This window comes from Pseudoruegeria sp. SHC-113 (assembly GCF_025376885.1).
GTDB lineage: Bacteria > Pseudomonadota > Alphaproteobacteria > Rhodobacterales > Rhodobacteraceae > Pseudoruegeria.
Map to the genome: position 1 here is coordinate 1724136 of NZ_JAHUBR010000001.1, position 55353 is coordinate 1779488.

General features: G+C 65.3%; 54 protein-coding genes (2 of these 54 running past the window's edge). 27 read left to right on the top strand and 27 right to left on the bottom strand.

Going from position 1 to position 55353, the window contains the following annotated elements:
- Both pdhA and KVX96_RS08600 read right to left on the bottom strand, forming a co-directional pair.
- Positions 1-734: the 5' portion of a pyruvate dehydrogenase (acetyl-transferring) E1 component subunit alpha gene (gene pdhA / locus KVX96_RS08595; protein ID WP_261193962.1), read on the bottom strand. It extends 262 nt beyond the left edge of the window; 734 of the gene's 996 nt are visible here — the first part of the coding sequence; the start codon lies at positions 732-734; its stop codon lies off the left edge, out of view.
- 110 nt (positions 735-844) lie between these two features.
- On the bottom strand, positions 845-1147 hold the full coding sequence (locus tag KVX96_RS08600; protein WP_261193963.1) for an FtsB family cell division protein: 303 nt from the start codon (positions 1145-1147) through the stop codon (positions 845-847).
- A 161-nt stretch (positions 1148-1308) separates the two neighbouring features.
- On the opposite strand from KVX96_RS08600, the gene KVX96_RS08605 reads away from it, so the two are divergent.
- Positions 1309-2916, top strand: coding sequence for an acyl-CoA dehydrogenase family protein (locus KVX96_RS08605; RefSeq protein WP_261193964.1), 1608 nt, complete (start codon positions 1309-1311; stop codon positions 2914-2916).
- A gap of 124 nt (positions 2917-3040) precedes the next feature.
- On the opposite strand, the gene KVX96_RS08610 is transcribed toward KVX96_RS08605, so the two are convergent.
- The 7 genes from KVX96_RS08610 to KVX96_RS08640 form a co-directional block, all read right to left on the bottom strand.
- Positions 3041-3727, bottom strand: coding sequence for an ABC transporter ATP-binding protein (locus KVX96_RS08610; RefSeq protein WP_261193965.1), 687 nt, complete (start codon positions 3725-3727; stop codon positions 3041-3043).
- Complete coding sequence (locus KVX96_RS08615; protein WP_261193966.1) at positions 3724-4470, bottom strand: ABC transporter ATP-binding protein; 747 nt, start codon at positions 4468-4470, stop codon at positions 3724-3726. The genes KVX96_RS08610 and KVX96_RS08615 overlap by 4 nt, the downstream gene beginning before the upstream one ends.
- On the bottom strand, positions 4467-5447 hold the full coding sequence (locus tag KVX96_RS08620) for a branched-chain amino acid ABC transporter permease (protein ID WP_261193967.1): 981 nt from the start codon (positions 5445-5447) through the stop codon (positions 4467-4469). Before KVX96_RS08620 ends, KVX96_RS08615 begins: the two co-directional genes overlap by 4 nt.
- Positions 5444-6364 (bottom strand): branched-chain amino acid ABC transporter permease, encoded by a 921-nt coding sequence (locus KVX96_RS08625; protein ID WP_261193969.1) that lies wholly within the window; start codon positions 6362-6364, stop codon positions 5444-5446. Before KVX96_RS08625 ends, KVX96_RS08620 begins: the two co-directional genes overlap by 4 nt.
- A gap of 51 nt (positions 6365-6415) precedes the next feature.
- A complete protein-coding gene (locus KVX96_RS08630) occupies positions 6416-7549 on the bottom strand; it encodes an ABC transporter substrate-binding protein (protein WP_261193971.1) in 1134 nt (377 codons plus the stop codon).
- A 72-nt stretch (positions 7550-7621) separates the two neighbouring features.
- Positions 7622-10333 (bottom strand): glycosyltransferase, encoded by a 2712-nt coding sequence (locus KVX96_RS08635; RefSeq protein ID WP_261193972.1) that lies wholly within the window; start codon positions 10331-10333, stop codon positions 7622-7624.
- 73 nt (positions 10334-10406) lie between these two features.
- On the bottom strand, positions 10407-11966 hold the full coding sequence (locus KVX96_RS08640) for a hypothetical protein (RefSeq protein ID WP_261193973.1): 1560 nt from the start codon (positions 11964-11966) through the stop codon (positions 10407-10409).
- 434 nt (positions 11967-12400) lie between these two features.
- Between KVX96_RS08640 and KVX96_RS08645 the strand changes: the two genes are divergently transcribed.
- From KVX96_RS08645 to KVX96_RS08660, 4 genes are read left to right on the top strand one after another with little or no spacing between them, the layout of a single operon-like run.
- Positions 12401-14086 (top strand): AMP-binding protein, encoded by a 1686-nt coding sequence (locus KVX96_RS08645; RefSeq protein WP_261193974.1) that lies wholly within the window; start codon positions 12401-12403, stop codon positions 14084-14086.
- Positions 14083-15429 carry a polysaccharide pyruvyl transferase family protein gene (locus tag KVX96_RS08650; RefSeq protein WP_261193975.1) on the top strand — a complete coding sequence of 449 codons (1347 nt, stop codon included), beginning with the start codon at positions 14083-14085 and terminating at the stop codon, positions 15427-15429. Before KVX96_RS08645 ends, KVX96_RS08650 begins: the two co-directional genes overlap by 4 nt.
- Positions 15426-16295 (top strand): phytanoyl-CoA dioxygenase family protein, encoded by an 870-nt coding sequence (locus KVX96_RS08655; RefSeq protein WP_261193976.1) that lies wholly within the window; start codon positions 15426-15428, stop codon positions 16293-16295. The genes KVX96_RS08650 and KVX96_RS08655 overlap by 4 nt, the downstream gene beginning before the upstream one ends.
- Positions 16292-17143 carry a phytanoyl-CoA dioxygenase family protein gene (locus tag KVX96_RS08660; protein ID WP_261193977.1) on the top strand — a complete coding sequence of 284 codons (852 nt, stop codon included), beginning with the start codon at positions 16292-16294 and terminating at the stop codon, positions 17141-17143. The genes KVX96_RS08655 and KVX96_RS08660 overlap by 4 nt, the downstream gene beginning before the upstream one ends.
- Before the next feature lie 31 nt (positions 17144-17174).
- Here the strand turns inward: KVX96_RS08660 and KVX96_RS08665 are convergent, their stop codons facing one another.
- Together KVX96_RS08665 and KVX96_RS08670 are read right to left on the bottom strand one after the other, a co-directional pair.
- Positions 17175-17999 (bottom strand): glycosyltransferase family 2 protein, encoded by an 825-nt coding sequence (locus KVX96_RS08665; RefSeq protein WP_261193978.1) that lies wholly within the window; start codon positions 17997-17999, stop codon positions 17175-17177.
- 38 nt (positions 18000-18037) lie between these two features.
- The gene (locus KVX96_RS08670) at positions 18038-18307 is read right to left on the bottom strand and encodes an acyl carrier protein (protein ID WP_261193979.1); all 270 of its coding nucleotides are present in this window, start codon (positions 18305-18307) and stop codon (positions 18038-18040) included.
- A 186-nt stretch (positions 18308-18493) separates the two neighbouring features.
- On the opposite strand from KVX96_RS08670, the gene KVX96_RS08675 reads away from it, so the two are divergent.
- Entirely contained in the window at positions 18494-19519 is a 1026-nt protein-coding gene (locus tag KVX96_RS08675; RefSeq protein WP_261193980.1) for a cytochrome P450, read from the top strand.
- Between the two features lie 24 nt (positions 19520-19543).
- Positions 19544-20608, top strand: a complete 1065-nt coding sequence (locus KVX96_RS08680; RefSeq protein ID WP_261193982.1) for a hypothetical protein — start codon at positions 19544-19546, stop codon at positions 20606-20608.
- A 6-nt stretch (positions 20609-20614) separates the two neighbouring features.
- Here KVX96_RS08680 and KVX96_RS08685 read toward each other — a convergent pair whose 3' ends face one another.
- The 7 genes from KVX96_RS08685 to KVX96_RS08715 form a co-directional block, all read right to left on the bottom strand.
- Entirely contained in the window at positions 20615-22837 is a 2223-nt protein-coding gene (locus tag KVX96_RS08685) for a class I SAM-dependent methyltransferase (RefSeq protein WP_261193983.1), read from the bottom strand.
- A gap of 382 nt (positions 22838-23219) precedes the next feature.
- Positions 23220-23450 carry an NnrT protein gene (locus tag KVX96_RS08690; RefSeq protein ID WP_261193984.1) on the bottom strand — a complete coding sequence of 77 codons (231 nt, stop codon included), beginning with the start codon at positions 23448-23450 and terminating at the stop codon, positions 23220-23222.
- Positions 23447-23626 (bottom strand): protein NnrT, encoded by a 180-nt coding sequence (locus KVX96_RS08695; RefSeq protein WP_261193985.1) that lies wholly within the window; start codon positions 23624-23626, stop codon positions 23447-23449. Before KVX96_RS08695 ends, KVX96_RS08690 begins: the two co-directional genes overlap by 4 nt.
- A gap of 1 nt (position 23627) precedes the next feature.
- Positions 23628-25514, bottom strand: a complete 1887-nt coding sequence (locus KVX96_RS08700; protein ID WP_261193986.1) for a nitric oxide reductase activation protein NorD — start codon at positions 25512-25514, stop codon at positions 23628-23630.
- A 4-nt stretch (positions 25515-25518) separates the two neighbouring features.
- Complete coding sequence (locus KVX96_RS08705; protein ID WP_409977120.1) at positions 25519-26307, bottom strand: CbbQ/NirQ/NorQ/GpvN family protein; 789 nt, start codon at positions 26305-26307, stop codon at positions 25519-25521.
- A 12-nt stretch (positions 26308-26319) separates the two neighbouring features.
- Positions 26320-27663 carry a cbb3-type cytochrome c oxidase subunit I gene (locus KVX96_RS08710; protein ID WP_261193988.1) on the bottom strand — a complete coding sequence of 448 codons (1344 nt, stop codon included), beginning with the start codon at positions 27661-27663 and terminating at the stop codon, positions 26320-26322.
- A 21-nt stretch (positions 27664-27684) separates the two neighbouring features.
- Positions 27685-28137 (bottom strand): c-type cytochrome, encoded by a 453-nt coding sequence (locus KVX96_RS08715; protein ID WP_261193989.1) that lies wholly within the window; start codon positions 28135-28137, stop codon positions 27685-27687.
- 130 nt (positions 28138-28267) lie between these two features.
- Here KVX96_RS08715 and KVX96_RS08720 point away from each other — a divergent pair, with 130 nt between their 5' ends.
- Positions 28268-28519, top strand: a complete 252-nt coding sequence (locus KVX96_RS08720; protein ID WP_261193990.1) for a DUF1858 domain-containing protein — start codon at positions 28268-28270, stop codon at positions 28517-28519.
- Here KVX96_RS08720 and KVX96_RS08725 read toward each other — a convergent pair.
- Positions 28464-29177, bottom strand: coding sequence for a Crp/Fnr family transcriptional regulator (locus KVX96_RS08725; RefSeq protein ID WP_261193991.1), 714 nt, complete (start codon positions 29175-29177; stop codon positions 28464-28466). The two genes, KVX96_RS08720 and KVX96_RS08725, sit on opposite strands and share 56 nt — an antisense overlap.
- A gap of 155 nt (positions 29178-29332) precedes the next feature.
- Here KVX96_RS08725 and KVX96_RS08730 point away from each other — a divergent pair, with 155 nt between their 5' ends.
- From KVX96_RS08730 to KVX96_RS08740, 3 genes are all read left to right on the top strand, one after another.
- The gene (locus tag KVX96_RS08730) at positions 29333-29767 is read left to right on the top strand and encodes a pseudoazurin (RefSeq protein WP_261193992.1); all 435 of its coding nucleotides are present in this window, start codon (positions 29333-29335) and stop codon (positions 29765-29767) included.
- Between the two features lie 99 nt (positions 29768-29866).
- Positions 29867-31087 (top strand): copper-containing nitrite reductase, encoded by a 1221-nt coding sequence (gene nirK / locus KVX96_RS08735; protein WP_261193993.1) that lies wholly within the window; start codon positions 29867-29869, stop codon positions 31085-31087.
- A 30-nt stretch (positions 31088-31117) separates the two neighbouring features.
- Positions 31118-31861 (top strand): formylglycine-generating enzyme family protein, encoded by a 744-nt coding sequence (locus tag KVX96_RS08740; RefSeq protein ID WP_261193994.1) that lies wholly within the window; start codon positions 31118-31120, stop codon positions 31859-31861.
- 78 nt (positions 31862-31939) lie between these two features.
- On the opposite strand, the gene KVX96_RS08745 is transcribed toward KVX96_RS08740, so the two are convergent.
- Positions 31940-32599: an NnrU family protein gene (locus KVX96_RS08745; protein WP_261193995.1), complete on the bottom strand. Its 660-nt coding sequence runs from the start codon at positions 32597-32599 to the stop codon at positions 31940-31942.
- Positions 32599-33792, bottom strand: coding sequence for an NnrS family protein (locus tag KVX96_RS08750; protein WP_261193996.1), 1194 nt, complete (start codon positions 33790-33792; stop codon positions 32599-32601). Before KVX96_RS08750 ends, KVX96_RS08745 begins: the two co-directional genes overlap by 1 nt.
- 131 nt (positions 33793-33923) lie before the next feature.
- Between KVX96_RS08750 and KVX96_RS08755 the strand changes: the two genes are divergently transcribed.
- The 10 genes from KVX96_RS08755 (at position 33924) to KVX96_RS08800 (ending at position 42766) form a co-directional block, all read left to right on the top strand.
- Complete coding sequence (locus KVX96_RS08755; protein WP_314733101.1) at positions 33924-35081, top strand: MHYT domain-containing protein; 1158 nt, start codon at positions 33924-33926, stop codon at positions 35079-35081.
- Positions 35082-35223: 142 nt separating this feature from the next.
- Positions 35224-36054 (top strand): FAD binding domain-containing protein, encoded by an 831-nt coding sequence (locus tag KVX96_RS08760; protein WP_261193997.1) that lies wholly within the window; start codon positions 35224-35226, stop codon positions 36052-36054.
- Entirely contained in the window at positions 36051-36545 is a 495-nt protein-coding gene (locus tag KVX96_RS08765) for a (2Fe-2S)-binding protein (protein WP_261193998.1), read from the top strand. The genes KVX96_RS08760 and KVX96_RS08765 overlap by 4 nt, the downstream gene beginning before the upstream one ends.
- Positions 36542-38959 (top strand): aerobic carbon-monoxide dehydrogenase large subunit, encoded by a 2418-nt coding sequence (locus KVX96_RS08770; RefSeq protein WP_261193999.1) that lies wholly within the window; start codon positions 36542-36544, stop codon positions 38957-38959. The genes KVX96_RS08765 and KVX96_RS08770 overlap by 4 nt, the downstream gene beginning before the upstream one ends.
- Before the next feature lie 45 nt (positions 38960-39004).
- On the top strand, positions 39005-39862 hold the full coding sequence (locus tag KVX96_RS08775; RefSeq protein WP_261194000.1) for an AAA family ATPase: 858 nt from the start codon (positions 39005-39007) through the stop codon (positions 39860-39862).
- Complete coding sequence (locus KVX96_RS08780) at positions 39862-41061, top strand: vWA domain-containing protein (RefSeq protein WP_261194001.1); 1200 nt, start codon at positions 39862-39864, stop codon at positions 41059-41061. Before KVX96_RS08775 ends, KVX96_RS08780 begins: the two co-directional genes overlap by 1 nt.
- A gap of 15 nt (positions 41062-41076) precedes the next feature.
- On the top strand, positions 41077-41892 hold the full coding sequence (locus KVX96_RS08785) for an XdhC family protein (RefSeq protein ID WP_261194002.1): 816 nt from the start codon (positions 41077-41079) through the stop codon (positions 41890-41892).
- A complete protein-coding gene (locus KVX96_RS08790; protein ID WP_261194003.1) occupies positions 41876-42010 on the top strand; it encodes a hypothetical protein in 135 nt (44 codons plus the stop codon). The genes KVX96_RS08785 and KVX96_RS08790 overlap by 17 nt, the downstream gene beginning before the upstream one ends.
- Before the next feature lie 28 nt (positions 42011-42038).
- Positions 42039-42491, top strand: a complete 453-nt coding sequence (locus KVX96_RS08795) for an SRPBCC family protein (RefSeq protein WP_261194005.1) — start codon at positions 42039-42041, stop codon at positions 42489-42491.
- A gap of 80 nt (positions 42492-42571) precedes the next feature.
- Positions 42572-42766: a hypothetical protein gene (locus KVX96_RS08800; RefSeq protein WP_261194006.1), complete on the top strand. Its 195-nt coding sequence runs from the start codon at positions 42572-42574 to the stop codon at positions 42764-42766.
- Here KVX96_RS08800 and iolG read toward each other — a convergent pair.
- Genes iolG through iolD form a run of 5 tightly spaced genes read right to left on the bottom strand, consistent with a single transcriptional unit; the run spans position 42763 to position 48332 of the window.
- Entirely contained in the window at positions 42763-43758 is a 996-nt protein-coding gene (iolG, locus tag KVX96_RS08805; protein WP_261195410.1) for an inositol 2-dehydrogenase, read from the bottom strand. The two genes, KVX96_RS08800 and iolG, sit on opposite strands and share 4 nt — an antisense overlap.
- 5 nt (positions 43759-43763) lie before the next feature.
- A complete protein-coding gene (locus KVX96_RS08810; RefSeq protein ID WP_261194008.1) occupies positions 43764-44603 on the bottom strand; it encodes a class II fructose-bisphosphate aldolase in 840 nt (279 codons plus the stop codon).
- 28 nt (positions 44604-44631) lie between these two features.
- Complete coding sequence (locus KVX96_RS08815; protein ID WP_261194009.1) at positions 44632-45486, bottom strand: 5-deoxy-glucuronate isomerase; 855 nt, start codon at positions 45484-45486, stop codon at positions 44632-44634.
- Positions 45487-45498: 12 nt separating this feature from the next.
- Positions 45499-46467, bottom strand: a complete 969-nt coding sequence (gene iolC, locus KVX96_RS08820; RefSeq protein ID WP_261194011.1) for a 5-dehydro-2-deoxygluconokinase — start codon at positions 46465-46467, stop codon at positions 45499-45501.
- Between the two features lie 2 nt (positions 46468-46469).
- Entirely contained in the window at positions 46470-48332 is a 1863-nt protein-coding gene (gene iolD, locus KVX96_RS08825) for a 3D-(3,5/4)-trihydroxycyclohexane-1,2-dione acylhydrolase (decyclizing) (RefSeq protein ID WP_261194013.1), read from the bottom strand.
- A gap of 215 nt (positions 48333-48547) precedes the next feature.
- Here iolD and KVX96_RS08830 point away from each other — a divergent pair, with 215 nt between their 5' ends.
- Genes KVX96_RS08830 through KVX96_RS08840 form a run of 3 tightly spaced genes read left to right on the top strand, consistent with a single transcriptional unit; the run spans position 48548 to position 51722 of the window.
- Complete coding sequence (locus KVX96_RS08830) at positions 48548-49675, top strand: Gfo/Idh/MocA family protein (protein WP_261194015.1); 1128 nt, start codon at positions 48548-48550, stop codon at positions 49673-49675.
- 13 nt (positions 49676-49688) lie between these two features.
- Positions 49689-50579 carry a sugar phosphate isomerase/epimerase family protein gene (locus KVX96_RS08835; protein ID WP_261194017.1) on the top strand — a complete coding sequence of 297 codons (891 nt, stop codon included), beginning with the start codon at positions 49689-49691 and terminating at the stop codon, positions 50577-50579.
- Between the two features lie 12 nt (positions 50580-50591).
- On the top strand, positions 50592-51722 hold the full coding sequence (locus tag KVX96_RS08840; RefSeq protein ID WP_261194018.1) for a Gfo/Idh/MocA family protein: 1131 nt from the start codon (positions 50592-50594) through the stop codon (positions 51720-51722).
- Positions 51723-51819: 97 nt separating this feature from the next.
- On the opposite strand, the gene KVX96_RS08845 is transcribed toward KVX96_RS08840, so the two are convergent.
- The gene (locus KVX96_RS08845; protein ID WP_314733103.1) at positions 51820-52821 is read right to left on the bottom strand and encodes a LacI family DNA-binding transcriptional regulator; all 1002 of its coding nucleotides are present in this window, start codon (positions 52819-52821) and stop codon (positions 51820-51822) included.
- 202 nt (positions 52822-53023) lie between these two features.
- Here KVX96_RS08845 and KVX96_RS08850 point away from each other — a divergent pair, with 202 nt between their 5' ends.
- The 3 genes from KVX96_RS08850 to KVX96_RS08860 all read left to right on the top strand — a co-directional run.
- Positions 53024-53971, top strand: coding sequence for a sugar ABC transporter substrate-binding protein (locus KVX96_RS08850; protein ID WP_261194020.1), 948 nt, complete (start codon positions 53024-53026; stop codon positions 53969-53971).
- Positions 53972-54079: 108 nt separating this feature from the next.
- The gene (locus tag KVX96_RS08855) at positions 54080-55195 is read left to right on the top strand and encodes an ABC transporter permease (protein WP_261194021.1); all 1116 of its coding nucleotides are present in this window, start codon (positions 54080-54082) and stop codon (positions 55193-55195) included.
- Position 55196: 1 nt separating this feature from the next.
- On the top strand, positions 55197-55353 hold the 5' portion of the coding sequence (locus KVX96_RS08860; RefSeq protein ID WP_261194022.1) for an ATP-binding cassette domain-containing protein. It continues 638 nt past the right edge of the window; only the first 157 of its 795 coding nucleotides appear in the window; its start codon is at positions 55197-55199; the stop codon falls past the right edge of the window.

The following is a 55353-nucleotide window of genomic DNA, read 5'->3' on the forward strand; positions in this document are numbered from 1 at the left end:
TTCATCTCGAGGATATACGGCCCCTTGCCCGCGCGGCACTGGGCGACGGCCTTCTCGGCGGCGGCCTTCACAGCGAGCACATCCATGCCGTCCACCGCCTCGCCGGGGATGCCGAAGGCGGCCCCGCGGGTGTAGAGCTCCGGCGTGGAGGAGGCGCGCTGCAGCGAGGTGCCCATGGCGTATTGGTTGTTTTCAATGACGAAAACCACCGGCAGCTGCCAGAGCGAGGCCATGTTGAAGGTCTCGTAGATCTGGCCCTGGTTCGCGGCGCCATCGCCGAAATAGGCGAAGGTCACGCGATCATTGCCGAGGTATTTGTCCGCAAAGGCCAGCCCGGCCCCCAGCGGCACCTGCGCGCCGACGATGCCATGGCCGCCGTAGAAGTGTTTCTCCTTGCTGAACATATGCATGGAGCCGCCCTTGCCCTTGGAATAGCCGCCTTCGCGGCCCGTGAGCTCGGCCATGACGCCTTTCGGGTCCATGCCACAGGCCAGCATATGGCCGTGATCACGGTAGGAGGTGATGCGCTTGTCGCCCTCTTCGCAGGCGGCCTCGATGCCCACCACCACGGCCTCCTGACCGATGTAGAGGTGGCAGAAGCCGCCGATCAGGCCCATGCCATAAAGCTGGCCGGCCTTCTCCTCGAATCGACGGATCAGCAGCATCTCGCGGTAGTAGGCGAGCAGATCGTCCTTTGAAACATTGGGCTTTTTCGTGGCTCTCCGGGCAGACATGGGGCCTCCTCCTGCGGGGATACGCATTTAGTTTAGTGTTAAACAATGAGTAGCGTATCGCCTGCGCTGAAGCGAGGCTTTTTGCCCGGATCAGGCGGTTTGGGCGGGGATCAGCGGATCACGATCTCGTCGCTGCGCACGTAGCCGAGCACTTCGCGGGTCTGCTCGTCCAGCAGGTCCACATCGAGGTAGTCGTCAGAAAGGCGGTGCGTCTTGTTCTCATAGGCGGCCACCTGGGCTGAGATTTCGTCCAACTCCGAACGCAGCATATCCGCCTCCGCCTCAATCTGGACACGGCGGAACACGCCGTAGTCGCCCTGGATCGCGGCGAAGATGAAATAGCTTCCCGTCAGGAAGGCGAGCGAATAGAAGATCGCGCTGCCGACGGAGGTGCGTTTCGGAGTGGACGTCATCTGCCTTAGCCTCTGTGCGGCCTCTTTAGCGGGCCGCTGAAGACACAATGCCACAAGTGATTCGCGGTGTGAATCCCGAAAACACAAAAAGGCGCATTTTCTTTTTATTACAGGCTTTTCTGCGGGTAAGCTCCGGTGAAAGCGGGAGGGAGGATGCCGCTATGACGGGTATGGATAAGGCCGGGATTCCGGGCGCTTTGGCACCAGACAACCAACCGCCTGCGCGGCCTGCAGGCAACCTCGTGACACAGGATGTAGGGCTTTGCGCATCGCTTGGGGCCAGTGCTGGTGGTCTCGTTCAGCTTGGTGCTTGGCTCGACAGCCCCGAAGCGCGCGAGATGGCATGGGAGGCCAATCGCTTTCCGCCAGAGCTTCACCTCTTTGATCGCGGCGGGCGGCGGTTGGATGAGGTGCGGTTCCATCCCAGCTATCACGGGCTTCTGGGCAACGGGCTTGAGGCCGGTTACGCGGCCTGCGCGTGGGAGGGGGCGGGCGATGGGCACCAGACACACGCCGCGATGGTCTACCTCTTCTCGCAAGTGGAGCCCGGTGTTTGCTGCCCGATGACGATGACCTATGCGGCCTTTCCGGCATTGGAAGGCAGCTCTGCGGCGGCGCTCTGGCAGCCGCGTCTGGAAGCGCGCGCCTATGAGGCGGAGCTGAAGCCCATCGCCGCCAAGGGCGCGGCCACGCTGGGCATGGCGATGACGGAGAAGCAGGGCGGCTCGGACGTGCGCGCCAATGTGACCCGCGCGGAACGGGATGGCGAAGGCTATCGGCTCTATGGTCATAAGTGGTTCTGTTCCGCGCCGATGTCGGACGGGTTTCTCACGCTGGCGCAGGCGGCGGGCGGGCTCACCTGTTTTCTGGTACCGCGCGTGCTGCCCGATGGCAGCCGCAACCGGATCCACCTGATGCGGTTGAAGGAAAAGCTCGGCAACCGGGCCAATGCGAGTGCGGAAATCGAGTATCACGGGGCCTATGCCGAGCGGATCGGGGAAGAGGGCGAAGGCGTGCGCGCGATCATCCGCATGGTGCACCACACGCGGCTCGATACGGCGCTGGCGCCGGCGGGGCTGATGCGCGCGGCGCTCACGGAGGCCCATTGGTGGTGTGCCCATCGCAGCGCCTTTCAGAAGCTCCTGATCGATGCGCCCCTGATGCGGCGGGTGCTGGCGGATCTGAGCCTCGATCAGGAGGCCGCGCTGGCCTTGGGGATGCGCGTGGCGCGGGCGTTTGATGGCAAAAGCTCGGAGGAGGCCGCCTTCGCGCGCATCGCGGTGGCGGTGGCCAAGTTCCTGAACAACAAGCGCTGCGTGAACGTGATTTACGAGGCGATGGAGTGCCTTGGGGGCATGGGCTACACCGATGATACGCCCTTGCCGATGCTCTACCGTGAAGCGCCGCTGAACTCGATCTGGGAAGGCTCCGGCAATGTGATCTGCCTCGACATCCTGCGCACGCTTTCGCGGGACAGGCTGGCGGGCGAAGTGCTCTTGGCGGAGCTAGAAGCCGCGCGGGGGCGGTTTGCTGCCTATGATGCAGCGTTGGATGGCGTGGTTTCGGAGCTAAAAGCGGGCGTGCCGGAGGCAGAGGCGCGGCGTTTTTCCGAGCGGCTGGGGGATCTTCTGGCGGCTTGTGCGTTGATGGTTTCAGGGCCAGAGGCCTTGGCAGAAAGCTATGTAAAACGGCGGCTTAGCGGTGCGGGGCAGGTCGCCGGGAGTGTGGCTGGACTGGCGGAGGAGGAGATTCTGGCGCGGTGGGTTTAAGTGTCTGTTTCGCCCGGCGGGCACCGCCGGGCAGTGCCCGACCCGCCCGTCACGCCAGAGGCGTGCTACCCGCACGACGGCGGGCGCTTCGCTTCCGCCCCGGTTCGGGCGCTGCCCTTCGTTCTTAAACACCGATGTACCGCTCCGTCACCTCCGGCCCCAGCTCCGCCATCGCGCCGGACCACACGCTTTCCCCCCGGCTCAGCACCACGGCCTGATCGCAGATGCTGGCCAGCTCTTTCAGGGATTTGTCCACGATCAACAGGCTCAAGCCCCCCTCGCGGCGCAGCTGCCCCAAGGCCTCCCAGATCTCGGCACGGATCAGGGGCGCGAGGCCTTCCGTGGCCTCATCGAGGATCAGCAGGCGCGGGTTCGTCATGAGAGCGCGGCCGATGGCGAGCATCTGCTGCTCCCCGCCCGAAAGCGTTGCGGCGCGCTGGCCCATGCGCTCGGCAAGGCGGGGAAAGAGCCCGTGCACTCGCGCCAGATCCCAATGGCCGCGCCGTGCGGCGGCGATCAGGTTCTCGCGGACGGTCAGATCGGCAAAGCAACGGCGGCCTTCCGGCACCAGCCCGATCCCCAGCCGTGCAGCCTTGTGGCTGGGCAGACGGGCCAGATCCTGCCCGGCAAAGCGCAGGCGGCCTGCGGCGGGCAACATCCGGCAGATCGCCTTCACGGTGGTGGATTTCCCCATCCCGTTGCGCCCCATCAGCGCCAGCGCTTCGCCCTCCGCCAGCGCTAGATCCACGCCAAACAGCGCCTGCGTCTGGCCATAGGCGGCGGTGACGCCGGATAGCTCCAGCAGGCTCATGCCTCTTCCCCCAGATAGGCCGCGCGGACTTCAGCGTTGGCGCGGATCTCCTCCACGGTGCCGGTTGCGATGATGCGGCCGTACACCAACACGCTGATGCGGTCGGCCAGCGCGAAAACGGCGTCCATATCGTGCTCCACCAGCAGGATCGGGGCCTCATGGCGAAGCCCGTCAAGCATCGCGGTGAGCCGCTGGCTGCCCTCGGTGCCCAGCCCGGCCATGGGCTCGTCCATCAGGAAGGCCTTGGGCGCAAGCGTGAGCGCCACGGCCACCTCCAACTGGCGGCGCTGGCCGTGGGAGAGCGTGGCGACCACGCGGTGCGCCTCGGACAGCAGGCCGACGCGTTCCAGCGCGGCCTCGGCGCGAAGGCGCAAATCCCGATCCGCGCTGACGGACCGCCAGAAGCGCCAGGGCGAGCCAGCCGCCCCCACCGCGCCAAGCAGCACGTTCTGCAGCACGGTATCTTCCATCGCCAGCGCGGAAATCTGGAAGGTCCGCGCCAGCCCTTTCCGCGCCCGCAGGCGCGGGGGCAGGGCGGTGACGTCCTCGCCAAGCAGTTCCACGGTGCCCTGATCCGGCGCAAGGCTGCCGCTAATCTGCGCGATAAGCGTGGATTTCCCGGCCCCGTTGGGGCCGATCACCGCATGGATTTCGCCCGCGCGCAGATCGAGCGAGATGGCGTCCGACGCCACAACAGCGCCAAAGCGCTTGGTGAGGCCACGGGTTTCCAGCAGGGTCGTCATGCGCCGCCCTCCCGCTTGGTGAGCAGCCCGATGAGGCCTCCACGCCCGAACAGCACGATAGCAAGAAGCATGCCGCCAAGATAGATCAGCCAGTACTCGGACAGCCCGCCGAGCCAGTGCTCCAACAGCACGAAAGTGGCCGCGCCGACGACGGGGCCAAAGAGCCGCCCGGTGCCGCCGATGATGATGAAGACGATCAACTCGCCGCTCATCTGCCAGGAAAACATCGTCGGGCTGACGAAGCGGTTGAGATCGGCAAACAGCGCGCCCGCAAGCCCGGTGATCGCGCCGGAAATCACGAAGGCGACCAGTTTCAGCCGGGTTGGATCGAGCCCGACCGTTTCCACCCGCGCAGGCGTCTGGCGCGCGGCGTTGAGCGCCAGCCCGAAGGGTGCGCGCATCAGCTTGGCAGTGGCGAAGAGAACTGCGCAGAGGATCGCAAGGCAGAGGCCGTAGAACTGGATCGGGTCAAGCGTGTTGAGCCCCGGAAAATCGTTGCGGATGTAGATCGATAACCCGTCTTCGCCGCCGTAAGCCGCCCAGCTGATGGTGAAGAAGTAAAACATCTGCCCGAAGGCCAGCGTGATCATGATGAAGTAAACGCCCGCCGTGCGCAGGGAGAGCAAGCCGATCACCAGCGCGGCGAAGGCGGAGGTGATCACGGCCACAAGCCAGATCACCGGCATGGATTTCGTGCCTTCGATCAGGACGGGCCATTCGGTGAGCGCCGTGTAACTCTGCGCGTGGTGGGCAAGGATGCCCATGGCGTAGCCGCCGATGCCGAAGAAGGCAGCGTGGCCAAGGCTTACGAGCCCTCCGATCCCGAGCGCGATGTTCAGGCCGGCAGCGGCCAGCGCGAAGATCACCGCACGGGTGGCCAGCGTGATGGTGAAAGGTTCGTCCGCCACATAGGCCCAGAGCGGCACGGCGATGAATCCGGCGAGGATCAGCAGGTTCAGGTGGCGCTCGGCAATCATGCGCGACTCCCGAACAGGCCCGTGGGGCGGAAGATCAGCACCGCGCCCATCAGGATGTAGATCAGCATGGAGGCCAGCGAGGCCCCGGCGGAGGTGGCGGTGGCGGGATCCATGAAGAGCTTGAACAGTTCGGGCAGGAAGATGCCGCCGAGCGTGTCCGTCAGCCCCACCAGCAGCGCCCCGATGAAAGCGCCCTTGATCGAGCCGATACCGCCGATCACGATCACGACGAAGGCCAGGATCAGCACCGGCTCGCCCATGCCGACCTGTACCGACTGGATCGCCCCCACGAGCGCGCCCGCCAGTCCGGCAAGTGCTGCGCCAAGGGCGAAGATCAACGTGTAAAGCCTTGAAATATCGACGCCAAGGGCGGCGATCATCTCACGATCGTTCTCGCCCGCGCGGATCTGGATGCCGATGCGGGTGCGGGTGATCAGCAGGCCCAGCCCTCCCGCTACCAGCAGGCCGATGCCGATGAGCGCAAGGCGGCAGAGCGGATACTGGATGCCGCCCGGCAGGGTGACGGGGCCGGAGAGCGCGGCAGGTACGTCCAGAAACAGCGGAAAGGAGCCGAAGAGCCAGCGCGTGCCTTCCGAGAAGATCAGGATCAGCGCGAAGGTGGCGAGCACCTGATCGAGGTGATCGCGCGCGTAAAGCCTTCGGATCACGAGGATTTCCACCAGCGCGCCGGCCATAGCGGCGGCGGTGAGCGCGGCCATGAGCCCCAGCGCGAAAGAGCCCGTCGCCCCGGCCACGGCAGCCGCCGCGAAAGCGCCGACCATGTAAAGCGAGCCATGGGCGAGGTTGATCAGGCCCATGACGCCGAAAATCAGCGTCAGGCCGGCCGCCATCAGAAACAGCATAACGCCGAACTGCAGCCCGTTCAGGATCTGCTCGGCCAGAAGAAGTGGGGTCATGTCAGGGCGTCAGTTGGGGGGAGCCGGGCGCGGGGCCCGGCTCCGGTCAGCTTACATCTTGCACTCGGCTGCGTAGGCGTCGGCGTGATCTTCAAGCGCCACCCCGATGATCTTGTTGGTGTAGACGTCACCTTCCTTGATCACTTCGCGCGCGTAGATCGTCTGGATCGGGTGGTGGTTCGGGCCGAACTTGAAACCGCCTCGGGTGGAGGCGAAATCAGCCGCTTCCAGTGCCGCGCGGAAAGCGTCGGCGTCCGAGACATCGGCGGCTGCGACGGCCGAGATCAGCAGGTTTGCGGTGTCAAAGCCCTGGCTCGCGTAGAGCGAGGGCAGACGGCCGTATTCGGCTTCAAAGCTGGCGACGAAGGCCGTGTTGGCCTCGTTGTCCAGATCCTTGCTCCACTGAGAGGTGTTCACCACGCCGAGCGCGGCATCGCCCACTGCCTGCAGGATGCCCTGATCAAAGGAGAAGGCGGGGCCGACGACGGGGATCTCCACGCCGCTGTCGGCATATTGCTTCAGGAAGCTGATGCCCATGCCGCCGGGCAGGAAGAAGAAGACGCTGTCAGCGCCCGAGGCCCGGATCTGGGCAATCTCTGCGGCGTAATCGGTCTGGCCGAGCTGGGTGTAGACCTCGCCCGCCAGTTCGCCTTCAAAGAAGCGCTTGTAGCCGGTGAGCGCGTCCTGACCGGCCGGGTAGTTCGGCGCGAGGATGAAGCTGTTCTTGTAACCGGCGGAATTCGCGTAAGATCCTGCGGCTTCATGCAGGTTGTCGTTCTGCCATGCGACGTTGAAGTAATTCTCGTGGCAGCCCTTGCCGGCCAGCGCGGAAGGCCCTGCGTTGGGCGAGAGGTAGAACTTGCCCTGCGCGGTGGCGGCGGGCACCACGGCCATGGCGAGGTTGGACCAGATGATGCCGGTGAGCACATCCACCTTCTCGGACTGGATCATCTTGTCGGCCAGTTGCACGGCCACATCCGGTTTGCGCTGATCGTCTTCGATCACCACTTCGATATCGTCGCGGCCGGATTGCTTGATCGCCAGCATGAAGCCGTCGCGCACGTCGATGCCAAGGCCAGCACCGCCGCCCGACAGCGTGGTGATCATGCCCACTTTCACCTCGGCAAAGGCCGGGGCGGCCAGTGCGGCGATCGCGGCAGACAGCAGCAAGGGTTTCATCGTCATCTTCATCTCCCTGAGGTTCGTCTTTTTGGCTTTGCGACACTTGAGCGCGAAACGCAGGGAAAGGAAAGCCTTTTAGGGCGGCGGGGCTTCGCAGAGGCGGTCCAGTACTTGCGTGTAGCGCGTAATCGCTTCTTGCGCCCTTTGCCGCGCTGCCGTGCGTAGGGCTTCGCGGCCCGCGCTGCCCAGCGGTTGCCGGATCTGCGCCGCGACAGCCGCGAGAAAGCTGCGCCTGTCGGGGCAAAGCGTCACGTCCTCCGGCGAAATCCCCGGCACATCCGTCGCGATCACGGGGAGCCCGTGCGCCCGGTACATCTGCACCTTCAGCGGATTCATATAGGTGGACACCCTGTCGGCCACATGGGGCATCAGCCCGGCGTTGGCCCCGCGAAAGACTTCTGCCGCCTGCTGCTCGGGCAACGGCCCCCAATAGACGGCCTTGGGATGTGCCAGAAGGCGGCTCAGGTCCGAGCCAGCGCGGCTGGCGGAGCCGATCAGGTGCAGGCCGCTGCACGCTTCAAGATCGGCGATTTCGGCCATCAACTGCCAATCTATCCGGTCGTTCATATTGCCGGAGTAAACGAGCTTGCCCGGCTCCGTCCGGGCCTCTGGTGCGGCATCGCCGGTGCCGGGCAGGTACCAGTTCTCGATCACCGACACATCCCGCCGCCCACCGGTGCCGGTATCCAGGAACCCGTTCTGCTCGAAATAAGCCTTGTTGGCGGGGGCATTCACGATGATCTCACCCGCAAGGCGGCTGAGCGCAAGATACTGTGCGCCCATGGTCATCAGGCCGCGCCCGCCCCAGGCAAACTGGTTGTCCACGATGTCCACCGCGAAGCGGAAGCACGACAGGATCGGGTAGGCATGGTGCAGATGTGGCACGACAGGAAAGATCAGGATCCGGGTGTTCTCCGGGGTGAGCCCTTCTTCCGCCAGATAGTGCGTCAGGTTCCGCGGCAGGTCGGCGCCCTGCCTCAGTTCGATCTGGTGTTGCTCGATCCCGAAGCCGTCGCGGCTCAGCCGAAGCGCCTTTTCGCGCAGGCCGGGGGCGATCAGCTTGGCGTCATGGGAGAAGGCGGAGCCATTGCCTTCATAGCTGGTGCGGACATCCTCGCTGCAGAACTCCAGCTGGATCACGCGCGTGTCCGGGTGACGCCGCGCGTAGCCACGGGCGACCTGATCCACCCGCCGCCCATAGAGGCCGCTGTCAAATTGTTTCCAGAGGATCAGCAGGGCAGGCGGGGTAGCCTTGGGGCTGCCTGAGGCCCGGGCTGCCGGGCGGGCGGCGTCTTCCTTCAAGCAGAGAAGCGCCGATGCCGTGGGGCTGGCCTTCTGCGCGGCGGCAGTGAATCCAGCATAGGCGCCGCCAAGGGTGAAGGCCTCGGGCAGGGCCACGGGGGCCTTCGCCTGCACCACGGCGGCAAGGGCCTGGCCGAAACTGTCCCGCCTGAACAGATGCACCCCGGGCGTGCCTTCCAGATCGGCCACGCTTTCGCTGTAGGGCACAAGGGCGGGGCGGCCCGCGGCCAGGGCGTCGCCGATCTTGGACGAGATCTGGTACCGGGTGATCTCCTCGGTATCTGCGCTTTCGGAAGGGAAGCCGGTAAGCAGTGCGTCGAACCCCTGCAGGATCTCGTGCAACTTGGTGTCGGCGATATCGCGCCGGATCGTGACACCGTGGGCGGAAAGCTCTTCGGCCAGGGTTTCGGGCTCGAATATCCCGTAAACATGGAAGGAAATCTCCAACCCCTGCGCCCAGCCCGCGATGCGCAGCGCGCGCGCGGCTTCGACGATGCCCTTGTGCGGGCGCACGGTGCCGATGAACCCTATCTTCAGTGTCGCAGGCTTTGCCCGCTCGCCCGAGCCGCTTTCCTTGTCGCCGGCGGCAAGGGGCGGGCGGGCGGTGGTGGAGCGCGCTTTGCGGGCATGGCGCACGAGTTCGGCACCGTGCAAGTCCGCCAAGGGGCGGCTTGCCGCGGTATGGGCCGTGATCGTCCCGGTCAGGTGGCGCGCAAGCGAGGCCGTATGCCCACCGTAGAGCCTGTCATCCGCGGCGCGGGCCGCGAAATGGGCTTCGTTGTCATCATGGTCGAGGATCAGCCGCGTCTGCGCATCCGCGATCTGGGCGGTCAGTTCGAAGGTCGGATAGCGCGGCTTGCACATCCAGATCGTCGGAAACCGCAGGCCGACCGCCTGCATCAGCCGGTAGGCGGTGCGCCGCTCGGCCCAGGGGATCATCACACGGTCAAACGCGCTGCCCCTGAGCGGCGGCCAAACAGCAGATCCAAATTCCGGCAGGAGATAGCTGAACACCACCGCAGGCCGCCGCTCCTTGAGCGCGTTATAGAGCACAAAAGCCCGCCCCAACGGGTTATGCGCCCCGTCCCAGCAGGTGATCGCAACAGACTCAGGCTGATCGGCGATGGCCTTTGCCGCCATGATCTGGGCGAACAGATCGTGGGTTGCCCCGTCCCGGTCCGCGATCCGCGTGGTCACATGTTTGACGGCTTGCCCGTCAAACACATAAAGCGCGATCTGATCGCCGGTCTTCAGGCCCTCAGCGGAGAAGGCGAAACCCATGTGGCCGGGAATTCCAAGGGCTGTGTTCACATCGGGCCGCGGGCGGGGCCATTCCAGCAAGCGGGCCGGGCGGTCGTTGATCAACAGGATCGGCTGCGCCTCGGGCCGCGCTGTGGCGACCCAGCCTTCGATCGTATCGCCGTCGGTCAGATCGATGTGGCCGAAGGCTTCGCTGCGGCTGTTGGCGGCACGGGGTTTATTCATGACTGGGCCTTGCTGCGCACAGGAATGTTTGGAGGGGCCACGCGAAAGGATGGCTGGGGTGGGACGCGGGGCCTCATGTCAGGCCCAACGTGTCGAGCCTGCGTTCGAATGCGCCAGACACAAGCGCATGGCCGAAGACGAAATGGTCTTCAGCCCCCTCGATGGCTTCGATCTCAACGGTGGGAAGATCGGCGATGGCCTCAGCCTGCGCGCGGTCACAGGCGTTCTGGGCGCCGAAGAACTGGATATGGCGCGCTTGCGAGGCCTCGATCAGCGGGCGCAGGCGGGCGTCCTGCGCTGAAATGCTCTGACGCGCCTTCTGGAGCAACAGGAACTGCGGCGTGTGCAGCGAGCGCGGGATGGTTTCGCTCGCGAAGCCGTACAGATCGGTCGCCCCGGCAAAAGAGAGCACGGCCTCGACATTGGCGAGGTGGCCATAGCGCGCCGCGCCATAGCCCCCGAGCGAGCAGCCGATGTGGATGCGGCGGCTGGAGCCCAGCTGCGTATGGAGCCTGTCCAACCCTAGCAGCGCCTCGGCCTCATCGGCGCCCAGCCCTTCGATCCCTTGGTGAAACATCGCCTTGCGGGTTTCGCGCAGGTAGATGGCGTTCAGGCCGCGCTCCTCAAAGAAACGGTCAAGGAAGCGCATGTTCAGAAAGGAGAAATTGATCCCCGTGCTGCCAAGGAAAACAACAACCGTGGGGCGGCCCGGCCCGGCTTTTACAATCTCAACTGTCTGGCGCGGATCCCCCGTCAGGCGGTGGCTCTGGCCGAGCCCGCACGCGGAAGCATGGGCAACGGTCTTGGCAAAGGAAGCCGCGTAGGGGATCGGTTCCATTGCGAGGCCTCGGGCGATTCTTTGTGCCGTGGCGGTGTCGCTAAGAGCCATGGCCGAGACCGCGTAATGCAAATGATAGCGGGAGTCATGTTCCGGGCCGGGTGGAGACAACAGGCTGTATGCGGTGTGAAAGGCCTGCGGAGCGATACGGGCGCGGTGCAGGAGGAAGGCCAGCATCCAATCGCCGGGATGCGCCGCAATTGCGCCCGGAAAACCATCGGCAACCGCATCGCTCTGCCCGGCCGCCATCTGCAGGCGCAGCAGGTTGCGCACGTGATCGGCACGGGTCGGGTCCGCCGCCTGCAGCCGCTGTGTGAGGGCGATGGCTTCGGTATGGCGGCCCAGTAGGCTCAGCAGTTCGGCATGGAATTGTCGGGTCAGGGGCGATGCGTCCGGCGCGACGTCGGAGCCTGCGGGGTGCATCACATCCAGCACCGCCACAGCGGCCTCCAGATCCCCCGCTTCCACCAGCAGTTTCACCAGCGCCCAGCCGTGACGGGGCAGGCGGGCGGCATCAAACAGGATCCGGTGGCACGCGATCTGATGCGGCAGCTTTTCCTGAGCGGCTGATGTGAGAAGCGCCTCCGACGTGGCGATCAGTTCCCGGCGGTCCAGATCCGCGGCGGCGAGGCGTTTTAGAAGTTCGAGCGCCAATGGGGCCGTGCCGTGGCCGGCCGTCAGAAATCCACCGATCCTTTGTGCCATCCAGCGCGCGACGTCCGGACGCGCAAGCCCGGCAAGAAGCGTTATGCTGGCCAGTTCCCGATCGTCTTCCGCCAACGCCCTGTCAAACATCGGAACAAGGCCGCGCTTCTGTGCAAGCTCATCTGCCAGAACCACGAGATCCGGTAGAGATTTTGTTGCGATTGCTTCCGGCAGGCCGGGCGAATCCGGCACGGATTGGATCTGAGTCTGGTTCTGGCCCAAGGTCCCGGCCTAATGTCTGTACGTATCTGAGTGCCGACCATCATTGCCGATGCTGGCAAAAAACGGTATCAACTCAAGGGTGTGCGATCAACCTCTTTGTCGGTGGGACTGGTGCAGCGGAGGGAAAAAAGCATGCACACGAGGGCAAGAGCAGGCGAAGCCACAGCGGCTGCGCTTTATCGCCGGGCTTGGCGGGCCGAAAAGTGCTGATCGCGCAGGTGGCCTGCCGTGTTTGCCGGATTGAGGGATTGGGCGTTGCCGGTGTAAATATAATGTTTACATCTAGTTGTATGTAGGTTGGAATGGAAGGCAGCTATGGCGATTTCAGGTCGTCTTCGGCAGGAGTGGCAGGAGTTTCTGGTTTGCCTCAATCCCCAACGTGCCTCTCTGGCGCCGAACTGACGGACGCGCCCGGTTCCTTCCTCGCGATGTTTGCGGCGCAGGCGAGGCTGGACGGCGCAGCTGGCCATTCAATCAACCAATGGGGGAGTGATGCCAGGGCGGTTTCTTTTGCCGAACTGGATCGGCACGCCCGTCACATCGCGGCGGCCATGTTGGCCCGCGGATGGCGTGAGCGGCCGGTGATGATTGCGTTGCCTGCTGGCGCAGAATTCGCAGCCTGCTTCCTTGCATGCCTGCGGGCCGGGGCACTCGCCGTGCCTGCACCGCGCCCGCGTTTTCCTGCGCATCGGACACGGTTTTCCGCGATCCGGGCCGCACTCGGGCCAGGTGCGAAGCTCGTGGCCGAGCCGCAGGATTGGGGCTGCGATGCTGCCGTGGCCCCTGACCGTCTGCTCGATGAAGGAGCGGGGCTGCCCTCGGTGCCGGTGGCGCCAGAGCACGTTGACCCCGAGCAGCCCGCCTATCTGCAGTTCGGCTCTGGCACGACGGGTGGTGATGCAGCACTGCGCGGAATCATCGTGAGCCATGGCAATTTGGCGGCCAATGTCGCGCAGATTCGCGCAACCTTCACGCGCCCCGGCGATGTGCGCTGCGTCACGTGGTTGCCGCCGTTTCACGACATGGGGCTTGTCGGCGGTCTGCTCACCCCGCTGGCCCACGGGCTGGAGATCGTCGTTTTGGAACCAGAGGCCTTCATGCGCAGGCCGAAACTCTGGCTGGAGGCGATTTCTGCCGGCGGCACAACAGTCTCGGGTGGGCCTTGTTTTGCCTATGCCCATTGTCTGCGGGGTGTGCCCGAAGGCAGTGTCGCAGGTCTCGATCTCTCCCACTGGCGGCTTGCCTTCTGCGGTGCGGAGCCGATCCGGCGCGGTGTTCTGAACGATTTCGCCCGACGGTTTGCGGGGCAGGGGTTCGCGCCCGAAGCCTTTCTACCGTGCTATGGCCTTGCAGAGGCGACACTGCTGGTAAGCGCGGGTGCGCTGCGCTCCGGCACAGGGGTAGTGCCCGTCGGGTCACCTGCGCCGGGCTGTGAAATCCGGCTGGCGCCGCACCCGGCAGCACCTGAAGGCAGCGGCGAGATCCTCGTGCGCGGGCCGCAGGTCAGCCGCCTGCGCTGGGACGCGGACTCGGCTGGTATCGTTCCCGCCACCAACGATCTGACAGCCGATGGCTGGCTGCGCACCGGCGATGCCGGCCGCATTGTTGATGGTGCGCTTTGTGTGGAGGATCGGCTGAAGGACGTCGTGATCCTGAACGGGGTCAACATCGCGGCGGCGCAGATCGAGGCCCTGGCGGCAGTGCATGCACCGGGCGCGGTGGCTGCCTTTGGTGCTGGGATACCGGAGAAATTGCATGTGGCTGTTGAACTGCCCGGACGCGATCTGGGTGGACCGCAGGAAGCGGCTGTCTGTGCGGCGGTTTCGGGCGCTATTTATTCAGCGACGGGGCTCGTTGCCCGGATTCTGACCGTGACCCGGGGCAGCCTGCCGCGCACCTCCAGCGGCAAGATCCGGCGGGCTGCGGCACGGCAAACTGTCCTGCAGCAGGTTAACACGCCAGAGCGCGCAGAAGCGGAGGCGCAATGACCTTCCTTGAAGCCCCTGTCCGGCTGGCCATGACCGGTGTCTTCGATATGGCCAACTTCGGCGACGCGCTGTTTCCGCTGGTGGCGTCTCATGCACTTTCCGCCTACGGCATCGGCGTGCAGACCGTGGCCCCCACGGCGCAGCGCGTGCCCCTTGCCGATGCCCATCAGCCCATCGGGCTGTCCGCTCTTGACGCGCTGCTGGACGATTCCGACGGGCTTTTGATCGGCGGCGGGCATGTGCTGCATGCCCATCCGCTGGATCTGATGGTGGAGTACCGTGGCCTGCCTGAGGCCGGTTGGGCCGGGCCGGGGCTTTGGCTGGGAGCGGGGGCTTTGGCCGCGCGCAAAGGCCTGCCGGTGATGTTCAACGCGCCGGGCATGCCGCATCCGCTGCCGGGGCGCTGGCATGCGCTGGCGCGCGCCGTAGCGGGCAGCTCCGCCTATCTCGCCCTGCGCGACACCGGCTCCGCAGACCTGCTCGCAAAGGCTTCGGGCCACCGTGCCCTCACCGTGCCCGACACGATCGCCGCCCTGCCGGGGCTCTGGCCGCGCGCATCGCTTGCGCCGCTGGCAAAGGCGTTTCGGCAGCGGGAAGGGATCGCGGCGCAGGAGGCGGTTGTTTGCATCCACGTGCGGGATCGCTCGCTCTCGGGCACCAGCGCGCATGACGTGGCAGAAGGGCTCGATGCCGCCGCCCGCGCCATGGGCGCGCGCCTTGTCCTTTGCGCCCTCGGGCGTGCCCATGAGGATGAGCGCACCGCCGCCGCCATCGCCGACCATATGACAACGCGGCCCATCGTCTATGATCAGCCGCCGAGCCTTCAGGAAATGGCAGCGGTGCTGGCCCATGCCCGCGCCTATCTGGGCGCGTCGCTGCATGGATTCGTCGTGGCCCATGCCTACGGCGTGCCGTCGATGCTTGTTGCGCGGCCGGCCTATCGGAAGTTTTCCGGCTACCTGCAGTGGATCGGCGAACCGGATCTGGCCGTGGGCGATTGGGCGCAGGGGCTGGGCTGGCTCAGACGCGTTGCGCCAGGCGCGCAGGGGGCGGGCATTCCCGCGGCTGTTGACGCAGCGCTCGCCGCCCACTGGCAGCGCATCGCGCAGATCACGCGGCAGACCCGGCACCAAAGAGAACAGGCTGGCAGCCCGGGGCAAACCGCGCAGCAAGCGCCGGTACAGGCTTTTCTCGCGCGCCTCGGGCTCGAACAGGCCGGGATCGAAGACATTATGAAAGCTATCCAGTCTGAAGGGATGCAAAGTTCCGGCCGGGCCGAACCAGGCTCGGCAAGCCCTCACTCCCTTGAGGCGGCAGCCTCCGCATCAGGAGCCCCATCTTGACAGCACAGGCACAGGCACAGACACAGGCACCAGTTCCAGCGGATCTTGCCGCGCGCTTTGGGCGGGAGGGTTACCTCTGCCCGCTGCAGGGCATCGGGTCAGAGCGTGCTGCAGAGGCCACGGCCTGCGTCGCGCGGCTCGAAGCGGCAGGCTCTGGTCGCTTACCCTATTTCCTGCGCGCCAAACCGCACCTTCTGGTGCCGCTCTTCTGGGATATCGTCCATGATCCGGCAATCCTTGCCCCGGTCCGGGCTATTCTGGGCGAGGATCTGCTTTGCTACGGGTCGAGTTTCATCGACAAGCGGCCCGGGGACGGCCAGCACGTGGCCTTCCATCAGGACACCACCTATTGGGGGCTGGCCGAGGATGTGGCCGTCACCGCCTGGATCGCGCTGACGCCAAGCACGCCGGACACGGGCTGTGTCCGAGTTCTGCCCGGCACGCAAGAGCACATCCTGGCCCATACCGACAGCGACGATCCGACAAACATGCTGGGCCGGGGCGAGAAGCTGGCCAGCGACGTAGATGAAAGCCTTGCCGTGGACCTTTGCCTCGCACCGGGCGAGTTCTCACTGCATGACGGGCGGATCATCCATGGCTCCCACCCCAACAGGGGCACGCAGCGGCGTCTTGGCTTCGCGGTGCGCTACATTCCCGCCGGGCTTGGCTTGCGCGAGGGGGCGAAAGGCTCGGCGACGCTCGTCTCGGGACTTGCACCGGCGGCACCGGCGCAGGGGCAGGGGTTTTCGCTGGAGCTGCGCCCCGAGTCTGAGATGGACCCCGCCGCATTACGCCGCCACCGCGCCATATTCCGCGCCGGCATGGAAACGATCATGCGGCCCCGTTCTGAAGGAGAGCCGACATGACCCCGCCCCCCGCATCCCTGCCCGAAGCGGCCCGTGCCGACGCTGCCAGCCTGCAGGCGTTCTACGCCCGCGAGGGCTATCTTTCGCCCCTGCGCGTCTTGCCGGATGGCGAAGCCGCCGGGCTACTCGCCCGGCTTCAGGCCTTTGAAGCCAGTCGGCCCGGAGGGCTGCCGCAAGCTTTCAACGCCAAGGTGCACCTGCTGTTTCCCTGGCTCTGGGATCTGGTCTGCGATCCTCGCGTGCTGGCCCCCGTCACGGCCGTGCTCGGGCCCGATGTGCTTTGCTGGGCCTCGAGCTTCTTTTCCAAGGCTCCCGGCACAGAGACGGAAGTGCCCTGGCATCAGGACGGCACCTATTGGGGGCTGACCGAGCCGCGCGCGCTGACGGCCTGGATTGCCTTTACCCCTTCGACCGCGGCCAACGGCGGCATGCAGCTTGTGCCGCGCAGCCACACCACGGCCTTACCCCACGTCCGCACCGCCAACCGCAACAGCATGCTACCAGCCCGAGAGGAGGTCTCGGTGCCGATCCCGCGCGATGAGGTTTTGCAGGTGGAGCTGGCACCCGGAGAGATGTCGCTGCATCACGTGATGGCGTTGCACGGCTCCGAGCGCAACCGCTCCGACAGCGCGCGGGTGGGCTTTGCCGTGCGCTACATTGCGGGCGATCTGCGGCAGGCCAATGGCGCGAAGCCGGGAGCGACCCTTGTGGCCGGGCTCGATCATGGAACCTTCGAGATGGAGCAGCGCCCCGCCGCTGATCTGGATCCGGAGGCGGTGCAGCGGTACTACGCGATGCTCCGCAAGATGGCACAGGCCGTTTTTCCGGAGCGCAACAAGGGCAGGTGAGCGGCGGTCAAATGCACAGCGCGGGCAGAGCTTAAACGCTCATGCCGCGATCAAGCGTTCCGGTGCGGGCGTCGTAGATCCAGCCCCGCTGCGCCACCTTGCGCAGAGGCTTGCCGCGCAGGCGCATATAGGATCGGGAAGCCGCCTTCAGCGCGGCGACGGCCGCATCCCGGCCTGCGGTGGTGGTGCCGCCGTGGATCTGGTGGAACGTCGCCTCGCCGCTCACACGGATCAGTTGCGCCCCGGCGAGCGCATTGGCCCTCAGGAATACATCGGGGTTGGCCGCGCCGCCCCCGGCCTCATCGAAGCCGGGATCGAATCCGCCAAGGCGCTGCCAATCGTCGGCCTTCAGGAACAGGGCGTTTGATTCCAGCATCGGGTCGGTGATCTGCCGCGTTTCGGGAAAGGAGACGGCAAAGAGATCGGCCGCGGGATCGGGCCAACCGGCCTGCGCCAACAGCGCGTCCTCGGTGGCCCTGTCGTAGCCGTCCTGAGCGCTGATGGCCTGCCAGTTCGGCCCCAGTTGCCGGTTGGGCAGGGCAATCACCGGATGGGCATGGCACTGCGCCGCGTCATGGGCGGCCCGCAGCAAGCCGGGCGAGGCCATGCGCGCGCCGTCGATGAAGGCCCCGACAAGCGGAGCGCGGGCAAGGCTGAGGGCTTCGTTCAGCGCACCGACGGGCGAGGGCACACAGATTGAAGCCCGCCGCAGAAGTGGGGCGGGCTGCATCGCAGGCAGGTCTGGCAGCCTGTCCGATCCATTGTCGATCACGATGATTTCGTAGCTGAGATCTTCAACCCCGCGTTGAAACGCCCGCGACAGGGACATCAGCGTGCGTGGCAGTTCCCTTGCCATTTGCCAGCAGGTGATGGCAAGGCTCAGATCAGGCCTGTTCACGCCGGCGTGCCGGCCTCGGACCCAGTCTGTGCGTGCTGTTTGACGAAATGGGCGGCGAAAGCGGCGATGGACGGGTTTTCATACAGCTCAAGCGGATCAATGGCGACGCGGAACTCCTCTTCCATCAGCCCGGCCATGATCACGGCTTCCACGCTGTCGAGCCCGAGGATGTCGAAGGTGGCGTCGGCTTCAATGGTCTCGGCCTCGCAATCCAGCACGGAGGCGATATAGGAGATCATCCATTCCTTGACGCGTTTTTCCATCATCTCTACCCCTTGAAACAAAATGCACTTTAACGACGAACGACGGGGATTCAATGGGGGATTCATATGGAGAGTTCAGATAAGGGATCCCATCGTGTGGAGGCGCCTGTTGGCGCGTTGCCCCTGGTTGCGTGCCCCCCCGAAGTGCTGGCGAAGGGCTGTTGGCGGCTCAGCCGCCAGGCCGATGTCATGGCGGTTCTCAAATCGGAAAACGTCGGGGTGGATCTGTCAGAATTCCGCGCCCTGGACCGCATGGAACAGGCGTTGGGAAAGGACTTCTCCGGGATCCGCCGTCTGCAGTCCCTGACCATTCTTCTCAACGGGAGCGCCCATGCGGCGGGGCGAAAACGTGCGGCCGAATACGTTCGGGCCTTTCAGTCCAAAGTGCCGGATGTTCTGGAGGAATTGCACGCTAAGGCTGAAAAGGGTTTTGCTGCAAGGGAAGGCGAGGTGGATGTCATTTCCGGGCTTCTGGAACCGGTTCTCGATACATGGCGTGCCCGTGTCGTGGGCGGGAGCCGGGCCAATAATACCGCCGCGCGGATGGCGGCGGAGGCTTGCACGCTTTTGCTCTCGGGCAGCCTAACGCGCACCGGCCCGGCACGGGCGGAAGCCGCCGCGCAGGCGGCGCTGTTGGCCTATGAGCGGCTTCCGGGCCACCCGGGTGACGATGAACCGGAAGCGGTCGGAGCGCTTATTGTGGTGCACGGGCTCGCGATGGATACGTTGCAGGGGCTTCTGGCCAATACCTTGCTGCTCCTGTCTCAGGCCCCCGCTTTGCAGGACAGGCTGCGCACCCAAGGCCAAGTGACGGAATCTGAGATGACGGAAATCGAGCGACTGTGTAGTTCGGTCCGCTGTGTCAACCGGATCGTAGAGGGCGATGGCCTTTCGTTATGCGGGCACAGCTTTGCCGCAGGCAGCCGCTTTGCGCTCGATCTGGTTGCGGCAAACCGGGATCCGCTGGCGTGGCAGGCGCCGGAGGTGTTCACCCCCGCCCGCTTTGAGACGGAGCGCGCGGCGGCCAATCTTTGTTTCGGGCAGGGCGCGCACCGCTGCCTTGGTGTGGCGCTCACCCGGCGTTTCGTACCGGCCTTCCTGAGCAGTCTCCTTGCCCATGTGCACATCGCACCGGCGCAAACCCCGCCCGTCTGGTCGCCAAACTGGATGCTGCATGCGCCGGCCCGCCTGCCGCTGCGCCTGATCCCTCTTTGATGTCTCAGCCCCGGACCTGACTGCATGACCCTGCCCCAATCCCCCGCCTCCACGCCGCGCCGGCTTCTGATCCTCGGCTTTTCCAACGTCGCCTCGACGCTTGGCTTCTCGGTGCCGCTCGCGGAGCGCCTGCAAGTTGAAGTGCCCGGGCTGAGCGTCGAGCGGCTTGGTCTTGGCGCGCTGCAACCGGCTGTTGTTCCTGCCTTTCTTGCCGAGGCCGATGCCCAACTAGGCCCCTTCACAGACGTGCTGCTTGAGATCAACACATCGGGCTTTGCGCTGCATCCTCTGGCCACGGAGGCCCGCGCGCGGGAGATCCTTCTGGATTGCCTACGCAGCGTCACAGACATCGGCGCTCGCCCCTGCCTGCTGCTGCACCACCGGGACATGCAGGGCAAGGCGGTGCTGGATTTCAACGCGATCACGCGGGATCTGGCCGCGGCCTGCGGCGTGCCCGTGATCGATCTGGCCGAGGGGCTGGCCACCGCGCTTGGCCCTGCCTATGGCCCTGAGCGGATGCGGGCGCTCTTCAAAGACGTGACCCACACCACCGAGGAGGGCACCGCCTGGATGGCGGAAGAAGTGGCGCGGGCCTATGCGCCGCGCCTGCGCGCGCCGCTTCCGGCCCTGCCGCAGGTGCCCCTGCCGGCCTTCCGCCGCAGGTTCCTCGATCTGACTCCCTTTCTGCCGGAGGGGATGGCACCTGCGCCGCAGGTGTTTTCGGCCCTCAGCCTGCCGTATCTCTTCCTGCCCGAAGGCGTGGGCGTCGAGATTGATCTGCCAGCCATTCCCCATGCCATGGCGCTCTGCTTTCTGTACCACGCCAACGGCGGGCGGTCGGCGCTGGATCTGTGGGACGGCGCGCAGGGCAGGGGCACGGCCACGCTTGTCAGCAAGGATCACGTTTCCCATTTCCGGCGCATCGGCGCCCATGCCTTCGATTTCTTCCGCGGGCAGCGCCTTGCGCGGATCGGAATCGGGCCACTTTCGCCGATGCCGGAGGTGGCGCTCAGAAGTACCGCCGATACCGGCCCGTCAGGCGCCTACATCGGGCCGCTGATCGAGAAACGCCCGGTGCCCGAGCTTTAAGGGCACCTAGCGCCGGTGCAGCACCCAGCTTTGGCGGCTGTCTTCGATCTCGTAGCCATGATCACGGGCAAAAGCCTTGATATGGCGCTGCATCACCATTTCCCCCGTGTCATCGGGCCAGAGCCAATCGTCCCCGCACAGAAGCGCGTCCGGAAACAAGGCATGGGCGGCGTCGAGATCTTCGCGGTGCTTGAAGGCGTCGATGTAGATCATCTGCAGCGGGATCCCCCGCATCGCAAGGTAGCTGAGCGCTTCGGGCGAGAAGCGCCGCACCGGGATGAAACGATCCTTGTAGAGCCGCAGGTTGTTCATGGCGGTGGCGAAATTGCCGTAGCGGCGCAAAAGCCACGTGATGCGCGCCACCTCGGCATCGGGCAGATGCGCCACATGGCGCGACATGCTGGGATCGGCGGCCATTTGCTCCACGTAGCTTGCCCAGCTGTTTTCCCACGGGTCCACGCCGATCACCGTCAGATCGGGCTTGGCTTGCAGCCAGTGCAGCGAGGAGCCGCCAAGGAAGCAGCCCACCTCCACCATCAGCGTGATGTCATTGTCGTGGATGGCTTTCAGGATGATTTCCCGCCCGCCGTCGCCGTTGCAATCCAGCGCCAGGTGGAAGGGCGCGTGATCCCCATAGGGGAAATCCGGCCAGGGATTGTCGCGGCGCAGGTTGTCGAGCCCGCCATGCTGGGGCCGTGTGGCCGTGCCTTGTGCGTTGTCTGAGCCGGACGCGCTGACCAGCGTTGTGCGCGGGGCAGGCGTAGCAGGCGTAGGCGCGGGGGCCGCCGGGGCAGCGGGGGCCTGTGTCTGTGCCTGAACCTGAATCTGCGCCCGCTGGGCGGCAATTTCCACTGCGGGCGGCGTGCCGCCCTTGCGGTAGTGAAAGATGCTGTGCGAGGAAATCCCGCGCCAGGCGACCGTCGGGATAACCGCGCTGCGCAGGGCGTCGCGGTCGAAGAGGTCCGTCAGCTCGATCAGGTGTTTGTCATCGCCCCACACGCGCTTCAGCATCTGCGTCAGGCTCTCGCTGCCGAAAATCCGGTAGTGATCTTCCTGCCCGAAACGCCGGAGGCGCTCGGCCTCGGTGAGGGTGGGATCCAGATCTTCGGCCGTTTCCGTGCCCCGGATCGGCACCGAGAAGAAATGCAGCCCGCCGGGGGCAAGAATGCGATCCAGCTCCCGCAGCGTGGCCTCCACGTCGCAGGGGATATGTTCCAGCACGTGGGAGTGCAGGATCAGATCGTAGCTGGCATCGGGAATCGCGGCGAGGTCGGAGCAGAGATCGAGCTTGCGCACCTGAACGATCTGGCTCTTGTAGCGCTCCACATCCACATCGGTGGCATGGTGGGCCTCGCCTGAGAGCTCCTTGAACCGCCGCGCGAGGCCCATTTCAGGGGCCATGTGCAGCACGCGCTTGCCCGCTTCGAAGCCGTCAAGCTTTTCCAGCAGCATCCACATCATCCGGTTGCGTTCTACTGCGCGGCAGCCGCTGCAGCGCGCGTTCACGCGGCCGTTGAAATCCTCGAACTGATCGCCCTTGCAGATCGGACATTTCAGGGCGGGCAGCGCGGGGGCGGCATGGGCGTGGCCTGTTGTCAGGCGAGGGGGTGCAGCCACCGGTGCCGGCACGCTTTGCGGGCGAGAGGCAGGGGCGGTGGACTGGCCGAAAGCGGGCGGACGGCGGTTGCCGCTGCCGGCGATCTTGCGCATGACAAACGTGGCGTTGTGGTGGCAGGGGGCAACGGCCCCGCCGCGGCGCACCACCGAAAGCCTGCCGCCGAGCCCGGCGATCAGATCGGAGAGGTCCGCGCCGTAATCCGTGTAGACAAGGCATTTCGAGCCATCGCCCGAATTGTGGTAGCGCGCGGGCTTGATGTGGATTTCCTCCCCGTTCTCCATTGCGACACGCGCCGTTGTACGGTCGGGGAAAGGAAAATCATTGGGAATCGAAAACAGGTGGATGCCGCCGGGGCGGAGCACGCGCAGGGTTTCGGCGAAGGCGGCGCGGATGTCGAAGAGATGCTCCATCACATCGCTGCTGATAATCAGATCGAAACTGTCGTCTTCGAAGGTCAGTTGCGTCAGATCTTCGTTGCGCACGCCCTCCGGCGTCATCTCACCAAGGGCGAGGTCGGGCCAGAAATAGGATTGCGTGTAGTGCGGCAGCCCCTTGAGGTGGCGTACGAAGGGGCCGCGCAGGGCGGGTTCGAAAATCGCCACGCCATCCATGGCACCGCTCTGCGCCAGTTGCCGCAGCGAAAGCGCCTGTCCGCGGCCGAACTCATCCAGAATGATGCTGGCCTGATCGCGCCATCTCTGGGTGAATCCGCAGCTTGGGCAAGCGAAGGCTTCGCGCAGGGAACGCTCCGGTCCACGATGAAATGTACCGGAAGCTCCGCAGACGGAACATGTTCCTTCAAAAGAGATTTCTGCCATTTCTGCTCTGCTGTCCCCTGCCAGACCCACGGCCGGACCGGCCTGAAGGGCTAAACCCATAGGTTGTTTTGCTGTGCTGTTTGCACGCCGTCAGGACGCTACCTGCCGCTCGCCCAAAAGCCAAGTCTCCATGCCACCCCGAGGGGCTCGGGCAGCACGGGAAGGGCTGTTCCTTCTAGGACTGTTCTGCGTCGGCCTTCCGGGCGAGGTGGATCATGTGGCGGGCAAAGGCCCATGTGGCGGGCAGGGCGATGAGCGCGCCGAGCAGGATGGAGGTTGTGGTGGAGAGCACCGGCAGCCCGATCCATGAGCCCAAGAGCGAGGCAAAGAAGACATTCACCGCCATTGCGCCCGCGCCCAAGGGGTAGAGCGCGAGGGTGAGGCGCGTTGTGGGCGAGAGGCTCATCGCCGCGCCACCACGCGGGCCACCACGGCAAGTGCTGCGATCAGGGCGATGCAGGCAAGGCCGAACCAGAATTCCGCCGTGGCCGATTGCGCGTTCGGGGTGGGGCGGTCAAAGCCTTCTGCCAGCGCAGGCGCGGCGGTGAGCAGGGCGAGAAGGGCGGGAGCGAAGCGTGTCATGTCAGCTTTCCTGTGTGAGGGAGCGGTAAATCTCGGGCAGGGCGCGCAACAGGCGCGCAGGCTCGGGCAGCAGGGTGAAGCCGCCCTTGCCGAAGATGCGGGCGAACCAGTCCTGCCCGTCGGCATCCACGATCACCGAATGCACGATCTGGCCCGCGCGGCGAGCTTCGCGCACGGCCATGCGGCTGTCTTCGATGCCGTGCTGGCCTTCGTAGTGATCCAGATCGTTGGGCTTGCCGTCGGTGATCACCAAGAGCAGCTTCCGGCGGCTGCCTTCTTCGGCGAGCCGCGTGGAGGCATGGCGCAGGGCCGCGCCGAGGCGAGTGTATTGGCCAGGCTTCAGCCCGCCGATGTTGCGCATCACTTGCGCATCCATCGGATCGGCAAAGCCCTTCACCCGGTGCAGGAACACGCGATCGCGCCGCAGCGAGGAAAAGCCCCAGATGCCGCAGCGATCCCCCGCGGCATCGATCCCCCCGGCCAGCGCGGCCAGAGCCTCGCGGGCGACCTCCATCACGCTGGTCTCGCCAAGGCTTGCTTCGGTGGAGCGGGAGCAATCCAGAAGGATCGCCACCGACAGCTCGCGTTCGATCTTGCGCGACGCCATGTAGATGCGATCACTGCCGCGCCCGGTGGCCAGCAGATCGGCGCGGGCGTTGATCACGGCGTCCAGATCCAGCTCCTGCCCGTCGATCTGGCGCGGCGAGAGCACACGGCGTGGGCGCAAGGCTTCGAACTGGCGGCGCACGGCGGCAAGGCGGCGCGGATCGGGCCGGAAAGGCGCGGCGTCGGGCGCGATCTGCACCGGGGCCTCCAGCACGCGGGCGTGATCCTCCATATAGGCGCACTTGCGCATGTTCCATTCCGGGTAGGTGTGAGCGCCGGCAAGTCTCGCGTGGTCGGCCTCCTGCGGGGAGAGATCGAGGTGCAGCCGCAGCCGGGTGGCGGCCTTGCGGTCATGTTTGCTGAGCGTGACGCTCTCCTGATCCTCGGCGGCCTTCTGGGCGTCGTCTTCGTTTTCGTCCTGCACGGAGCGGTTGATGTTCATGGATTCGACCCACGACAGGATCGTTTCAAACCGGTGGATGATGAAACTGTCGCGCCGGTTGGCCTGATCCAGATCGCGGCGCTCGCCCTGTTTGCGGCTCTCCACGGGGAGCGCGGGCATCGGCGCGCTGGCCTCCTGCTCCTCCTCGCGGGAGGAGGCGCTGGTTTCCGGGCGCAGGTAGCGCAGCCAGATCGGCACCGGGGCGAAAGGGGTGTAGCTGCGGGCGGGCGCGGGCGGGAATTGCGCCGTGCTACCGCCAAGCTGATCCCGTAGCGCCTGCTCCATCGCGGCTTCCGCCGGGGTGCGGGCGAGGCTTTCGCGCTGCACAAGGCAGGCGGCGGCAAGGGTGCCGTAAGGCGCACGCAGGCCGGGGCAGGCGCGGAAGACCGCATCGCAAGCCGCAGCCGAAGCGCGGATCTGGGCGCAGTCGTTGGCCTGCGCGCCCTCGGGCAGATCGAGCGCCGCCACATCGGTGAGCGCGGCGGAGGCGGTGAGCCAGAGGTAGGCGGCGCGGTTCAGGTCTTCGGTCGGGAAGGCGTCCATCACGGGCGGCAGGCGCAGGCGCTCGCCGTCATAGCTCGCCACAGGTGCCGCTTCCGGGCCAGCCGCCAGCTTGCGCCGCCAGTTGCGGCGGTGGGTGAGCGTTCCGGCGCTGGCCGGGCCGATGTCCACGCTGGCCGCGCCGCCAAGGGCGCGAAACAGCAGGGCGGCGGAGGGGCGGATGGCCTCAAAAGGCACCGCCGCCGCCTCGAAGCGCGCCCCCGCCATCATGGAGGTGGCGAGATCGTGCCAGAGGTTGCCCACGGCCTCTTCGGGTTCAAGGAAATCCAGAAGCGCCATGGGGCTACCCGTAGATCACGGCCACGAGATCGCGCAGGGCGGATTTCGTGTCGTCATCATCGCTTAAGGGTTCGATCACGGCGGCCTCTAGCGCTGCCGGCACGGCCATACCGCGCGCGATCAGCGTGGCGGCATAGACAAGCAGCCGGGTTGAGACGCCTTCTTCCAGATCCATGCCCGAGAGCGAGCGGATCTTGCCTGCCAGCCGCACCAGAGGTGCGACGCGCGCCGCCGCCAGCCCGCTTTCCGCCGCCACAACGGCGATCTCGGTTTTCTCGGGCGGGAAATCGAAGCTGATCGAGAGGAAGCGCTGCCGGGTGGAAGGCTTCAGACGTTTCAGGATGTTCTGGTAGCCCGGGTTGTAGGAGGCCACCAACATGAAGCCTTCCGGCGCTTTCAACTCCTCGCCGGTGCGGTCGATCATCAGGGTGCGGCGGTTGTCGGTGAGCGGGTGCAGCACCACGGTCACGTCCTTGCGCGCTTCCACCACCTCGTCGAGGTAGCAGATCGCCCCTTCCCGCACCGCGCGGGTGAGGGGGCCATCGACCCATTCGGTCTCGCCCCCCTTCAGCAGGTAGCGCCCGATCAGGTCGGCGGCGGAGAGATCGTCATGGCAGGCCACGGTATAGAGCTTGCGCCCGCTGGCGGCGGCCATGTGCTCGACGAAGCGGGTTTTGCCGCAGCCGGTCGGCCCCTTCAGAAGAAGGGGCAAACCGTTTGCTTGGGCCATCTCGAACAGGGCGCATTCATTGCCCTGAGCGAGATAGGCGGGGATCTGCGGGGATTGGCTCATGGCGTTCATGGCTTATTCCCCCGGTACTGCAGTGGGGCCCGGTTCGATCACCTCGGAGCGCACCACGGCAAGGCTGTAGATGAACAGCAGCGCACCGATCACCACCGCAAGGCCTGCGCCGAAGCGCATCAGGTAGAAGACGTCGAGCGCGTCCTGCACGTCCATGTAGTAATCGCCCACCACGCGCTGCATATGCGTCTGGATGGTGCCGGCGAAGGTCAGCACGAAGGTCATGAAGCACATGCCGCCCGTCATCAGCCAGAACGACGCCATGTTGAGCACCTGGTTGTAGGGCGCGCGGCCACGCAGGATCGGCATCGCGTAGGTAAACATCGCGAGGTTCAGGGCCACATAGGCGCCGAAGAAGGCAAGGTGGCCGTGGGCGGCGGTGATCTGGGTGCCGTGGCTGTAGAAGTTCACCCCGTGCAGCGTGTGCAGGAAACCCCAGACGCCCGCGCCGAAGAAGGCCAGCGTGGAAGAGCCGAGCGACCACAGAAGGGCAGCCTTGTTGGGATGGTTCTTGCGCCCTTTCCAGACCATGACGAAGGCAAAGCTCATCATCAGGAAGAAGGGGATCACTTCGAGCGTGGAGAAGATCGAGCCGATCCACTGCCAGTAGCCCGGCGTGCCGATCCAGTAGAAGTGGTGCCCGGTGCCGAGGATGCCGGAGAACAGCGCAGTGCCGCAGATGACATAGAGCCATTTCTCCACCACCTCGCGATCCACGCCGGTGAGCTTGAGCATCAGGAAGGCAAGGATCGCCGCCATCACAAGCTCCCAGGTGGCTTCCACCCAGAGGTGGACAACGAACCACCAGTACATCTTGTCGAGACTCAGGTTTTCCGGGTTGATGAAGGCGAAGATCCACAGCAGCGACAAGAGCCACAGCCCGAGCAGCAGCACGTTGGTGATCGCCGTCTTGCGGCCCTGAAGCACGGTGAGCGAGACGTTCACGAGGAAGATCACGGCCGCCACGAGGATGCCGAACTTGACCCAGAGCGGCTGCTCAAGGAACTCGCGCCCCTCGTGGATCCCCATCAGGTAGGAGATCACCGCCCCAAGCGTGCCCACCATCAGGATCGCCAGCTGGATATAGGCGAGCTTGACCGAGAAGATCTCCCGCTCGCTTTCCTCGGGCAGCAGGTAATAGGCCGCGCCGAAGAAGCCGGTCAGCAGCCAGACGATGAGCGCGTTGGTGTGCAGCATGCGCACGATGTTGAAGGGCAGAAGCTCTGCCATGAAGTTGGGTGAAACATAGATCCACCCGGCGAGTAGCCCGCCCAGCACCTGAACGGCGAAGAGGGCGAGCGCGCAGGCGAAATAGGCCAGCGCGACTTTTTGCGATTGGTATTTCATGTGTGTCCCTCGAATGTCTGCTTAACCGGCGTCGTTGGGAGGCCAGCCCTGAGTGTCGGTCTGGTCGGCCCAGCGGAGGAACTCGCTCAGCGCGCGCAGTTCTTCGTCGGTGAGGTTGAAGTTGGGCATCTGGCGGCGGCCTTCGATGCCGGAGGGCTGGCTTTCCATCCACGCCTTCAGCGTTTCATACGCGTCTTCCGGTGCGTCGAGCACGCCCCAGCGGGTCATCACGTTGCCGACTTCGGGCGCGAAGTATGCGCCTTCGCCGTGCAGCGAGTGGCAGTTGATGCAGGCGTTCTTCTCCCACACCCGTTTGCCGTGGGCGACCTCTTCGGTCAGCGGCATGCCGACTGTGGATTTGGTGACGATATAGCGGTGGCTCTGGACGGTGAGGGCCACGAACACCACGACGAAAAAGATCGATCCGCCGTAAAAGATGTTTCGGGCCCGGGTCTTGGTCAGGATTTCTGCCATGGCTGGGCTTCCTTGTTCTTGCAGGATGCCCAAGCTGTAGGGAAGGCGCGCGGGCCAGAGTTTGTGCCAGCGCAACGTTTGGCGGGAATTTCGCGGGCAGGCTGGAACCAGACGAGGAGAAAGGTGCCCGATGCGTAACGATTTACACGATCCCGACCTGCCGCTGGGCGAGCTGATGGCCCGCTACCCGGCGACGATGCCCGTCTTCCTGCGCCACAGGATGCTCTGCGTTGGCTGCCTCGTGAGCCCGTTTCACACGGTGATCGACGCCTGCGCCGAATACGGGCTTCAGGAAAGTGCCTTTCGGGCCGAGCTGGAGGCGGCCGTCAACGGTGCGGCTGCTGAGACAGCTCCACCAGCGCATGGGGCTTCAGCACACTGATGTGCTTGCGCCGGCTCGCCACGATGCCGGATTTCTCCCAGGCCGACAGCAGCCGGCTCACGGTGTGCAGCGTGGTGCCCGTCATCTCGCTTAGATCCTGACGGGTGATCGGGAAGGCGATCTCGATCGCATCGCCCTGCCGTTTGCCCGTCTGGTTGACGAGCCGCAGCAGTGCATTGGCCACGCGCTGCTCCACATGCTGGGTGGCCATCTCCACGATGCGGGCGTTCATCTCGCCCACACGCGCGCCGAGGGTTTTATATGTCTCTGTCGCAAAGCCCGGGTAGCTGGCGATGAAATGCTCCCAGAGGCTGGTGGGCCAGCTCAGGATGATGCCTTCCGACGCCATGACGGAGGTGGCCGGGTAGGTGTCGCGCGCCAGTGCCTTGGCGATGCCGAACAATTGTCCCGTGGGGATATGCAGCGCTATGACCTGCTCGCCGCCCTCAGTGATGCGCACTACACGCAGCACACCATCTAGAAGCATGTAGAAGCGATCCGCCGGCGCACCTTCTTCAAAGATCACCGCCCCTTCCTCCAGCCGCCGCACGCTGGCCGCGTCCAGAATCTCGCGGATCTGCCGTCGCTCCAGTTGGGAGAAAGGCGGCAGGTTCGCCAGAAGGCTTTCGTCGAGTCGGTGCGGCGCGGCTGTGCTCATGGTGGCTCTTGATGGCACCGGGCTTGGGGGCTGGCCAGAAGAAAAAACGTATTTGTCGAAAAGGCAGCCGAAGTTTGTGCCAGCGCAACGTTTAGAGCGGGGCAGGGGCGTAGCACTGGGCTCAACACTGATGAGACCAAGGAAAGGAACTCCAGATGTTCAAACCGCTCGCCCTCGGTGCCGTGATCGCCGCCGCGCTTGCCGGCGGAGCCGGGGCAGAAACCTTCGAAGTGCAGATGCTCAACAAAGGTGACGCCGGCAAGATGATCTTCGCCCCCGACGCCCTGCGCATCGCTCCCGGTGACACCGTGAAATTCGTCGCCACCGACAAGGGCCACAATGCCGAGCTGATCAAGGGCATGGCCCCGGAAGGTGCCGCCGAGTTCAAAGGCAAGATCAACGAAGAATTCGAAGTCACCTTTGATGTGGAAGGCGCCTACGGCGTGATGTGCAAGCCGCATTACGCGATGGGCATGAACATGACGATCGTCGTGGGGGACGGCCCCGTAGAGGCCGAAGCCTTCCTCGGTGGCCGCATTCCGAAAAAGGCCATGGAGCGCTTCGAGGCGCAGCTGGCCACGCTCAACTGAGCCGGATTTCAAGACTCCGCCGGGCGGCGCTGCGCGGCCCGACGTCCCAACTCCCAAACCACTCCTGGAGGGCAACCCAGGATCTCGATGGAGGAAGACATGACCAAATACATCAACCCGGGCCTCGTGCAGACCAGCCGCCGCAACGTGCTGCGCGGATCGCTCCTTGCCGGTGCGGCCGCCGCTGCCGGCATCGGGGGCGCTGCCGCCGCCCGCACGCCGCGCCCGCCGAAGGTCTCCATTCCCGGCATGCCGCTCGTGCGCACCGGTGAGAAGATCGACGCCGCCACGGATGCCAAACCGGCCGATCTCTCGGGCTACACCCGCGTGAAGCAGGAGCTCGTCGCGCCGCCCTTCGCCCCTGTGCATGAGCAGGTGGCCACCGGCGGGCCGAAAATCATCGAGATCGAGATGACCACCGATGAGGTGCTGCTCACCGTCGATGAGGACACCGGCGCGCAGATCTGGGCACTGACCTACAACGGCTCCGTGCCAGGTCCGCTGATCATCGCCCATGAAGGCGACATGGTGGAGCTGACCCTGCGCAACCCGGAAAGCTCGATGATGGAGCACAACATCGATTTCCACTCTTCCACGGGTGCGCTGGGCGGCGGTGGCCTGACCCACGTCTTCCCCGGCGAGGAAACCGTGCTGCGCTGGAAAGCGACGAAACCGGGCGTCTTCACCTATCACTGCGCCCCCGGCGGCGCGATGATCCCCTACCACGTCTGCCACGGCATGAACGGCGCCGTCATGGTGCTGCCGCGCGACGGGCTGAAGGACGGCAAGGGCAACCCGCTCAAATATGACAGCATCGCCTATATCGGCGAGCAGGATTTCTACCTGCCGATGGATGAAGAGGGCAACTTCAAGACTTACGAGGCCGCAGGCGACGATTACGCCGACAGCCTTGACGCCATGCGCACGCTCACCCCGACGCATTCGGTGTTCAACGGCTCTGTTGGCGCTCTGACGGGCGAAGGCGCGCTGAAGGCGAAAGTGGGCGAAACGGTTCTAATGATCCACAACCAGGCCAACCGCGACACCCGCCCGCACCTGATCGGCGGCCATGGCGATTACGTCTGGGAGGCTGGCTCCTTCACCGACACCCCGCTCACCGGGCTGGAAACCTGGCTCTGCCGCGGCGGCTCGGCGATGGCGGCGATGTACACCTTCCGTCAGCCCGGCGTTTACGCCTACGTGAACCATAACCTGATCGAAGCCGCCCTTCTCGGCGCTGCCGCCCACTTCGTGGTGGAAGGCCAGTGGGACAACGACCTGATGGAGCAGGTGGTCGCGCCGCGGCCCTTCGCAACCTGATCTGAGCACCTGAGGCTAAGGAGCAGTTCGATGACCGTGTCACACCGTACCCTTCTGGTAAGCGTTCTGGGCGGTGCTGCACTCGCCGCCGGCGCCACGGTCATCGCAATCGACGGGGGCGCGGGATTTTCCCGCGCCCCCGATCTCAGCCACGCCCCGAAGATGGCCGAAGCGCCTTTCGTGATGCCGGACGGGCGGGCGATCCATGTGCAGAAATTCGAAGTCACCATCGCCGAATGGGCCCGCTGCCACGCAGCCGGGGCCTGTTCGCTGGCGGTGAAGCCGCGCCCCGGTTTCGATGCCGAAACCACCCCCGCCACCGGCCTGAGCTACGTGGACGTGGGCCAATACCTCGCCTGGATCAACCTGCAGACGGGGCTGCGCTTCCGCCTGCCGACGATGGCGGAATGGGAGGCCATGGCCGAGGCCGTGCTGCCCGAGGAGGCCGATCCGCTGTTCACCGATCCTTCGCTCAGCTGGGCCTCGACCTATCTCACCGAGAACCTGCCTGCGCGCGCGCTTAAACCCACCGGCAGCTTCAAGGTCTCTGCCGAAGGGGTGGCCGATCTGGACGGCTCCGTTTGGGAATGGACGCAGGATTGCTACAACGGCGAAGATCCTGAGCGCTGCGCTGCCTTCTACGTGGGGGGCGAGCATCTGGCCGCCATCCCCTTCCTCGTGCGCGATCCGGCGCGCGGTGGCTGTGCCGTCGGCTCGCCGCCCGCGCATCTGGGAATGCGGCTCGTGTCTGATGAACCGGTGCCAACGAGCTGAGACCACCGGACATCAGGGGAGGGCAAAACGCCCGGCGCGGGAGGCGCCGGGCGTTTTCTGTTGGGAGGTGTCGTGGGCTCAGGGCAGGGGAGAGACGCCGATCACCAGCGGATGCAGGGCGATGAGCAGGGCGTAGAGGGCGAGGCCTGCAAGCAGCCGGACAGGCTCCAGCCGTATCGGCGCTGCCTGCACCTCCTGCCAGAGTTGCCGCCATGCCATTTCGCCTATCAGCCGCTTGCGGCGGCGGTCTATGATCCGCCCGCCGAAGGCAGCAAAGCCCGTGAAGAGGCCAAAGAGGATCACATGGGCCAGATCGCCGTTCACCAGCAGATGCGCGCCGCCCCAGCAGGTGAGCGCGGCCAGAACCGGGTGGCGGATGAGCCGCACGATGCCGGGGCGCGTGGCGTCAAACCCGGAAGTGGGGCAGCCGAAGGAAAACGGGTTGGGCCGCCCCACCGATAGCCCCAGCAGCAGGCAGGCCACGGCCATCAGCGCAAGCGCCGCGTGGCTGTTCCACATCATGCGCGGCCAGAGCAGCACGAAAGGCGCACGGCTTGCGGCGAGGATGAGCCAGATAAGAACGCCTACGGACAGCGCCGAATAGGCCAAAGAAAACCCAAGCGGCCCCAGAAGCTGCGTCGCCCGCGCCCGGTTGGCCGGGCGCAGGGGCAGCGAGTGGCTCAGGAAGAAGGCCGCCAGCGCGGCGGCGAACCCGGCCCAGCCGAGAAGCGCCTCCATCAGGCCGCCCCCGCGCGTGGGCGCAGCAGCATCGGGCCGTAAAGCATCAGGAAGCCGCCGAAGCCGGCGATCCAAAGCACGCCCGACAGGCTGTAGAGCAGATGCGCATCCCCCAGCCCCAGCCCCGCCACCAGCCGCGCCGCCATGGCCCCCAGCAGACAGGCATAAAGCGCGACCGTCGCCTTGCCCGCATGGAGCGCGTGGCCCGTGTGGCCCAGCGTGGCGCGCGTCATCACCGCGACTGTCATCAGCGTCACGGCCCCTGCCGTCCAGATATGGAGCGCGGTGCCGGTGGGCTCCTCGGCAATCAGCGCCGCGCCAAGGGCAAGGGCACCGAGCGGCACGAAGGCATAGGCCAGATGCAGGATCAGCAGCAGCGGCTCGCGCGACGTGTGCAGCCCCTGCCAGCGCGCCAGCCGCACGAGATGCGCCAGACCGGCGGCCAGAAGGGCGGGGCCAGCGAGCGGGCTGTCAAAGAGCCAGAGCCCAAGCGCAGCCACCAATGCCAGAAGCGCGGCCTTGTCAAAGCGCTGCATCGGCGGCGCGGGGCGGGCGGGATCTTTCTGCTGCACAAGCCAGTTGCGCGTGAAAGAGGGCACGATGCGCCCGCCGATCACGGCAATCATCAGGATCGCGGTGCCCATCAAGAGCCGGAACCCCGCGCCCTGATAGGCCGCCTCGCCGCGCAGGGCGGCAAGGTCAAACAGCGCGGCTCCGGTGATGAAGGCCAGCAATAGAACGAGCATCACGAGGTTGCGCCAATTCTTGCCCGCAATAATCTCGCGCGCAAGAAACCCGGCCAACACCAAGAGCGAGCCCAGATCCAGCGCCATGAAAAGCCAGCCCGGCAAGCCGAGCGAGACAAGCCCCGCCACGCGGCCCAGGCCCCAAAGCACCGTGAGCCAAGCCAGGGGCAGGCCCACCACGGGCAGGCGGCCCGTCCAGTTCGGCACGGCTGTGAGCAAAAAGCCCCCGAGCACCGCGCCAAGGTAACCCACGAGGAAAGCGTGGGCGTGCCATGAGATCGGATCAAAGCGCGTGGGCAGGTCCAGACGGCCTGCCAGCATGGCGATCCAGAGCGCCATGGCGATCAGCGCCCAGAGGGCGGCGAAGAAGAAAAAGGGCCGGAACCCGTGGGAAAACAGCGCCGGGCCCTGCCAGGCGCGGCGTTGGGATGAGGATGTTTGGGTCACGTGCGTCTCCTGTGAACTGGCCTCTTTCTGGCAGTGCAGCGCTTGCGCGTCCTTGCTTTAGCGCAAGCTTCTGCATCGGGGTGAAAACACCTCCACTTCAACGGCTTGCCCTTGCGCTTCGTGGCTGCGCTTTGACATGGCGTGAAGCTTTGCTATCACTTGAGGGCTTGGCGCAGGGGGAGGGCATCGGGCTGCTGGACTACTCACATAATTGGCTGCTGGTCGCGGCCTCGCTGGCTGTCGCCCTGATGGCCGGATTCAGCGGCCTGTCGCTGACGCGCGGGGCTTCGGCCCTCGGGCAGGCGCAGCGCAAGCTGATCGTGGTGATTGCCGCCATCGTGCTGGGCGGGGGCATCTGGTCGATGCATTTCGTGGCCATGCTGGGGCTGCGGCTGCCAATCCTCTTCTACTACGACGGGCTGATCACGCTGATCTCTGCCCTTATCGCCATCCTGATGGTCGGGATCGCGCTTCTGCTGCTGCATTTCGGCCCGCGCACACCTGCGCGGATGATTACGGCAGGCGGGATCGTCGGCCTCGGCATCGCGGCGATGCATTACGTGGGCATGATGGGGATGGAGCTCTGCCGCCCCGTCTTCTCGCCCCTCGGCGTGGGCATCTCGCTCGTGGCGGCCATGGCGCTTTCGATGCTGGCGATCTGGATCGCCTATGGCGCGCGCACCAAGGGGCATATCCTGCTCGGCACCGTCTGCTTTGCGCTTTCCGTCTTCGCGGTGCATTTCATCGCGATGATGGGCACCGGCTTCGTCGCGCTCGATACGCCCGATGCCGCCGGCCCGGCGCTTTCCAACGCGGTGCTCGCGATGGGGGTGACAGTGGCGGCCTTCATGATCTCGGGCACTTTCCTTTTGACGGGCGTCAGCTTCCTGACGCCGAGCCCCGCAGCCACGCCCGAGGCAGAGGCTCAAGGCCAGCCCGAGGCGCAGGGCGACGCCCCGCTTTCGGTGCCGTTTGAGAAAGAGGGCCGCACCCAGTTTCTGGACAAGAGCCGCATCGCTGCCGTCCGCGCGGAAGGCCATTACACGATCCTCTACGCAGGCAAGGAGAAGCTCTTCTGCCCGTGGTCGATCTCCGAGGCCGAGAACCGCCTTGCGCCCGCGCATTTCCTGCGCGCCCACCGCAGCTACCTCGTGAACCCGGCTTTCGTCACCGGGTTCGAGCGCACCAAGGACACCGGCGCGCTCTACTTCGAGGATGTGGACTCGCTGCCCAAGGTGCCCGTCAGCCGCTCCCGGCTGGCCGAGGTGCGCGCGGCGCTGGGGCTCTAAGTCGCAACTCGCGCCATTCGTGAAACCCATTCGCATTTCGTGCAGCAAGCCCTGTTTTTCATGGCTTGATCGTTTGCCCGCGCCTGCCTCCGGCGCAGTGTCATGAAACAAGCGCGCGAGGAGGCGCGCATGGGAGGACATCATGATACCAGCAGGGTTCGAATACCATCGACCCGCCGACATCGCGTCGGCAATCGCCCTATTGCAACAGCACGGCGACGAGGCCCGCGTGATCGCGGGCGGTCACAGCCTGATCCCGATGATGAAGCTGCGCATGGCCGATCTGAGCCATCTCGTGGATCTTCAGGGCATCTCTGGCCTAAGCGGCATCACGATTGGCGAGGGCAGTGTCACCATCGGCGCGATGACGACGCAGAACGCGCTGATCACCGATGAAGGGCTTTTCAAGGCGCTGCCGATCCTGCGCGAAGCCGCGTTGCAGATCGCCGATCCGCAGGTGCGCTACGTGGGCACGGTGGGCGGCAATGTCGCCAATGGCGATCCGGGCAACGACATGCCCGGCCTGATGCAATGCCTCGATGCCACCTACACCCTCGTTGGCCCCGACGGCGAACGGCAGGTGCCGGCGCGCGATTTCTACGAGGCGGCCTATTTCACCGCCCGCGAGGATGAGGAAATCCTAACCCAGATCACCATCCCGATCGCGGCTGCGAAGGGCTACGCCTACGCCAAACAGAAGCGCAAGATCGGCGATTACGCCACCGCTGCCGCCGCCGTGCTGATCGGCGATGGCTTTGCCTCTGTCGCGATGACGAACCTCTCCGACACGCCGGTCTACTCCGAAGACGCCAGCGCCGCGCTGGCGGCGGGGGACGTTGAGAGCTGCGTGAAGGCTGCGCTGGAAGCCATTGATCCGGCGGAAGATATGCGCGGACCCATCGCGTTCAAGAAACACGTGGCCGGGGTCATCCTGCGGCGCGCCATCACCAAAGCACAGGAGCGCGCGGCATGAGCAAGATGCATGTGAAACTGACCGTCAACGGGCAGGAGGTCGAAGGGCTCGCCGAACCGCGCACCCTGCTGATCCACTTCCTGCGCGAAAACCTCAACATCACCGGGCCGCACATCGGCTGCGAGACGTCGCACTGCGGGGCCTGCACCGTCGATATGAACGGCAAATCGGTGAAAAGCTGCACGCTGTTCGTTGCGCAGGCCAATGGCGCCGATGTGACGACCGTGGAAGGGCTCGTGAACGAGGACGGCTCGCTCGGCGTGCTGCAGGAGATGTTCCGCGAGCATCACGGGCTGCAATGCGGCTTCTGCACGCCGGGGATGATCACCCGCGCGCACCGACTGCTGCAGGAAAACCCGGCCCCCACCGAGGAAGAGGTGCGCTTTGGCATGGCCGGCAACCTCTGCCGCTGCACCGGTTACCAGAACATCGTGAAGGCGATCCTTGCTTCGGCGGATGTGCTGAACGCCCAGAAGGAGGCTGCGGAATGAAGGACGAAGTCACAACTGAAGATCGCGTCGCCAACCTCAAGGGCATGGGCTCCTCGCGCAAGCGGGTGGAGGACGTGCGCTTCACGCAAGGCAAAGGCAACTACGTGGACGACATCAAGCTCGACGGCATGCTGTTTGGCGATTTCGTCCGCTCCCCATACGCCCATGCGCGGGTGAAGAGCGTCAACAAGGAGGCCGCGCTAGCGGTGCCGGGCGTGCTGGCCGTGCTGACGGCGGAAGATCTTGCGCCGCTCGGGCTGCACTGGATGCCCACGCTCGCGGGCGACAAGCAGATGGTGCTGGCCGATGGCAAGGTGCTGTTTCAGGGGCAGGAGGTCGCCTATGTGGTGGCCAAGGACCGCTACGCAGCTGCCGATGGTGTGGAGGCCGTAGAGGTCGAATATGAGGAACTGCCCGTGGTGGTGGATCCCTTCAAGGCGCTGGAGCCCGACGCGCCGATCCTGCGTGAAGACATCAAGGATCGCACCGAGGGCGCCCATGGCCCGGTGCGCCACAACAACCATATTTTCACGTGGGAACAGGGCGATAAAGACGCCACCGAAGCCGCGATGGCGGAAGCGGACGTCGTCGCCGAGGAAATGATCTATTATCACCGTACCCACCCGTGCCCGCTGGAAACCTGCGGCTGCGTGGCGAGTATGGACAAGGTAACCGGCAAGCTCACGCTCTACGGCACCTTTCAGGCGCCGCACGCGATCCGCACGGTTGTTTCGCTGATTTCGGGCATCGCGGAGCACAACATCCGCGTCATCAGCCCCGACATCGGCGGCGGCTTCGGCAATAAGGTGGGCGCTTACGCGGGCTATGTCTGCTCTGTCGTGGCCTCCATCGTCACCGGCAAGCCGGTGAAATGGGTCGAGGACCGGATGGAGAACCTGATGTCCACCGCCTTCGCGCGGGATTACTGGATGAAGGGGCGGATCTCGGCCACTAAGGAGGGCAAGATCACCGGGCTCTGGTGCCACACCACGGCCGATCACGGTGGCTTTGACGCCTGCGCGGACCCAACGAAATTCCCCGCCGGGTTCATGAACATCTGCACCGGCTCCTATGACATCCCCACGGCCTATCTGGCGGTGGATGGGGTCTATACCAACAAGGCGCCGGGCGGCGTGGCCTATCGCTGCTCCTTCCGGGTGACGGAAGCCGCCTATTTCATCGAACGCATGATCGAGGTTCTCGCGATCAAGCTGAACATGGATGCCGCCGAGCTGCGCCGGATCAACTTCATCCGGAAAGATCAGTTCCCGTATCAATCCGCCCTGGGCTGGGAATATGACTCCGGCGATTATCACACGGCATGGGAAAAGGCCCTTGATTCAGTGGGCTATGACGCCCTGCGCGCAGAACAGGCGCAGCGGCTGGAGGATTTCAAAGCCGGCAAAACGCGCAAGCTGATCGGCATTGGCCTCACCCATTTCACTGAGATCGTGGGCGCAGGTCCGGTTAAGAACTGCGACATCCTCGGGCTTGGCATGTTTGACAGCTGCGAGATCCGCATCCACCCCACCGGCAGCGCCATCGCGAGGCTTGGTACGATCAGCCAGGGGCAGGGCCACGCCACGACCTTCGCCCAAATCATCGCCAGCGAGATCGGCCTTCCTGCCGATGACATCACTTTGGAGGAGGGCGACACCGACACCGCGCCATACGGGCTCGGCACCTACGGTTCGCGCTCCACGCCGGTTGCCGGGGCCGCCACGGCCATGGCCGCGCGCAAGATCCGGGCCAAGGCCCAGATGATCGCGGCCTACTTGCTGGAGGTTCACGATGATGACGTGGAGTGGGACGTGGATCGCTTTGCCGTCAAAGGCGCGCCCGAGCGCTTCAAGACGATGAAGGAGATCGCCTTCGCCGCCTACAACCAGGCCATTCCGGGCTTGGAGCCGGGGCTTGAGGCGGTCAGCTACTACGATCCGCCCAACATGACGTACCCCTTCGGCGCCTATATCTGCGTGATGGAGATCGACGTGGACACCGGGGAAACCGAGGTCCGCAGCTTCTACGCGCTGGATGATTGCGGCACCCGGATCAACCCGATGATCATCGACGGGCAGATCCACGGCGGCGCAACCGAAGGCTACGCCATCGCCATGGGGCAGGAGATCGCCTACGACGAGATGGGCAACAACAAATCGGCCACGCTGATGGATTTCTTCCTGCCCACAGCCTGGGAGACGCCCACCTACACGACCGATTTCACCGTCACCCCCAGCCCGCATCACCCGATCGGCGCGAAGGGTGTGGGGGAAAGCCCCAACGTCGGCTCGGTGCCCTGCTTCTCCAATGCGGTGCATGATGCGTTCCGGCCCTTTGGGCTCGTGCAAAGCCACATGCCCCATGATCACTGGCGGATCTGGAAGATCGCCCGCGATCTGGGCCTGCATGGCTAAGGGAATGGGCCGGGGCACTTTCGCGGTGCCCCGGCCCCTATCACCATGAGTGATTTTCACGATATGCAGACGAAATTGGCAGAAACCGGCTACATGGCTGGCGAAAGCCTCGCCATGGCGCTGCATCTGGCCATTGCGCTGGGGCGGCCCTTGTTGCTGGAAGGTCCGGCGGGTGTCGGCAAGACAGAGATCGCCAAGGCGCTTGCGCAGGTGCAGGACGCGCGCCTGATCCGGCTGCAATGCTACGAGGGGCTCGATGCGAGCCACGCGATTTACGAATGGAACTACCAGCGCCAGCTCTTGGCGATCCGCGCCGATGGCGTGAGTGAAGAGGCGCTGTTCTCCGAGAAATACCTGCTGCGCCGCCCGCTGCTGGAGGCAATCTCGCAGGAGGCCCCGCCGGTGCTGCTGATCGATGAGATCGACCGCGCCGATGAGGAATTCGAGGCCTACCTGCTTGAGATTCTGTCTGATTTCCAGATCACCATCCCCGAGCTTGGCACGATCACAGCCCGCACGCGGCCTCATGTGATCCTCACCGCCAACGGCACCCGCGATCTGTCCGACGCCCTGCGCCGCCGCTGCCTCTATGCTTTTGTGGATTACCCCGACAAGGCAGCAGAACTGGCGATCCTGAAGGCCCGCGCGCCGGAACTGGAGCCAAGCCTCGCGGCGCAGATTGTCGCCGTGGTGCAGGCGCTGCGGCGCGAGGATCTGGAAAAGAAACCGGGTGTGGCGGAGATGCTCGATTGGGCCGCCGCCCTTGCCGGGCTTGGCGTGAACGACATGGCGCAGGCGCCGCAGGCCGTGCAGGCCACGCTGGTGACGCTGCTGAAAACCGCCGCCGATCAGGGGGCCGCCCCGCCCGAGATGATCGCGCGGATCATCGGCAAGGTCGCCTGATGCCAACGGTGACCCGCTTTCCCGCCCGCGCCGAGGGGCTTGCCGACCGGATGGCCGGTTTCGTCGCCCATTTGCGGATGAACGGGGCCAAGCTCGGCCCCGCCGAGGCGGCAGACGGGCTGGCCGCGCTGGCCGTTGTGGATGCGCTGGACCCGGCGCAGGCGCGGCTGGCGCTCAAAAGCCTCTACGCGCCGGATGCCGACGGCTGGGACGCCTTTGACGATCTTTTTGATGCCTATTGGTTCAACGCCGGCAAGCAGCGCGCGGGCACCACATCGGCCCATGTGAAGGTGCAAAGTGCGAAGCCGATGCTGTGGAAGGATCACCTCGGTGAAACGGAAGAAGGTTTGGACGCGTCTGACACTCACTCTGAGGACGCGCCGCAGGCGGGTGGCGACGGGGATGAAGAGGCAGAGGGCACCGATGGCCGTCTGATCGCCACCCGCAGCCAGAACCTGCGCAAACGGGATCTGCGCGAACTGATGGACGAGGCTTCCCTGCGCGAAGCTGAGGCCGTGGCCACGCGGCTGGCTCATGTGATCCGGGATCGCCGCTCGCGCCGCCGCAAACAGGCGCTGCGGGGCCGCGAGCTGGACCTGCGCCGCATCCAGCGCGCGAGCCTTGCGCGCGGGGGCGAGCCGCTCGATCTGTTCCACCGCACCCGGCCCGAACGCCCCATGCGCCTCGTGGTGCTGGCCGATGTCTCGGGCTCGATGACCGTCTATTCCCGCGTGTTTCTGGCCTTCACCAAAGGGCTGATGAGTGCGGACACGTCGGCTGAGGCCTTCCTCTTTCACACCCGCCTGATGCGCGTCACGCCTGCGCTGCGCGATCACGACTCTCTGCGCGCCGCGGGCCGGTTGAGCCTCATGGCCGAAGGCTTCGGCGGCGGCACGGACATCGGCGGCGCACTCACCACCTTTGCCGATCAATACAGCCAGATCCTGAACCGCCGCTCGCTCGTCGTGGTGCTGTCGGATGGCTATTGCACCGGCGCGGCCCAGAACGTGGGGCAGGGCTTGGCGCGCATCCGCCGCCGCGCGGGCCGTATCGTCTGGCTCAACCCGTTGAAAGGTTGGGCCAATTACGCCCCCGTTGCCGCCGCCATCAAAGCCGCAACACCGCATCTGGACGCCCATCTTCCCGCCAACACCCTTTCTGCGCTCGCTGCGTTGGAAGGGGAATTCGCCAAGCTCTGAAAAGGACGCAACCCCATGGGGAAATTCGACATCTTCGACACGATCGACGCCCTGCGCCGCAAGGGCCATCCCTTCTGCGTCGCCACCGTGGTGCGCACGGCGGATGTGACTTCGGCCAAGGCCGGGGCCAAGGCGGTGATCACCGATCAGGGCGAGATCATCGGCCATCTGGGCGGGGCCTGCGTGCAGCGCGCGGTGAAAACCGCCGGTGTGGCGGCGATTGAAAGCGGCGATCCGGCGATGATTCGGGTAAAGCCGAGCGACAAGGTCGTTTCGCTGGTGGATGAGGACGGCGCACAGGTGTTCAAGAGCGGCTGCCCATCGGGCGGCACCGTGGATCTGCTGATCGAGCCCTTCGCCCCGCCGCCGATGCTGGTGATCTTCGGCAACACGCCCATCAGCCGCGCCGTGGCCGCCCATGGCGATCTGGCGGGCTACCGGGTGGTGGTGCCTGAGGCGATGGAGTTTTCGGGCGCGCACGCCCGTTTCGAAGGCTGCGATCTGGCGGGTTTGAACCTTGCAGCGCGCGATTTCGTCGTGGTCGCCAGCCAGGGCGCGCAGGATCTGGCAAGTTTGCGGGCTGCTCTCGAAAGCCCCGCGCGTCGCGTCTCCATGGTGGCCTCCCGCCGCAAGGCCGAGGCGCTGAAGGGCAAGCTGGCAGCGGAAAGCTTCCCGGCAGAGAAGATGGCGCGGCTGAAATCGCCCGCCGGGCTGGATCTGGGCGGGGTCGACCCGCAGGAGATCGCGCTCTCTGTCATGGCCGAGATCATCCAGTGGCGCAACGCCGACAAACACATCACAGAGGAGGCCCCCCATGAGCACAGCGCTTGAAAAACTGCGCCGCCTGATCGCGCCCGCGAAGCCGCCTTCAGACCCCGCCCCCAAACCCAAGATGACCGAGGCCGAGCGGGCAGAGATGCTGCTCGCTGCCTTCCCGAAATGTTGCTGACACCCCTTCACGAAAGAGCGCCAAGCCCATGGAACTGAAAGACGAAATCTTCATCAACGCCCCGAAAGCGACGGTCTATGCCGCGCTGAACGATCCCGAGATCCTGAAAGAGTGTATTCCGGGCTGCGAGGAACTGACCCAGCATTCGCCCACGGAACTGGAGGCCAAGGTCGTGCTCAAGATCGGCCCCGTGAAGGCGAAATTCGGTGGCAATGTCACGCTCGACACCGCAGGCGCACCGGATGCCTTCAGCCTGACGGGCGAAGGGCAGGGCGGCGCGGCCGGCTTTGCCAAGGGCGGCGCGGATGTGACGCTAACCGAGCAGGAGGGCGGCACGCTGCTGGCCTACGAGGCCAAGGCCGAAATCGGCGGCAAAATCGCCCAGCTCGGCAGCCGCCTCATTCAGGGCACGGCCAAGAAGCTCTCGGCCAAGTTCTTTGAAAGCTTTGCCGAGAAAGTGGGTGAGCGCGAGGAGGCGTAAGGGCGAGGGGCCTTGACGCCCCTTGTCGCCCCTCTGCGGCTCTGGCAGGTTTGCGGTGAACAGCACCAAGCGAGCCTGCCATGCGCCTTCTGGACCCGAACCACCCCTTCTTCCGCCCCGCATGGCGGCGCTACCTGATGGTGGCCGTGCCCTTCGCCTGGGCCGGGGTGGAAGCCTATAACGACCAGATGATCTGGGCCTATCTCTTCGCGGCCATCGGGGGCTATTGCCTCTGGCACCTCGTGCTCGCCTACAAGCCGGACGACGAGGCCTAAGCCTCGCCCAGATCCACCGGCTGCCCGGTTTCGCGCGACAGGCTCGCCGCATCGGCCAGCAATTGCGCGCGCAAACCGTCTTCGATGCTCGGGTTGGGCGGGGTGCCTTCCGTGACGCAAGCCACGAAGGCGCGCATCTCGGCCAGATAGGCCTGCCCGTAGCGCTCAAGGAAGAAATGCTGCGCCGGGGCGCGGGCAAAGCCGGTTTCCGTGGCCAGTTCCACCGTGGTTTCAAGCTGGTTTTCGGCCCGCAGCATCCCCTTTTCGCCATGGGCTTCGATGCGCTGATCATAGCCATAGGCGGCGCGGCGGGAGTTGGAGATCTGGCAGATCCGCCCGCTCTCAGTGGTCAGGATCACGGCGGCCGTATCCACATCGCCCGCCGCGCCGATCTCGGGGTCAACCAGCGACGCGCCGACAGCGTGCAGCCGGGTGAATTCCTCGCCCATCAGGAAGCGCGCCATGTCGAAATCATGGATCATCATGTCCCGAAACAGCCCGCCGGAGCGCGCGATATAGGAGACAGGCGGCGGGGCGGGGTCACGGCTGGTGATGGTCAGAAGCTCCACTTGGCCGATGGTGCCTTCCCGGATGCGCGCTTGAAGCGCGGCGAAACTGGGATCAAAGCGGCGGTTGAAGCCGGTCAGGAAGGGCACGCCCGCAGCCTTGACCGCCTTCATGCAGGCGCGGATGTTCTTGACCGACATGTCGATGGGCTTTTCGCAGAAGATCGCCTTGCCGGCGGCGGCCGCGCCGTGGATCAGGTCGAAGTGGGTGTCTGTCGGCGTGCCGATCACCACCGCATCCACATCCGGGGCCGTCAGAATGGTCTCGGCAGCGCGCACCTCTGTGCCGTGCTCCGCGGCCAGCGCCTCTGCCGCCGCCGGAATGGCATCGGCCACCGCCACCACAGCCGCGCCCTTCAGCCGCGCGATGCTGCCCGCATGGACCTGCCCGATGCGGCCACAGCCCAGAATACCGATACGTATCACCATGCTCATGCTCTCCCCGAGGTGCCCATGCTCTGAAACACCTTCCGGGTGGCTTCAGCAACGGGATCAATGGTTTCTTTCAGGATCGTGACGCGGTCAAACCTGCTTGGGTCGGCGTTCACCGCCGTCCGCAGCGCCGCGCCGAAGGCCTGCCGCAGCTCGGTGCCGATGTTGAACTTGCAGATGCGCGAGCCCGCCGCCAGCGCGGTGCGCTGCGCGTAAGGCACACCGGAGCCGCCGTGGATCACCAAAGGCACCTGCGTCACCGCCTCGATCGCGCGGATGCGGGCCTCATCCAAACCGCCGTCGTCGTCCGTCTGCAGATGCACATTTCCGACCGAAATCGCCATGGCGTCCACGCCGGTTTCCCGCGCGAATTGCGCGGCTTCCGCAGGATCGGTGCCGGCGGAGTTTTCGCCGCCGGAGTAGCCCACGAAGCCGATCTCCCCCTCGCAGGAGATGCCATGGGCGCGCGCCAAAGCCACCACTTCGCCCGTCTCCGCGATATTCTGCGCTAGAGGTTTGCGCGAGCCGTCATACATCAGCGAGGTGAAGCCGCTCTCGGCCGCGATCCGGCAATCTTCCAGCGTGTAGCCGTGGTCCAGATGGATCACCACCGGCACGCTGGCGGCCTCGGCCAGATTGCGAAACATCGCGCCCAGCACCGGCAGCGGCGTGTGTTCGCGGCAGGAGGGCCCGGCCTGCAAGATCACCGGCGCGCGTTCGGCCTCGGCGGCGGCCACATAGGCGCGCATGTCTTCCCAGCCAAGGCAGACGAGCCCCGGCACGGCGTAGCCCTCACGCAGCGCGGGGGCGAGCACCTCTGAAAGGGTGGCAACAGTCATCGGTAGAGTGCCTTTCGCGGCAGATGGGTCATTTAAACTTGGCAACCATATCCATGATGCCGGGGATCGTGTGCAGCTGTTCGGCGTGGGTGGGCTGGAAGAACTGCTTGAGCGAGCGCTGGCTCTGGCCGCCGAGGATGGTGAAATAATACATCTCGTAGCCGGGCAGGGCGCAGCAGGGGTGATAGCCCTTGTCGATCAGCACGGTGGAGCCATCGACAATGTGGTAGGCGTCGCCCGGTTCATTGTCCACGCGCTGCAGCATCTGCAGGCCGGAGCCGTAGTCGGGCTTGAAGCGGAAGTTGTAGCATTCGTCATGCCGCGTTTCGATCAGTTCGCCCGCGTCATCGCGCCGGTCGGTATCATGCTTGTGGGAGGGAAAGCCGGACCAGCCGCCCGCACCCACGGTAAAAAGCTCGCTCACCAGCAGCCGCCCGACGCGGTCATGATGCGCCGCGCCAAGGATGTGCTTGATCTTGCGGTGGGTTTTCGTGTCGTCCGAGCCGTATTGCACCAGATCAAGCTCCGGCGTGCGCACGGCGAAGGGTTTGAGCGTCTCGGCGAATTTCGCCCCTGCGATGAAGACCTCGGTGTCGGTCTGCGCGGTGATGCGGCAGCCGGTATCAGTGGGCACGTAGACGCCTTCCGGATCGCCGTCCCACACATCCTTGCCCCGGTTGCCGATGCCTGCAAAGCTCTCGCCCGCGCACGCGACGGTGACGGTGCCCGTGGCGGGGACCACGCAGGTTTCATAGCCCTTCAGGCGGTAGTCGAAATGCTCGCCCGCGCGCAGCTTGACGATGTTGAAGTAGACGTAGGGCACATGGGCGTCGTCCTCGGCCACGATGGCGCGGTTTTCGTTGTTGAACGGGGCGATATGCATGGCGGGCTCCTGTCAGGCGGCCGTGGGGCCGGCGTGGGATGTGAGGAAATCGGAAAGCTCTTGCCGGGTCGGCATGGCCGGGGCGCAGCCGACGCGGGCCACCACCATGGCCGCCGCCGCAGAGCCCTGCAGCACGGCCTCGCGCACCGGCAGGCCCTCGGCCAGCCCGGAGACAAACCCGCCCATGAAACTGTCACCCGCGCCCGTGGGCTTGAGCGCTTCGGTACGGAAGATCCCGGTCTGGAATTCGCCCTCCGGCGTGATGGTGATCGCGCCTTTCTCGCCCATCTTGTAGACGGCGATCTTCGCGCCCTCGGCCACAAGCTGGCGTGCCTTCTCAAGCCCTTTGTCGTAATCGCCGGCCATGAAGCCGAACTCGGTGTCATTGCCCACGATCACGTCGCACATCGCGCCTGCGCGGGAGTAGACATCCGCCGCCACCTCAGCAGAGGGCCAGGAATAGGGGCGGTAGTCCACGTCGAAAATCAGCGGCAGGCCTGCGGCGCGGGCCAGTTCGAACCCTTTGAAGGCGGCCGAGCGCGAGGGCTCGGCGGCGAAGACGGTGCCGGTGGTGATCAGCGCGTTGTAGCGGCTGTAGTCCACGGCCTCCACGTCCGCTTGCGTCATCTCGAAATCGGCGGCGCCGTTGCGGTAGATGACACTCTGGTGATCCTCGATCGTGGTTTCTACGACGGCGAGCGAATTGCGCGCCTCCCCGCCCACCGGGCGCACATGCTGCGCGCCGATGCCGTAGCGGGCCAGCTCATTGGTGGCGAAGCGGCCGATGGCGTCATCTGACACACAGGTCACCAGATCTGCCGCGCCGCCCAGCTTGCAGATCGCCACGCCGATGTTGGCCGAGGAGCCGCCAAGGCAGGCGAAAAACTGGGTGGCGTGTTCTGTCTTGGTGCCGGGCGGGTCGGGGTAGAAATCCATCCCCGCGCGGCCGATGATCACGAAGCGGTTGCCCGAAAGCTGCATCCTCACACCCCCCGGCGCTGCTTGGCGCGGCTGGCTTCGATCTCGGCGTGTTTCTCGCGCACTTTTTCGCTTTCCGACACCTCCGGCGTGCCGACCTCCCACCAGGTGTGGCCTTCGGTCGTCCAGCCATCGTAAGCGTCGACATTCATCACGATCACGCTCGTTTTCTCCGCCGCCTTGGCGCGGTTGAAGGCCTCCGCCAGCTCCGCCGGGTTGGCGACGGTTTCCGTCGCCGCGCCCATCGAGGCCGCATGCGCGGCGAAATCCACCGCGAAGGGTTCGGGCACCGTGGGGCAATCGGCGATGAGGTTGTTGAAGCTTTCGTTGCCGGTGTTGTTCTGCAGCTTGTTGATCACCGCGAAGCCGCCGTTGTCCAGCACGAGGATGATCAGCTTTTTGCCCGTCAGAACAGAGGAGTAGACGTCGCTGTTCATCAGCAGGTAAGAGCCGTCGCCGGTGAAGACGATGGTGTCCTGATCCGGCTCGCTCTCGGCCTGCGCGATGCGTGCACCCCAGCCGCCTGCGATCTCGTAGCCCATGCAGGAGAAGCCAAATTCCACGTCCACCGTGCCAATTTCCAGCGTGCGCCAGTTGGCGGTGACTTCCGCCGGAAGCCCGCCCGCCGCCGCGACAACGCGGTCCCGCGGATCGCAGAGCGCGTTCACCACGCCAATGGCCTGTGCATAGGAGTTGGGGCGGTTGCCGGGGGCCACGTTCTGCGCCACGTAGGCATCCCATTTCTCCCGCTCGGCTTGCGCCTGACTCAGACAGCTCTCCGGGGCCGCATAGCCCGAAAGCGCCTCCCCAAGCGCGGTGAGCGCCAGTTTGGCGTCGCCCACCACGGGCAGGCTCATGTGTTTCATCGCGTCATGGCGGCCCACGTTGAGGCCGATGAGCCGGGCGTCGGGCGCGAAAGCCGTCCAGCTGCCAGTGGTGAAATCTTGCAGCCGCGTGCCGACCGCCAGCACCACGTCTGCCTCTTCGGCGATGGCATTGGCGCTGTCCGATCCCGTCACGCCGAGGGGGCCGATGTTGAGCGGATGGGTGGCCAGCATGTTGGCGCGGCCCGCGATGGTTTCCACCACGGGGATGCCATGGGCCTCGGCAAAGGCGGTCAACTCGGCCACCGCACCGGAATATTGCACGCCGCCGCCTGCGATGATCATCGGGCGTTTGGCGGCTTTCAGGAGGGCGGCGGCATCAGCGATTTCTGCCGCATCCGGGGCCTGACGTCGGATGCGGTGCACCCTGCGGGCAAAGAAGCTTTCGGGGTAATCATAGGCCCAGCCCTGCACGTCCTGCGGCAGGCCGATGAAGGCGGGGCCGCAATCGGCCGGATCCAGCATCGTCGCCAGCGCCGCCGGAAGCGACTGGATGATCTGCGCCGGATGCGTGATGCGATCCCAGTAGCGCGTCACGGCGCGGAAGGCGTCATTCACGCCGAGCGTCGGATCGCCGAAGTGTTCGAGCTGCTGCAACACGGGATCGGGCAGGCGGGTGATGAAGGTATCGCCGCAGAGCATGAGCATCGGCAGGCGGTTGGCGTGCGCCAGCGCGGACGCGGTGAGCAGGTTTGCCGTGCCGGGGCCGGCGGAGGCGGTGCAGAACATGAAGCGGCGGCGCAGGTGGTATTTTGCGTAAGCCGCTGCGGCAAAGCCCATGCTCTGCTCGTTCTGGCCCCGGTAAAGCGGCATTTCTGCCTGCACCGGGTAGAGCGCCTCGCCGAGGCAGGGCACGTTGCCATGGCCGAAAATGCCGAAACCGCCGCCGCAGATGCGGGTTTCGACGCCGTCGATCTCGATGAACTGGTTCATCAGGAAGCGCACGATGGCCTGCGCGGTGGTGAGCCGAATGGTCGGGGTCATGGAGCCTCCCTGCCCGAAAGTGGTCTGCCGCCCGGATCGGTGCGCCTGTGTGCGGGCCGTTCGAAATGGCGGTTGCGGTGTGTCGAGACTCAGGATACAAATTTTGCAACCGGTTGCAATAGTCGCGTTGAGCGGCGCTGCAACAGGGCTGCTGAAAGCGCCTGTTCAAGGGGGGATCAGTAGCTGAATTGAGCGGCAGGCGAGGGAGAGCGCGGATGCCAGAGCAGCGAAAAGAGATCGGAATCGGCCTCATCGGCGGCGGCTATATGGGCAAGGCCCATGCGGTGGCGTTTTCGGCCGTGGGGGCGGTGTTTGACACCGCGCTGCGGCCTCGGTTGGAGGTGATCGCGGCTGGCTCTCCCGAATCGGCGGAATCTTACCGGCGGGCCTTCGGCTTTGCCCGCGCCGCCACTGACTGGCAGGCGCTGGTGGCCGATCCAGCTGTGGAGGCCGTGGTGATCGCTTCCCCACAAACCACCCACCGCGCGATTGCCGAGGCCGCCTTTGCCGCTGGGAAGCCCGTGTTCTGTGAAAAGCCGCTGGGGGCCTCCATCGCCGATGCCGAGGCCATGGTGGCCGCTGCCGAAGAGGCTGGCCTGCCCAATATGATCGGTTTCAACTACGTGCGCACCCCCGCCACGCGCTTCGTGCGCGATCTGCTGGCCGAGGGCGCGATTGGCGATGTCGTCTGGTTCCGGGGCGAGCACACCGAGGATTTCCTCGCCGATGCGCAAGCCGAGGCCAACTGGCGCTGCCGGGGGCGGGCCAATGGCACGATGGGCGATCTTGCCCCCCATATGATCAACTGCGCCCGCGCGCTGATGGGCGAGATCACCACGCTCAGCGCCCAGATCGAGACCGTTCACCCAACGCGCCCCGGCGCGGATGGCCCGATGCAAGTGGACAATGACGATCAGGGCCAGATGATGGTGCGCTTTGCCAATGGCGCTTCGGGGCATCTGTTTTTCAGCCGCGTCGCCACGGGGCGCAAGATGGGCTATGCTTATGAAATCCATGGCACAAAAGGCGCGATCCGCTTTGATCAGGAGGATCAGAACGCGATCTGGCTCTACCGCGCGGAAGGGCCTGAGGCCACGCGCGGCTTCACAAAGATTCTGACGGGCCCGGCTCACCCCGATTACCTGCCATTTTGTCAGGGGCCGGGGCATGGCACCGGCTATCAGGATCAGATCATCATCGAGGCGCGGGATTTTCTGGAGGCCATTGCAACGGGTGCGCCCGTCTGGCCGACGTTCCGCGAAGGGCTCGCCGTGGCCCGTGTCATCGAAACCGCCTTCGCCTCGGCCTCTGATGGCCGCTGGCACACCGTCCCACAAGCGTGAAAGGTTCCCGCTCATGACGATCCGCATCGGCAATGCGCCCTGTTCCTGGGGTGTCGAATTCGCCAATGATCCTCGCAACCCGCCCTGGCGGCAGGTGCTGAAAGACTGTGCCGATGCCGGCTACAAAGGCATCGAACTGGGCCCCGTGGGCTATATGCCGGAGGACCCGGCGGTGCTGGCCGAAGCGCTGGCCGAGCATGATCTCACGCTGATCGGCGGCGTAGTTTTTCGTGCGTTTCATGATGAAAATCAATGGGATGACGTGCTTGACGGCGCGGTGCGCACCTGCAAGGCGCTCGTCGCCCATGGCGCACAGCACCTTGTTCTGATCGATTCCATCTCCCCGCGCCGCGCCCTCACGGCGGGCCGCGCCGAGGCCGCCGAGCAGATGGGCCCGGAGGAATGGGCCGCTTTCCGCGATCGCATCGCCCATGTGGCCAGGATCGGCGCGCAGGAGTATGGCCTCACCGTGGGCATCCACGCCCATGCGGCCGGTTTCATGGATTTCGAGCCCGAACTTGAGCGCCTGCTGAACGAGGTGCCCGAGGACATCCTGAAAATCTGCTTTGACACCGGCCACCACTCCTATGCGGGCTTCGATCCGGTGGCCTTCATGAAGCGCCATGTGAATCGCATTTCCTACATGCATTTCAAAGACATCGACCCGAAAGTGAAAGCGGATGTGATCGCGAAAGGCACCGGGTTCTACGACGCCTGCGGGCAAGGGATCTTCTGCAACCTCGGGCAGGGTGATGTGGATTTCCCGCAGGTCCGCCAGATCCTGCTGGACGCTGGCTTTGAAGGCTGGTGCACCGTGGAGCAGGATTGCGATCCGACGCTGGACGTCTCCCCCATCACGGATGCGCGCGCCAACCGCGAGTATCTGGAAAGCATAGGTTTTTAAGAGGGTTACAGGATGAAGCTCAACTGGGGAATGATCGGGGGAGGCGAAGGCTCCCAAATCGGCCCGGCGCACCGCTTGGGCGCGCAGGCCGATGGCAATTTCACCCTCGCCGCCGGCGCGCTGGACGTGGATGCGGCGCGCGGCAAGGCCTACGCGCAGCGCCTCGGCGTGGCGGCGGACCGGGCCTATGGCAATTGGCAGGAGATGCTGGACGGTGAGCGGAGCCGGGACGACAAGGTCGATCTGGTGACGGTCGCCACGCCGAACTCCACACATTTCGAGATCACCAAGGCGTTTCTGGAAGCGGGCTTCCACGTGCTCTGCGAAAAGCCGATGACGATGACGGTGGAAGAGGGCGAGGAGATCCTGAAAGTGGCCCGCAAGACGGGCAAGATCTGCGCGGTGAACTACTGCTATTCGGCCTATCCGATGGTGCGCGAGATGCGTGAGATGGTGCGCAAGGGTGAGATCGGCAAGGTGCGGCTCGTGGTGACGAACTTCAGCCACGGCCACCACGGCGATGCGGCGCAGGCCGACAATCCGCGCGTGCGCTGGCGCTATGATCCGGCGATGGCGGGCGTGTCGGGGCAGTTTGCCGATTGCGGCATCCACGCGCTGCATATGGCGAGCTTCATCACCGGCGATCAGGTGCGCGAGCTTTCGGCGGATTTCGCCTCCACGATCCCGTCGCGCGTGCTGGAGGATGACGCGATGGTCAACTTCCGCATGGAGGGCGGCACCGTGGGGCGGCTGTGGTCCTCTTCGGTGGCGATTGGCCGCCAGCACGGGTTCGACATTCAGGTGTTCGGCGAGACAGGCGGGCTCCGCTGGGCCTCGGAGCAGCCCAATCAGGTCTATTACACGCCGCTGAACGGGCGCACGCAGATCATGGAGAAGGGCGAGGCGGGGCTGTCGGATGAGGCCGGGCGGCTGAGCCGGGTGGCGATTGCGCATCCCGAAGGCTTCCCGCTGGCGGTGGCCAATATCTACCTCGATCTGGCGGCCGTGATCCGGGGCGAAAGCCGCGATGGGCTGCCGGGGGCTGAAGACGGCCTGCGCTCCATGGCGGCGGTGCATGCCTGCGTGGAGTCTGCGAAAGGTCGGGGGACATGGGTGGACGCCCGCCCGCCGATGCTGCGCTGAGGTTTGAGCGGTAAGCGTCCGACCGGGTGGGCGCGGAACGCGCCCGCCGTGGGGCGGGCGGACGCGTGCCTGTCGCTGGCGCGACAGGCCAGTAGGGTCAAATCACCAGTTGCCGCAACGTGCCCCGCTCAACCACGCGGCACGGGAAAAGCCGCGTTTCGGGGTGGCGGTCGGGGCGCTCGATGGTGCCGACCACCAGCTCGATCGACGCGCCGATGATCTCGGCGATGGGCTGGCGGATCGTGGTGAGATCGATGTTCTGCCAGCCCGCCATTTCCATGTCATTGAGCCCGATCACGCCCACATCCTGCGGCACGCGAAGGCCCGACTCCCGGATCGCGCTCAGCGCGCCGATGGAGAGCACGTCGTCGCCGCAGAAATAGGCCTCTGCTGGATCCTCCATCAGCCGCTTGATCATCTCCACGCGGCCTGCGTCAAAGGAATAGGCACTCGCGTAGCTCATGGAGACCTCGACCTCTGGGTGCTCGCGCAACGCGCCGAAGAAGCCGCGCGCCCGGTCTTGTGTGGAGGTCGCGGTTTCCGGGCCGCCCAGGAAGGCCACGCGCTTGTAGCCCCGCGCCATCAGCGTTTCGGCGGCCATGCGCCCGCAGGCGACGTTGTCGATCCCCACCACATGGACGTTGGGGCTGGTGGAAAACCGCCCGAAGGAATGCACCACCGGCACGCCAGCTGTCTTGAAGCCCTCTGCAAAGCTCGGGGGCAGGGTGGAGGAGGCCACGATCACCCCGTCCACCGAGTATTGCCGCAGCATCCGGATCGAGGTTTCGGGATCGGTTTCATTGGAGAGGTTTACGAGCAGGGGGCGCAGGCCGCGCTCTTGCAGGCCACGGGTGAAGCGATCAAAAACCTCAAGAAAAATAGGGTTGTGGAAGTTGTCCGACACAAGCCCGATCAGCTTGGTGCGCCCCGTGGTGAGCGAGGAGGCCAGCGCGTTGGGGCTGTAACCCAACTCGCTGGCGGCTTTCTCGACCTTGGCGCGGGTGCGGGCCGAAACCGAGGCCCCCTCGGTGAAGGTGCGCGAGACGGCGGAGCGGGAAACGCCAGCCTTTTCAGCAACATCCTTGAGTGTGACGGCCATGAAGCCCCGCCTTTCTGCCCGGTTTCTTTCCCTCCCTATAGCGCAAGGGGCGGGCAGGGTCAGGAGAAATTGTGAAATGGGTATTTGCAACCGGTTGCAAAAAATTCGATTCGGGCGTAGGGTTTGACGTGAGGTGAAGCGGGTAGGCACCCGCCACCGGACCGGCCCGTAAAGGGCCCTTTGACATGTTTGGGAGGACATAATGAAGACATTCGTTAAGACACTGGCCGTCACCGCCGTTGCTGCCGCGACGCTGGCCGGTGGCACGGTGGCCTCTGCCGAGGGCGAGAAATACGTGCTCGTGAGCCACGCGCCGGATTCCGACACCTGGTGGAACACCATCAAGAACGGCATCGCGCTGGCCGGGGAGCAGGTGGGCGTCGAGGTCGAGTACCGCAACCCGCCGACGGGCGACATCGCCGACATGGCGCGCATCATCGAGCAGGCCGCCGCCTCGCAGCCCGATGGCATCATCACGACGCTCGCCGATTTCGACGTGCTCAAGGGCCCGATCATGAACGCGGTCGATCAGGGCATCGACGTGATCATCATGAACACCGGCACCCCGGAGCAGGCCCGCGAAGTGGGCGCGCTGATGTATGTGGGCCAGCCCGAGTACGACGCCGGTTTTGCCGCTGGCCAGCGTGCCAAGGGCGAGGGCGTCACCAAGTTCCTCTGCGTGAACCACGCCATCCAGCAGCCCACCGTGGGCGAGCGCTGCCGCGGCTACGCCGACGGGCTTGGCATCGAGCTGGGCGACGCGATGATGGATTCCGGCACCGACCCGGCCGAGATCAAGAACAAGGTCATGGCCTATCTCTCCGCCAATGAAGACGTAGACGGCATCCTGACGCTGGGCCCTGTCTCGGCTGATCCGACGATCGCGGCGCTGAACGAAATGGGCATCGCGGGCGATATCCACTTCGGCACCTTTGACCTTGGCGAGGAGATCGTGAAGGGCATCAAAGACGGTACTATCATGTGGGGCATCGACCAGCAGCCCTTCCTGCAGGCCTACCTGCCGGTCGTCGTTCTGGCGAACTGGGATCGCTACGGCGTGCTGCCGGGCAACAACATCAACTCCGGCCCCGGCTTCGTCACCGCTGACGGGCTGACCAAGGTCGAGATGTTCGCGGGCGAGTTCCGCTGATAATACCGGGCGCCGCCGGGTAAGGCGGTGCCCCCACGATAGGGGCGGGCCGCGCCATGTGGCCCCCCGCATCCACCCCACGATACATTCCTACCGAAAGGACTCGAGATGGCTGATCTGGCCACGAACGAGGACGAACGGGTCAAGGCCATCCCTGCCTGGCGTCGGGCGCTGATCCGCCCCGAGCTGGGCGGGATCTGTGGCACCGTGATCGTGTTCGTCTTCTTTATGCTCACCGCCTCCAGCAGCGGCATGTTCGCCCCGCAGGGCATCATGAACTGGACGCTGGTTTCGGCCCAATTCATGATCATCGCTGTGGGCGCCTGCCTTTTGATGATCGCGGGCGAGTTCGATCTTTCGGTGGGCTCCATGATCGGCTTCTCCGGCATGATGATCGCCGTCTTTGGCGTGGTGCTGGGCTGGCCGATGTGGATCGCCATCCTGATTTCCTTCGCCATCGCCGTGGCCATCGGCGCGCTCAACGGCTGGATCGTGATCCGCACGGGCCTGCCGAGCTTCATCGTCACGCTGGCCTTCCTTTTCATCCTGCGCGGCTTCACCATTTACATCCCGCAGACGCTGGAGAGCAAAACCATCATCGGCGGCATTCGGGACGCGGCGGAAGGCGATTGGCTCGCGCCGATCTTCGGCGGCAAGATCCTGACGGGGTTCTTCCAATGGCTGGGCGACATCGGCGTGATCGAGACCTTCACCCGCGGCAACCGCCAGGGCGAACCGGTGGTCGATGGGCTGCCGATGCTCGTGGTCTGGGCACTGATCCTGATCATCTTCGGCCATATCCTTCTGACACGCACGCGCTTTGGCAACTGGATCTTCGCCTCCGGCGGCGATGCCGAGGCCGCGCGCAATTCCGGTGTGCCGGTGAACAAGGTCAAGATCCTGATGTTCATGTTCACCGCCTTCTGCGCGACCGTTTTCGCCACCTGTCAGGTGATGGAGTTCGGCTCTGCGGGCGCGGACCGGGGCCTTCTGAAGGAGTTTGAGGCCATCATCGCCGTGGTCATCGGCGGCGCATTGCTGACGGGGGGCTATGGCTCTGTGATCGGGGCCGCCCTTGGGGCGCTGATCTTCGGCGTGGTGCAGCAGGGGCTGTTCTTCGCCGGGGTGGAAAGCTCGCTGTTCCGGGTCTTCCTTGGCCTGATCCTTCTGGGGGCTGTGGTTCTGAACACCTACATTCGCCGCATGATCACGGGGGAGCGCTGAGATGAACACGCGAACAACCCATGCGCCCATCATCGAGATGAAGAACATCGAGAAGCATTTCGGCAGCGTGATCGCGCTGGCGGGCGTCTCGGTGGAGATCTATCCGGGCGAGTGCCACTGCCTTTTGGGCGACAATGGCGCCGGGAAATCCACCTTCA

Bases quoted from the DNA above. Each gene is read 5' to 3' on its own strand.
- KVX96_RS08600 (WP_261193963.1), bottom strand. From the start codon at position 1,147: ATGACGTCCACTCCGAAACGCACCTCCGTCGGCAGCGCGATCTTCTAT.
- KVX96_RS08605 (WP_261193964.1), top strand. From the start codon at position 1,309: ATGACGGGTATGGATAAGGCCGGGATTCCGGGCGCTTTGGCACCAGAC.
- KVX96_RS08610 (WP_261193965.1), bottom strand. From the start codon at position 3,727: ATGAGCCTGCTGGAGCTATCCGGCGTCACCGCCGCCTATGGCCAGACG.
- KVX96_RS08615 (WP_261193966.1), bottom strand. From the start codon at position 4,470: ATGACGACCCTGCTGGAAACCCGTGGCCTCACCAAGCGCTTTGGCGCT.
- KVX96_RS08620 (WP_261193967.1), bottom strand. From the start codon at position 5,447: ATGATTGCCGAGCGCCACCTGAACCTGCTGATCCTCGCCGGATTCATC.
- KVX96_RS08625 (WP_261193969.1), bottom strand. From the start codon at position 6,364: ATGACCCCACTTCTTCTGGCCGAGCAGATCCTGAACGGGCTGCAGTTC.
- KVX96_RS08630 (WP_261193971.1), bottom strand. From the start codon at position 7,549: ATGACGATGAAACCCTTGCTGCTGTCTGCCGCGATCGCCGCACTGGCC.
- KVX96_RS08635 (WP_261193972.1), bottom strand. From the start codon at position 10,333: ATGAATAAACCCCGTGCCGCCAACAGCCGCAGCGAAGCCTTCGGCCAC.
- KVX96_RS08640 (WP_261193973.1), bottom strand. From the start codon at position 11,966: ATGTTTGACAGGGCGTTGGCGGAAGACGATCGGGAACTGGCCAGCATA.
- KVX96_RS08645 (WP_261193974.1), top strand. From the start codon at position 12,401: ATGGAAGGCAGCTATGGCGATTTCAGGTCGTCTTCGGCAGGAGTGGCA.
- KVX96_RS08650 (WP_261193975.1), top strand. From the start codon at position 14,083: ATGACCTTCCTTGAAGCCCCTGTCCGGCTGGCCATGACCGGTGTCTTC.
- KVX96_RS08660 (WP_261193977.1), top strand. From the start codon at position 16,292: ATGACCCCGCCCCCCGCATCCCTGCCCGAAGCGGCCCGTGCCGACGCT.
- KVX96_RS08665 (WP_261193978.1), bottom strand. From the start codon at position 17,999: ATGGCAAGGGAACTGCCACGCACGCTGATGTCCCTGTCGCGGGCGTTT.
- KVX96_RS08670 (WP_261193979.1), bottom strand. From the start codon at position 18,307: ATGATGGAAAAACGCGTCAAGGAATGGATGATCTCCTATATCGCCTCC.
- KVX96_RS08675 (WP_261193980.1), top strand. From the start codon at position 18,494: ATGGCGGTTCTCAAATCGGAAAACGTCGGGGTGGATCTGTCAGAATTC.
- KVX96_RS08680 (WP_261193982.1), top strand. From the start codon at position 19,544: ATGACCCTGCCCCAATCCCCCGCCTCCACGCCGCGCCGGCTTCTGATC.
- KVX96_RS08685 (WP_261193983.1), bottom strand. From the start codon at position 22,837: ATGGATGGCGTGGCGATTTTCGAACCCGCCCTGCGCGGCCCCTTCGTA.
- KVX96_RS08690 (WP_261193984.1), bottom strand. From the start codon at position 23,450: ATGAGCCTCTCGCCCACAACGCGCCTCACCCTCGCGCTCTACCCCTTG.
- KVX96_RS08695 (WP_261193985.1), bottom strand. From the start codon at position 23,626: ATGACACGCTTCGCTCCCGCCCTTCTCGCCCTGCTCACCGCCGCGCCT.
- KVX96_RS08700 (WP_261193986.1), bottom strand. From the start codon at position 25,514: ATGGCGCTTCTGGATTTCCTTGAACCCGAAGAGGCCGTGGGCAACCTC.
- KVX96_RS08705 (WP_409977120.1), bottom strand. From the start codon at position 26,307: ATGAGCCAATCCCCGCAGATCCCCGCCTATCTCGCTCAGGGCAATGAA.
- KVX96_RS08710 (WP_261193988.1), bottom strand. From the start codon at position 27,663: ATGAAATACCAATCGCAAAAAGTCGCGCTGGCCTATTTCGCCTGCGCG.
- KVX96_RS08715 (WP_261193989.1), bottom strand. From the start codon at position 28,137: ATGGCAGAAATCCTGACCAAGACCCGGGCCCGAAACATCTTTTACGGC.
- KVX96_RS08720 (WP_261193990.1), top strand. From the start codon at position 28,268: ATGCGTAACGATTTACACGATCCCGACCTGCCGCTGGGCGAGCTGATG.
- KVX96_RS08725 (WP_261193991.1), bottom strand. From the start codon at position 29,177: ATGAGCACAGCCGCGCCGCACCGACTCGACGAAAGCCTTCTGGCGAAC.
- KVX96_RS08730 (WP_261193992.1), top strand. From the start codon at position 29,333: ATGTTCAAACCGCTCGCCCTCGGTGCCGTGATCGCCGCCGCGCTTGCC.
- nirK (WP_261193993.1), top strand. From the start codon at position 29,867: ATGACCAAATACATCAACCCGGGCCTCGTGCAGACCAGCCGCCGCAAC.
- KVX96_RS08740 (WP_261193994.1), top strand. From the start codon at position 31,118: ATGACCGTGTCACACCGTACCCTTCTGGTAAGCGTTCTGGGCGGTGCT.
- KVX96_RS08745 (WP_261193995.1), bottom strand. From the start codon at position 32,599: ATGGAGGCGCTTCTCGGCTGGGCCGGGTTCGCCGCCGCGCTGGCGGCC.
- KVX96_RS08760 (WP_261193997.1), top strand. From the start codon at position 35,224: ATGATACCAGCAGGGTTCGAATACCATCGACCCGCCGACATCGCGTCG.
- KVX96_RS08765 (WP_261193998.1), top strand. From the start codon at position 36,051: ATGAGCAAGATGCATGTGAAACTGACCGTCAACGGGCAGGAGGTCGAA.
- KVX96_RS08770 (WP_261193999.1), top strand. From the start codon at position 36,542: ATGAAGGACGAAGTCACAACTGAAGATCGCGTCGCCAACCTCAAGGGC.
- KVX96_RS08775 (WP_261194000.1), top strand. From the start codon at position 39,005: ATGAGTGATTTTCACGATATGCAGACGAAATTGGCAGAAACCGGCTAC.
- KVX96_RS08780 (WP_261194001.1), top strand. From the start codon at position 39,862: ATGCCAACGGTGACCCGCTTTCCCGCCCGCGCCGAGGGGCTTGCCGAC.
- KVX96_RS08785 (WP_261194002.1), top strand. From the start codon at position 41,077: ATGGGGAAATTCGACATCTTCGACACGATCGACGCCCTGCGCCGCAAG.
- KVX96_RS08790 (WP_261194003.1), top strand. From the start codon at position 41,876: ATGAGCACAGCGCTTGAAAAACTGCGCCGCCTGATCGCGCCCGCGAAG.
- KVX96_RS08795 (WP_261194005.1), top strand. From the start codon at position 42,039: ATGGAACTGAAAGACGAAATCTTCATCAACGCCCCGAAAGCGACGGTC.
- KVX96_RS08800 (WP_261194006.1), top strand. From the start codon at position 42,572: ATGCGCCTTCTGGACCCGAACCACCCCTTCTTCCGCCCCGCATGGCGG.
- KVX96_RS08810 (WP_261194008.1), bottom strand. From the start codon at position 44,603: ATGACTGTTGCCACCCTTTCAGAGGTGCTCGCCCCCGCGCTGCGTGAG.
- KVX96_RS08815 (WP_261194009.1), bottom strand. From the start codon at position 45,486: ATGCATATCGCCCCGTTCAACAACGAAAACCGCGCCATCGTGGCCGAG.
- iolC (WP_261194011.1), bottom strand. From the start codon at position 46,467: ATGCAGCTTTCGGGCAACCGCTTCGTGATCATCGGCCGCGCGGGGATG.
- iolD (WP_261194013.1), bottom strand. From the start codon at position 48,332: ATGACCCCGACCATTCGGCTCACCACCGCGCAGGCCATCGTGCGCTTC.
- KVX96_RS08830 (WP_261194015.1), top strand. From the start codon at position 48,548: ATGCCAGAGCAGCGAAAAGAGATCGGAATCGGCCTCATCGGCGGCGGC.
- KVX96_RS08835 (WP_261194017.1), top strand. From the start codon at position 49,689: ATGACGATCCGCATCGGCAATGCGCCCTGTTCCTGGGGTGTCGAATTC.
- KVX96_RS08840 (WP_261194018.1), top strand. From the start codon at position 50,592: ATGAAGCTCAACTGGGGAATGATCGGGGGAGGCGAAGGCTCCCAAATC.
- KVX96_RS08845 (WP_314733103.1), bottom strand. From the start codon at position 52,821: ATGGCCGTCACACTCAAGGATGTTGCTGAAAAGGCTGGCGTTTCCCGC.
- KVX96_RS08850 (WP_261194020.1), top strand. From the start codon at position 53,024: ATGAAGACATTCGTTAAGACACTGGCCGTCACCGCCGTTGCTGCCGCG.
- KVX96_RS08855 (WP_261194021.1), top strand. From the start codon at position 54,080: ATGGCTGATCTGGCCACGAACGAGGACGAACGGGTCAAGGCCATCCCT.